Origin of the sequence: Desulfovibrio sp. JC010, from assembly GCF_010470675.1 — a bacterium.
Classification (GTDB): Bacteria; Desulfobacterota; Desulfovibrionia; order Desulfovibrionales; family Desulfovibrionaceae; genus Maridesulfovibrio.
In genome coordinates this window covers 115,344-173,014 of sequence record NZ_VOIQ01000002.1, presented here as the reverse complement: position 1 = coordinate 173,014, position 57,671 = coordinate 115,344, and the positions used below count along the sequence as shown (strand labels likewise).

General features: G+C 49.1%; 52 protein-coding genes and 1 tRNA gene (1 of these 53 only partly in view). 30 read left to right on the top strand and 23 right to left on the bottom strand.

What is annotated here, in order from left to right:
• From FMR86_RS03030 to FMR86_RS03020, 3 genes are all read right to left on the bottom strand, one after another.
• Positions 1-635, bottom strand: the start of a protein-coding gene (locus FMR86_RS03030) for an ATP-binding protein (protein WP_163349602.1). It extends 2,191 nt beyond the left edge of the window; only the first 635 of its 2,826 coding nucleotides appear in the window; it begins with the start codon at positions 633-635; its stop codon lies beyond the left edge, outside the window.
• A 61-nt stretch (positions 636-696) separates the two neighbouring features.
• Positions 697-1,071: a response regulator gene (locus FMR86_RS03025; RefSeq protein ID WP_163349601.1), complete on the bottom strand. Its 375-nt coding sequence runs from the start codon at positions 1,069-1,071 to the stop codon at positions 697-699.
• Positions 1,072-1,593 (bottom strand): chemotaxis protein CheX, encoded by a 522-nt coding sequence (locus FMR86_RS03020; protein WP_163349600.1) that lies wholly within the window; start codon positions 1,591-1,593, stop codon positions 1,072-1,074.
• Between the two features lie 587 nt (positions 1,594-2,180).
• Between FMR86_RS03020 and FMR86_RS03015 the strand changes: the two genes are divergently transcribed.
• Genes FMR86_RS03015 through FMR86_RS03005 form a run of 3 tightly spaced genes read left to right on the top strand, consistent with a single transcriptional unit; the run spans position 2,181 to position 4,394 of the window.
• Positions 2,181-3,101, top strand: coding sequence for a HAMP domain-containing sensor histidine kinase (locus tag FMR86_RS03015; protein ID WP_163349599.1), 921 nt, complete (start codon positions 2,181-2,183; stop codon positions 3,099-3,101).
• Between the two features lie 12 nt (positions 3,102-3,113).
• On the top strand, positions 3,114-4,013 hold the full coding sequence (locus tag FMR86_RS03010) for a GGDEF domain-containing protein (protein WP_163349598.1): 900 nt from the start codon (positions 3,114-3,116) through the stop codon (positions 4,011-4,013).
• Between the two features lie 9 nt (positions 4,014-4,022).
• Positions 4,023-4,394: a hypothetical protein gene (locus FMR86_RS03005; protein WP_163349597.1), complete on the top strand. Its 372-nt coding sequence runs from the start codon at positions 4,023-4,025 to the stop codon at positions 4,392-4,394.
• A 93-nt stretch (positions 4,395-4,487) separates the two neighbouring features.
• Here FMR86_RS03005 and FMR86_RS03000 read toward each other — a convergent pair whose 3' ends face one another.
• The gene (locus FMR86_RS03000; protein WP_163349596.1) at positions 4,488-5,201 is read right to left on the bottom strand and encodes a GntR family transcriptional regulator; all 714 of its coding nucleotides are present in this window, start codon (positions 5,199-5,201) and stop codon (positions 4,488-4,490) included.
• A gap of 312 nt (positions 5,202-5,513) precedes the next feature.
• Between FMR86_RS03000 and FMR86_RS02995 the strand changes: the two genes are divergently transcribed.
• The 5 genes from FMR86_RS02995 (at position 5,514) to FMR86_RS02975 (ending at position 10,937) form a co-directional block, all read left to right on the top strand.
• On the top strand, positions 5,514-6,524 hold the full coding sequence (locus FMR86_RS02995; protein ID WP_163349595.1) for an amino acid ABC transporter substrate-binding protein: 1,011 nt from the start codon (positions 5,514-5,516) through the stop codon (positions 6,522-6,524).
• 220 nt (positions 6,525-6,744) lie between these two features.
• On the top strand, positions 6,745-8,124 hold the full coding sequence (locus FMR86_RS02990) for an amino acid ABC transporter permease (RefSeq protein ID WP_163349594.1): 1,380 nt from the start codon (positions 6,745-6,747) through the stop codon (positions 8,122-8,124).
• A gap of 1 nt (position 8,125) precedes the next feature.
• Positions 8,126-9,214 (top strand): amino acid ABC transporter permease, encoded by a 1,089-nt coding sequence (locus tag FMR86_RS02985; RefSeq protein ID WP_163349593.1) that lies wholly within the window; start codon positions 8,126-8,128, stop codon positions 9,212-9,214.
• 11 nt (positions 9,215-9,225) lie between these two features.
• Positions 9,226-10,005 carry an amino acid ABC transporter ATP-binding protein gene (locus tag FMR86_RS02980; protein ID WP_163349592.1) on the top strand — a complete coding sequence of 260 codons (780 nt, stop codon included), beginning with the start codon at positions 9,226-9,228 and terminating at the stop codon, positions 10,003-10,005.
• Positions 10,006-10,106: 101 nt separating this feature from the next.
• On the top strand, positions 10,107-10,937 hold the full coding sequence (locus tag FMR86_RS02975; protein WP_163349591.1) for a glycerophosphodiester phosphodiesterase family protein: 831 nt from the start codon (positions 10,107-10,109) through the stop codon (positions 10,935-10,937).
• A gap of 57 nt (positions 10,938-10,994) precedes the next feature.
• Here the strand turns inward: FMR86_RS02975 and FMR86_RS02970 are convergent, their stop codons facing one another.
• Complete coding sequence (locus FMR86_RS02970) at positions 10,995-11,888, bottom strand: class I SAM-dependent methyltransferase (protein ID WP_163349590.1); 894 nt, start codon at positions 11,886-11,888, stop codon at positions 10,995-10,997.
• Between the two features lie 35 nt (positions 11,889-11,923).
• On the opposite strand from FMR86_RS02970, the gene FMR86_RS02965 reads away from it, so the two are divergent.
• Positions 11,924-13,255, top strand: a complete 1,332-nt coding sequence (locus tag FMR86_RS02965; protein WP_163349589.1) for an RHS repeat-associated core domain-containing protein — start codon at positions 11,924-11,926, stop codon at positions 13,253-13,255.
• Between the two features lie 373 nt (positions 13,256-13,628).
• On the opposite strand, the gene FMR86_RS02960 is transcribed toward FMR86_RS02965, so the two are convergent.
• Positions 13,629-14,915: a dicarboxylate/amino acid:cation symporter gene (locus FMR86_RS02960; protein WP_163349588.1), complete on the bottom strand. Its 1,287-nt coding sequence runs from the start codon at positions 14,913-14,915 to the stop codon at positions 13,629-13,631.
• Between the two features lie 679 nt (positions 14,916-15,594).
• Here FMR86_RS02960 and FMR86_RS02955 point away from each other — a divergent pair.
• From FMR86_RS02955 to FMR86_RS02945, 3 genes are read left to right on the top strand one after another with little or no spacing between them, the layout of a single operon-like run.
• Complete coding sequence (locus tag FMR86_RS02955) at positions 15,595-16,320, top strand: hypothetical protein (RefSeq protein WP_163349587.1); 726 nt, start codon at positions 15,595-15,597, stop codon at positions 16,318-16,320.
• 42 nt (positions 16,321-16,362) lie between these two features.
• Positions 16,363-17,571 (top strand): RHS repeat domain-containing protein, encoded by a 1,209-nt coding sequence (locus tag FMR86_RS02950; RefSeq protein ID WP_163349586.1) that lies wholly within the window; start codon positions 16,363-16,365, stop codon positions 17,569-17,571.
• Positions 17,561-18,184 carry a hypothetical protein gene (locus tag FMR86_RS02945; RefSeq protein ID WP_163349585.1) on the top strand — a complete coding sequence of 208 codons (624 nt, stop codon included), beginning with the start codon at positions 17,561-17,563 and terminating at the stop codon, positions 18,182-18,184. Before FMR86_RS02950 ends, FMR86_RS02945 begins: the two co-directional genes overlap by 11 nt.
• A 219-nt stretch (positions 18,185-18,403) precedes the next feature.
• Here FMR86_RS02945 and FMR86_RS02940 read toward each other — a convergent pair.
• Positions 18,404-18,478: transfer RNA gene (locus FMR86_RS02940), tRNA-Val, on the bottom strand.
• A 250-nt stretch (positions 18,479-18,728) separates the two neighbouring features.
• Here FMR86_RS02940 and FMR86_RS20735 point away from each other — a divergent pair.
• Positions 18,729-19,133 (top strand): MerR family transcriptional regulator, encoded by a 405-nt coding sequence (locus FMR86_RS20735; RefSeq protein WP_163349584.1) that lies wholly within the window; start codon positions 18,729-18,731, stop codon positions 19,131-19,133.
• 74 nt (positions 19,134-19,207) lie between these two features.
• Here the strand turns inward: FMR86_RS20735 and FMR86_RS02930 are convergent, their stop codons facing one another.
• Complete coding sequence (locus FMR86_RS02930; RefSeq protein WP_163349583.1) at positions 19,208-19,999, bottom strand: hypothetical protein; 792 nt, start codon at positions 19,997-19,999, stop codon at positions 19,208-19,210.
• 178 nt (positions 20,000-20,177) lie between these two features.
• Between FMR86_RS02930 and FMR86_RS02925 the strand changes: the two genes are divergently transcribed.
• Entirely contained in the window at positions 20,178-22,352 is a 2,175-nt protein-coding gene (locus tag FMR86_RS02925; protein WP_163349582.1) for an AsmA family protein, read from the top strand.
• A gap of 154 nt (positions 22,353-22,506) precedes the next feature.
• Positions 22,507-22,776: a helix-turn-helix domain-containing protein gene (locus FMR86_RS02920; RefSeq protein WP_163349581.1), complete on the top strand. Its 270-nt coding sequence runs from the start codon at positions 22,507-22,509 to the stop codon at positions 22,774-22,776.
• 167 nt (positions 22,777-22,943) lie between these two features.
• On the opposite strand, the gene tdh is transcribed toward FMR86_RS02920, so the two are convergent.
• Positions 22,944-23,972: an L-threonine 3-dehydrogenase gene (tdh, locus tag FMR86_RS02915; RefSeq protein ID WP_163349775.1), complete on the bottom strand. Its 1,029-nt coding sequence runs from the start codon at positions 23,970-23,972 to the stop codon at positions 22,944-22,946.
• Positions 23,973-23,999: 27 nt separating this feature from the next.
• On the bottom strand, positions 24,000-25,190 hold the full coding sequence (locus tag FMR86_RS02910) for a glycine C-acetyltransferase (protein WP_163349580.1): 1,191 nt from the start codon (positions 25,188-25,190) through the stop codon (positions 24,000-24,002).
• A 231-nt stretch (positions 25,191-25,421) separates the two neighbouring features.
• Here FMR86_RS02910 and FMR86_RS02905 point away from each other — a divergent pair, with 231 nt between their 5' ends.
• Positions 25,422-25,883: an Lrp/AsnC family transcriptional regulator gene (locus FMR86_RS02905; RefSeq protein ID WP_163349579.1), complete on the top strand. Its 462-nt coding sequence runs from the start codon at positions 25,422-25,424 to the stop codon at positions 25,881-25,883.
• Between the two features lie 17 nt (positions 25,884-25,900).
• Here the strand turns inward: FMR86_RS02905 and FMR86_RS02900 are convergent, their stop codons facing one another.
• Positions 25,901-27,007: a hypothetical protein gene (locus FMR86_RS02900; protein ID WP_163349578.1), complete on the bottom strand. Its 1,107-nt coding sequence runs from the start codon at positions 27,005-27,007 to the stop codon at positions 25,901-25,903.
• A gap of 272 nt (positions 27,008-27,279) precedes the next feature.
• On the opposite strand from FMR86_RS02900, the gene FMR86_RS02895 reads away from it, so the two are divergent.
• From FMR86_RS02895 to FMR86_RS02885, 3 genes are all read left to right on the top strand, one after another.
• On the top strand, positions 27,280-29,448 hold the full coding sequence (locus FMR86_RS02895; protein ID WP_239057125.1) for an ATP-binding protein: 2,169 nt from the start codon (positions 27,280-27,282) through the stop codon (positions 29,446-29,448).
• Positions 29,449-29,657: 209 nt separating this feature from the next.
• On the top strand, positions 29,658-31,742 hold the full coding sequence (locus FMR86_RS02890; RefSeq protein WP_163349576.1) for a methyl-accepting chemotaxis protein: 2,085 nt from the start codon (positions 29,658-29,660) through the stop codon (positions 31,740-31,742).
• A 420-nt stretch (positions 31,743-32,162) separates the two neighbouring features.
• A complete protein-coding gene (locus FMR86_RS02885; protein ID WP_163349575.1) occupies positions 32,163-32,792 on the top strand; it encodes a GntR family transcriptional regulator in 630 nt (209 codons plus the stop codon).
• A 22-nt stretch (positions 32,793-32,814) separates the two neighbouring features.
• Here the strand turns inward: FMR86_RS02885 and FMR86_RS02880 are convergent, their stop codons facing one another.
• Positions 32,815-33,474 carry a BON domain-containing protein gene (locus FMR86_RS02880; protein ID WP_239057124.1) on the bottom strand — a complete coding sequence of 220 codons (660 nt, stop codon included), beginning with the start codon at positions 33,472-33,474 and terminating at the stop codon, positions 32,815-32,817.
• A gap of 73 nt (positions 33,475-33,547) precedes the next feature.
• Complete coding sequence (locus tag FMR86_RS02875) at positions 33,548-35,029, bottom strand: glycosyltransferase (protein WP_163349574.1); 1,482 nt, start codon at positions 35,027-35,029, stop codon at positions 33,548-33,550.
• 110 nt (positions 35,030-35,139) lie between these two features.
• On the opposite strand from FMR86_RS02875, the gene FMR86_RS02870 reads away from it, so the two are divergent.
• The 6 genes from FMR86_RS02870 (at position 35,140) to FMR86_RS02845 (ending at position 40,436) form a co-directional block, all read left to right on the top strand.
• Entirely contained in the window at positions 35,140-35,739 is a 600-nt protein-coding gene (locus FMR86_RS02870; protein ID WP_163349573.1) for an RlmE family RNA methyltransferase, read from the top strand.
• A 287-nt stretch (positions 35,740-36,026) separates the two neighbouring features.
• Positions 36,027-36,773 carry a YebC/PmpR family DNA-binding transcriptional regulator gene (locus tag FMR86_RS02865; RefSeq protein WP_163349572.1) on the top strand — a complete coding sequence of 249 codons (747 nt, stop codon included), beginning with the start codon at positions 36,027-36,029 and terminating at the stop codon, positions 36,771-36,773.
• Positions 36,774-37,280: a crossover junction endodeoxyribonuclease RuvC gene (gene ruvC / locus FMR86_RS02860; RefSeq protein WP_163349571.1), complete on the top strand. Its 507-nt coding sequence runs from the start codon at positions 36,774-36,776 to the stop codon at positions 37,278-37,280.
• Entirely contained in the window at positions 37,277-37,888 is a 612-nt protein-coding gene (gene ruvA, locus FMR86_RS02855; RefSeq protein WP_163349570.1) for a Holliday junction branch migration protein RuvA, read from the top strand. Before ruvC ends, ruvA begins: the two co-directional genes overlap by 4 nt.
• A gap of 24 nt (positions 37,889-37,912) precedes the next feature.
• A complete protein-coding gene (ruvB, locus tag FMR86_RS02850) occupies positions 37,913-38,911 on the top strand; it encodes a Holliday junction branch migration DNA helicase RuvB (protein ID WP_163349569.1) in 999 nt (332 codons plus the stop codon).
• A gap of 73 nt (positions 38,912-38,984) precedes the next feature.
• Entirely contained in the window at positions 38,985-40,436 is a 1,452-nt protein-coding gene (locus FMR86_RS02845) for a sensor domain-containing diguanylate cyclase (RefSeq protein WP_163349568.1), read from the top strand.
• Positions 40,437-40,515: 79 nt separating this feature from the next.
• On the opposite strand, the gene FMR86_RS02840 is transcribed toward FMR86_RS02845, so the two are convergent.
• From FMR86_RS02840 to fdhD, 7 genes are all read right to left on the bottom strand, one after another.
• Complete coding sequence (locus tag FMR86_RS02840; RefSeq protein WP_163349567.1) at positions 40,516-40,935, bottom strand: protein-export chaperone SecB; 420 nt, start codon at positions 40,933-40,935, stop codon at positions 40,516-40,518.
• A gap of 10 nt (positions 40,936-40,945) precedes the next feature.
• Positions 40,946-41,203, bottom strand: coding sequence for a hypothetical protein (locus tag FMR86_RS02835; protein WP_163349566.1), 258 nt, complete (start codon positions 41,201-41,203; stop codon positions 40,946-40,948).
• On the bottom strand, positions 41,200-41,736 hold the full coding sequence (locus FMR86_RS02830) for a hypothetical protein (RefSeq protein WP_163349565.1): 537 nt from the start codon (positions 41,734-41,736) through the stop codon (positions 41,200-41,202). Before FMR86_RS02830 ends, FMR86_RS02835 begins: the two co-directional genes overlap by 4 nt.
• A 164-nt stretch (positions 41,737-41,900) precedes the next feature.
• Entirely contained in the window at positions 41,901-42,830 is a 930-nt protein-coding gene (locus tag FMR86_RS02825) for an IS1595 family transposase (RefSeq protein WP_239057123.1), read from the bottom strand.
• Positions 42,797-43,792, bottom strand: a complete 996-nt coding sequence (gene moaA / locus FMR86_RS02820; protein WP_163349564.1) for a GTP 3',8-cyclase MoaA — start codon at positions 43,790-43,792, stop codon at positions 42,797-42,799. The genes FMR86_RS02825 and moaA overlap by 34 nt, the downstream gene beginning before the upstream one ends.
• A 1-nt stretch (position 43,793) precedes the next feature.
• On the bottom strand, positions 43,794-44,735 hold the full coding sequence (locus FMR86_RS02815; RefSeq protein WP_163349563.1) for a formate dehydrogenase accessory protein FdhE: 942 nt from the start codon (positions 44,733-44,735) through the stop codon (positions 43,794-43,796).
• Between the two features lie 202 nt (positions 44,736-44,937).
• Positions 44,938-45,726, bottom strand: coding sequence for a formate dehydrogenase accessory sulfurtransferase FdhD (gene fdhD, locus FMR86_RS02810; RefSeq protein WP_203544761.1), 789 nt, complete (start codon positions 45,724-45,726; stop codon positions 44,938-44,940).
• A gap of 252 nt (positions 45,727-45,978) precedes the next feature.
• Here fdhD and FMR86_RS02805 point away from each other — a divergent pair, with 252 nt between their 5' ends.
• From FMR86_RS02805 to FMR86_RS02795, 3 genes are all read left to right on the top strand, one after another.
• Positions 45,979-46,803 (top strand): substrate-binding domain-containing protein, encoded by an 825-nt coding sequence (locus FMR86_RS02805; protein ID WP_163349562.1) that lies wholly within the window; start codon positions 45,979-45,981, stop codon positions 46,801-46,803.
• Between the two features lie 156 nt (positions 46,804-46,959).
• Positions 46,960-47,655: an ABC transporter permease gene (locus FMR86_RS02800; protein WP_163349561.1), complete on the top strand. Its 696-nt coding sequence runs from the start codon at positions 46,960-46,962 to the stop codon at positions 47,653-47,655.
• Entirely contained in the window at positions 47,655-48,302 is a 648-nt protein-coding gene (locus FMR86_RS02795) for an ATP-binding cassette domain-containing protein (protein WP_163349560.1), read from the top strand. The genes FMR86_RS02800 and FMR86_RS02795 overlap by 1 nt, the downstream gene beginning before the upstream one ends.
• On the opposite strand, the gene FMR86_RS02790 is transcribed toward FMR86_RS02795, so the two are convergent.
• Complete coding sequence (locus FMR86_RS02790; RefSeq protein WP_163349559.1) at positions 48,272-49,873, bottom strand: DUF4301 family protein; 1,602 nt, start codon at positions 49,871-49,873, stop codon at positions 48,272-48,274. The two genes, FMR86_RS02795 and FMR86_RS02790, sit on opposite strands and share 31 nt — an antisense overlap.
• 220 nt (positions 49,874-50,093) lie before the next feature.
• Here FMR86_RS02790 and FMR86_RS02785 point away from each other — a divergent pair, with 220 nt between their 5' ends.
• Positions 50,094-52,559, top strand: coding sequence for a glycogen/starch/alpha-glucan phosphorylase (locus tag FMR86_RS02785; RefSeq protein WP_163349558.1), 2,466 nt, complete (start codon positions 50,094-50,096; stop codon positions 52,557-52,559).
• A gap of 51 nt (positions 52,560-52,610) precedes the next feature.
• Here the strand turns inward: FMR86_RS02785 and FMR86_RS02780 are convergent, their stop codons facing one another.
• Positions 52,611-52,961, bottom strand: coding sequence for a hypothetical protein (locus FMR86_RS02780; protein WP_163349557.1), 351 nt, complete (start codon positions 52,959-52,961; stop codon positions 52,611-52,613).
• Between the two features lie 72 nt (positions 52,962-53,033).
• Complete coding sequence (locus tag FMR86_RS02775) at positions 53,034-55,811, bottom strand: hybrid sensor histidine kinase/response regulator (RefSeq protein WP_163349556.1); 2,778 nt, start codon at positions 55,809-55,811, stop codon at positions 53,034-53,036.
• Positions 55,812-56,011: 200 nt separating this feature from the next.
• Here FMR86_RS02775 and FMR86_RS02770 point away from each other — a divergent pair, with 200 nt between their 5' ends.
• Positions 56,012-57,661 (top strand): NAD+ synthase, encoded by a 1,650-nt coding sequence (locus FMR86_RS02770; RefSeq protein WP_163349555.1) that lies wholly within the window; start codon positions 56,012-56,014, stop codon positions 57,659-57,661.
• Positions 57,662-57,671 lie beyond the last annotated feature (10 nt).

The window sequence follows — 57,671 nt, the reverse complement described above, 5'->3', positions numbered from 1 at the left end:
ATGGAGCGCATTTCAAGGGTGCTTTTTCCCGGCATGGAGTCGGCAAGTATTTTTTTGTTTTTATTTATCTGCACCCGGACTCCCTGTACCCCGGCAATACTTTTAAGGAAGTCGCTTTTAATTGTGATTCCCACCACTACCGCACCCATGGTTGTGCCGTCATAGTAGTGAATGGGGGCAACGGAAAATAGCAGGGTTTGACCGTCGTACTTTGTAAGTCCTGAAAACTCCTTGCCGGCCAGCCCCTTATGTATTTCGGCATTTGTTTCCGGTGTGTCGCCGAATCTGAATTCGTCATGGCCCCGGGCATTGATCATTCCGTGCGGGTCAATAAAAGCAATGTAATCAACATCGGAACCCAGAAACATGCGCCCCTGCTGGTAGAGCATTTCCACATCTGTGGTTTGCAGTCCGAGCAGAATATCGTCACTTTCCGCGATAACCCGGGCTGTTTCCGCTGTCAGCTGCCGTCCTGCGTCCAGGCGGGTGATAATTTTCTGTTCACTTGCGTGGAGATCTTTATCAATCCCGGCTTTGAGCTGGGTAAGCAACTGACCGATTTCGCTCAGTGAGATCAGAACGGACACCACAAGGGGTAACAATGCCAGAAGTAGGATTTGATATCGGAATTTCATTAACTACCCAATGATCGGGGTTGCGGTGAATTTAAGGGCAGGGATACCGGACAAACGCAGCCTAATCTTCGGCTGCGAATATTTTTTCAAGATGGGCCTGAATTTTATCAGCATAAAAGGGCTTAAGGATGTATCCTTTGGCCCCGGCATCAATGGCGTCCATAACCATCTGTTCCTGACCGTGGGAGGTGACCATGATGATGGTGGCATTTTCATCCTGTTCCAGTATTTTCTGTGTGGCTTCAATGCCGTTCATGTCCGGCATGGTGATATCCATGGTCACAAGGTCCGGATTCAGTTCGGCGTACTGCTCAATAGCCTGTACTCCGGTTTTTGCCGACCCCACAACATTATGTCCCAGCTCTTTGAATATTTTGCTGAGTTTCATGATGACAATTCCGGAATCGTCTACAACTAGGACGTTTAAAGCTTCCATTTAATCTACCTTTAAGTCGAGGTTTGTGGTGAAAAATTTCATGGGACCGATGTACATGACGGACATGGTGCCAAGCTCGGTTATGAAGTCGGTCATAAAAAAATAGGCGTCTTTATGCCGGGTAATGTTTCTTGCGCCGGGCAGGACAACGGGCGGGGTGAGGGATATTGCAACACTGTCTTCCGGGATCTCCGCCATGGCATTGCCGATTACGGTATTGATTACATCTCCGGCAGTCTCTTCTATGTACATGTCCTCTTCATCGGGATCGATTTCAATATCGGCAGTGTATGTGTTGAATATCTGCTTCATTACTTTCATCTCGAAACTGAAGGCGATATAAACATTGAAACTGCCGCCCAGACTGACAAGTGCTGTCATGTCTTTCAGGGTCAGGCTTTTTACCTGCTGCGGCGCATGTTCCACAGTTTTTACCGGAAGTTCCATTTCATCTTGGAGATAGTTTCTGCATCTGTGTTCAACAGCTGTTATCAGGCTTTTGATGGTTTCCTTTTCCGACATTTTGTCTCCTGTCCAATGTTACCTGTTATAGAAGGAGGTTTCAGTTAAATAAAAAACAGGGAAGAGTTTTTCAGCGGGACCCTGATGGGGAGATTTGATTTTGTGATATAGCAGTTCGTTTGTCGTGTGTAAATATTATTAAGTTATTCCTCAGAGCAGTTAACAGAATCGTAATGTAAGAAAAGAACATTTATTTAGAATATATAGGGATGGTTGTATGCAGGAAAGATCTTCACAGTACTCGGCGGAACACAATTGCATTTGCAGGTTAAATGCCATATGTTTTATTACAGGCGTCTTGTGTTTATGTTGTCAGTTTTGTTAGTTGTGTTATAGAGGCGGGACTTATGGATTCTCAGTGTTTAGTAATGGAACAAATGTTGCTCCAGACATATTTTGATATAATTCCGTTTCATATATATGTTGTGGATGTATCCAGCTTTGAAGTTCTGTTTGTAAACAAGAAAATGCGTCAGCAGTTCTCTGACATAGATCTAAGTAAGCCTTGCTACGAAATTTTTTATAATGAAGATAAGCCGTGTCTTCATTGTAAAATAAAACAATTGACTGATCATGAAGGTCATCCTGTGGATCATTTGTTTGCCTATGAGTACTATAATGAGGCTCATGAGCAATGGTTTCAGATGCATGAAAAGTCATTGGCATGGCCGGACGGACGTATTGTTAAATATACAATTGCAGTGGATATAAGCTCGCAGAAATCTACCCAGAATCAGCTTGCAGAAGCTCATGCGGAATTGGCCCTGAAGAATAAGGATTTGCGTCGCCGGAATGAATTGCTGAAGGAAAACGTGCGATTGCGTGAAGATATGGAGCGCATGCTTCATCATGATCTTAAAGGACCGCTTAATCCCATACTTTCTCTGCCGGAATTGTATGTTAACGACGATTCAATTTCCGAAGACGTGCGCAGTTCTTTTGGTCTGATCTCTCTTGCCGGGAACGAGATTCTGGGTATGGTCAATAATTCTCAGGATATGATCCAGCTTGAGCGCGGTACTTACAAATTAAAGAGTGAAGAGTTTGATCTGCTGGATCTCCTGTTCAGGGTTTCCGGATCCCTTGAATCTTTCTCAAAGTATAAGAATCTTGAGTTTAAATATTATTTAGACGGTCAGGAAGTTGATGATTCTACTGAATTTCTCCTTAACGGGGAAATCCTTCTCTGTCGTTCCATGTTTTCGAATTTGATAAAGAATGCCATTGAAGCATCTCCGGATAGAGGATTGGTAAAGCTGGATCTGAGTGTTGATGGCGGTGATGCCTATCTCTCAATAACCAATGAGGGTGGGGTTCCCAAAGAGATACGCAGCCGTTTCTTTGAAAAATATTCCACATACAGCAAGCAGGGCGGGACCGGACTGGGGACATATTCCGCCAGCCTGATTGCGCGGGCCCATGGCGGGAAGATTGATCTGGATTCTTCTGTTGAGGATCGCACAACGGTTGTTGTTTCGCTTTCGTGTAAAGGTAAAGGTCAATATTGACGGAGTTGTTTGATGCTTGAAAATACTTTGTTTGAAACTCATTTCAACATAATTCCATTTCCCATTTATGTTATTGATATAAATAGTTACGAGATAGTTTTTTGTAACAGCAGTTTTAAAGCCGTCTTCGGGGATCGCACTGATAATACCTGCTACGAAGCTCTTTACGGTCATGAAGCTCCGTGCATCGACTGTCGCATTCCGCAATTGGTGGATGATAAAAGGGGGCCTAACGGACTGAGCCTGACTGTTGAAAAGTTCAATGAACGTAATGACCGCTGGTATCAGCTGCAGGAAAAAGCTCTTAGCTGGCCGGATGGGCGCACAGTAAAACACACTATCGCCGTTGATATCACCGAGCTGAAGGAAGTGCAGAACAAACTGGTGGAGGCCCATGCCAGTCTGGCCTTGAAGACCAGGCAGCTGGAGCATCTGGCCGCCCATGACAATTTGACCGGGGTTCTGAACAGATTGAGTCTTGAAAAAGCCCTTCATGCTGAAATTGACCGCACAGAACGTTATGGCCGTGAATTTTCTTTTGTAATTCTGGATATTGACCGATTCAAAAGCATTAATGATACTTTCGGGCATCAGGTCGGGGATGAAGTGCTCGTTGAATTCTGTCGTCTTCTTGTAGAAAATCTGCGTCAGAGTGATCTTCTAGGCCGCTGGGGCGGGGAGGAATTTGTCATTATCTGTCCTGAAACGGATCTTGACGCAGTATTGAAAATGGCCGAGAAACTGCGCAGCAGGGTTGCTGACCATGCTTTTGACGGGGCCGGGCGCGTGACCGCAAGCTTCGGTGTGACCCAGTTTATTGCAGGCGACAGCCAGAGAAGTCTGATGAAGAGGGCTGACGATGCCCTTTACCTGGCCAAAAAGAAAGGCCGGAATATGGTACTGGAAGGGTGAGGAGAACCAATGGACCAGACGGAAATATTAAGATCTGAATTAGATAAAAAGCTCGAAGAGTGCGAAAAAAACGATGACTCCAAGGGGAAAGCAGAAGCTCTTTATGAGCTGGCAAAGCTCGAAGTTTCAGCCGGGAATCAGGAGCAGGCTTTGCTGATGCTCATGGAAGCATATTCACGGTTCCAGAAGCTGGGCGAGTCCAAGGGGCATTGTTTTGCCGGGGAATTGCTTGGGCAGCTTCTCTATGTTTCGGGCAATCAGCAGGACGGGCTGGCTGTTGTGCGTGAGGCCCTGCGGGGATTTACCGGGCTGGGCATGGTCGAAGAGGCGGAGAAGACCGGACAATTGCTGGCGGCCATGGAAGAACACGCTGCCGGATAAGCTTGCGGCACTGCTTTCAGGAATTTTTCTATTAAATAAAAACGCCCGCAGTTTCGGAATGAAATTGCGGGCGTTCTTGCGTCTGCTTAAAATCTAGACCTGATCCACGCGCAGCTCAATGGCATCAAAACGCCAGTACTCATGCTCCACCGTAAGTACGGTTTCTCTGCCGTCGGTTTTGATGCGCCGAACGTAAATGCCCGGTGAACCGTGGGTGATACCAAGCTGGGAGGTTACATCGCGCGGCAACAGCTGCGGCCTGATCAGCAGGTTGCGCTGTTTCAGCTGTAAACCGTAATCCTGTTCCACCACCTGCGTCATAGCCCGTTCGGCAGTTTTGGGTACTATTCCTTCCAGCTTATCAGCATTCAGGTAATTCAGGGTTCGGGCTACTTTCTGTCCGTCGATGAAAAATGTGTTTTCCATGGAATAAACTTCCGCACCTGCTGCGAATCCTTCACTTGTATATGTTTCCATATCCTCATCAATGGTGATGATACCGTTGTCTTCAGTTGTCCACTTCGCTTTGCGGCCCTGTGATGCCGCAAGTTGGGCGAAGTTCACGTGGTTTGCCGGATTGTAGACCATGCGGATGGGGTTCACATACCAGCCTTTTCTTTCCAGTCTGAAAATTTTTCCGTCTCTTTGCAGCTTGAGCAGGGCGTGGCGGATTGTGTTTCTGTTCAGGGATAGTTCGGTGCAGAGGGTGCGTTCAGAGGGAAGTTTGTCGCCGGGTTTAAGTTCGCCCGAAGCAAGGCGTTTCAGGATCTGCTCCTGCACGATCTGGTAGTATCTGGTTTTTTCCATGGGGTGTTTGTTGGGTTGGGGTTAAAAGGTTTGATTATGTGTTTCTGGCACATAATTTATACAGAGTCATCACGGATTTGTAACTTTTTTTCTGAAAACTGGGTTAAACCAGTTGAGCTGTGCTTGGCAACAGTGTAGAAGGTATCGGCACAGTGAATGATTAGGGATGGCTGGCTCCGGTTGCGGAAACGGGGATTTTCGTGGCAGGAGTTCAGGAATATCTATGCAGCGCATAACTGTATTGTATGTTATACGGACTGGAATTCCCTCACCGGATTGCGTTGTGTAAGTTTTGAGGGTGGAGGTAGTGTAATGGCTCTTTTTCGTACTTCTTTCATTTGTCTGCTGATTGTGGGCATGGCGTCGATAGCTCAGGCCGGAACTCTGGAAAACGTTAAAAAAGACGGATTCCTTAAAGCTGGAACCCACATTGAAAACCCCGGTTTTTCCGCGTTGGACAGCAACGGTAAGCGGGTAGGTTTTGATGTTGATTTCATCCGCGCGGTTGCCGCTGCTGTTGATGTTCCTGAAATCAAATACACCCCGCTCACTTCCAAAGAGCGTCTGCCTGCTTTGCAGTCAGGTGAAATTGATCTGCTTTCCCGTACCACCACTCACACCATGAGCCGTGACGTAAAGCTCGGTCTCGATTTTACCGTGACCACCCTTTATGACGGTCAGGGCATGATGGTCCGCAAAGAGCTCGGTATCACCGATGCCAAGGAACTTGACGGTGCCACAGTCTGCCTGCAGACCGGGTCCACCACCGAACTGAACATTTCCGACTTTTTCCGCAAAAACAACATCAGCTTTACCCCGGTTGTTTTCGACAAGCAGCCTGATGTGCGTAAAGCCTACGATACCGGACGTTGTGACGTACACACCACCGATATTTCAGGTCTCGCCGCCCAGCGTTCCCTGATGAAAAATCCTGCGGATCACGTCATTCTTTCCGAAGTTATTTCCAAGGAGCCCCTCGGTCCGGTTGTGCGCCACGGCGACAACCAGTGGTCCGACATTGTCCGCTGGACCATCTGGCTGACCATGGCTGCTGAAGAAAAGGGCATCACTCAGGCTAACGTTGAAGAAATGTACGCCAAGAGCAAGGACCCTGAAGTGCAGCGCATGCTCGGTAAAACCGGTTCCCTGTGGACTGACCTCGGTCTCGACAAAGGTGCCCCTGTACGCATCATCAAGACCGTCGGTAACTACGGTGAAATCTTTGACCGCAACCTCGGTCCCAAGACTCCCCTGCGCATGGAGCGCGGGCTGAACAAGCAGTGGACCGAAGGCGGACTGATTTACGCGCCTCCTTTCCGTTAAGACATGTTTTAATTCTCCGCGTCGGATGCACTATTCATCCGGCGCGGTTTTTTATGTGAAAAATTGTTATGTAGGCCTCCGGCGGCCTCGCGGGGCGTGGGATTTGATGCGCTACCGCGCTTTTTGATGAACTGATTTCGCCTCCGGCGGGCAAAGGGGATAATCCCCTTTGCAATCCCTAGTTGTGGCGTGTTTTAAATTTATATGGGTTTTGTCAATTATGTCTGAACGTTTGGCACCGCAAAACAAGGTTCCTTTCTGGCGCAGCCCGCAGGGTAGGGCCTGGATGTTCCAGCTTTGTATGCTCGGTGGGTTTCTCTGGCTGGCGGTTTCCATGTATCGCAATACGCTGGTCAACCTGAAAACCCGCGGCATCAGTTCCGGTTTCGGTTTTCTGGGTAATGAAGCGGGGTTCCGCATCGGTGAGGTGACCGGGATTCCCCTGCCGCAGGGCGGGTTGCTCTGGTTTCTGCTCAGTCTTGTGGCCGGGCTTGCAATTTCTCAGCTGATTTCGCGTCATTTGAAGAGCAAGTCGGAGCGGCCCATGAGCAGCAAGTGGCTTTCAGTCTGTCTGCTGCTTTGCATCGGTCTGCCCATGCTGACCCTGTACATCTTCCGGGACAGTGTTGAGATCGTCCACTACACGGAATCATCCAGCTATTTCATGGCCCTGTTAACCGGCTTGGGCAACACCCTGAAGGTCACGGTCATCGGCTGTGTGGCCTCGACCATTCTCGGTCTGCTGGTGGCGCTCGGACGTCTTTCTCCCAACTGGCTGCTTTCCAATATCTGCCGCTGGTATGTGGAGCTTAACCGCAACCTGCCCGTGCTGCTGCAACTCTTTTTCTGGTATTTCATTGTCCTGCAGCAGTTGCCCAATGTACGCAAGTCCATTGACCTCGGCGGTTGGCTGATTCTTAACAAGCGCGGGCTTTACCTGCCGTCACTGGTTCCGCAGCAGGGCGCGTGGCTGTTCTGTGCTGCGGTTGTGGTCGGGTTTGCGGCTGTCTGGATTATCCACAGGCGGGCACGGCGCATTCTTGATGAGACAGGTATTCCCGTAAAAATTTTATTTCCTTCCCTTGCGGTGCTCATCGGTCTGCCTGCGCTGGCGTGGCTGGTGGGCGGACAGCCTTTCACTCTTGATTTTCCCGTACTCAAGGGCTTCAATTTCAAGGGCGGTACCGGGTTGACCCCGGAATTCACCGCGCTGGTGGTCGGGCTGACTGTTTACGTATCGGCATTCAACGCCGAGATTATCCGTTCCGGCATTGAGGCCGTTTCCAAGGGACAGCGCGAGGCGGCCCGTGCTCTGGCAATGAATGAGCGTCAGGTTATGCGTATCGTTATCCTGCCGCAGGCCATGCGCATTATTGTCCCGCCCATGACCAGTGAATATCTGGCTATTGCCAAAAACAGTTCGCTGGCCGTGGCCATCGGCTATCCTGAGTTTGTAAGTGTCGGGGGGACCATCCTCAACCAGTCCGGTCAGGCGGTGGAGATTGTTGGTGTCTGGATGGGTGTTTACCTGTGCATTTCCCTGCTCATTTCCTTTGGGATGAATATTTACAACAGCAAAGTCGCGCTGGTGGAGAGGTAATATGTTTCAAGATATTCCAGACAGACAGCCTCCGGCAACCGAGGTCGGCGTCATCGGCTGGGTATGCAAGAACCTGCTCTGCCCGTGGTATAACGCCGTATTGACCATAGTTTCCTGCTGGACCATCTGGTCGGCGGTAGCTCCATTCTGGGAGTGGGCGGTGACCAACGCTTCAATCTCCCTTGATCCTGAAATTGCCAAGCAGCATAGCGGAGCGGCATGGGGATTCATCCGCGACATGTGGCCTGTATTCATGACCGGGGTTTACCCTGCTGAAGAACGCTGGCGTCCGTTAATTGCCCTGTGCATTGTGGTGCTGCTGGTCAGTTTGAGTGTTGTCGGCTCATTCAGGCGCAGCCGTTGGCTTAAGGTTCTCTGGTTTGTATCGCCCGTGGTTGTATTCGCGCTGGTTTACGGCGGCGGAATCACCGGGCTGCCCGTGGTGGGAACCCACTACTGGGGCGGCCTGATGCTGACCATTATGCTTTCCATTGTCGCCATGCTGGCGGCATTTCCCATCAGTGTGCTGCTCGCTTTGGGCCGCACTTCGGATATGCCCATCGCCAAGCCTTTTTGCGTGGCCTACATTGAACTTATCCGCGGTGTCCCGCTGATTACCATCCTGTTCATGGCCTCGGTGGTCCTGCCTCTTTTCCTGCCTTCGGGCATGGAATTGGATAAAGTTTTGCGTGCCTTGGTGGGTATCACCATGTTTTTTTCCGCCTACCTTGCGGAGAACATCCGTGGCGGTCTGCAGGGCATCAGTAAAGGGCAGTACGAGGCGGCTGACGCGCTGGGTATGAGCTATTGGAAAAAGACCATTGTGGTTATCCTGCCGCAGGCTCTGCGCATTGTAATTCCGCCCATGGTCAACAATTTTATCGGGATTCTTAAAGATACTTCTCTCGTGGGCATCGTCGGTCTGGTGGATCTTTTGCAGATCGCATTCGCTACCACATCCAACCCCAAATGGTTCGGCAGGCTGGAGGAAGCCTACGTATTCATTGCCTTCTGGTACTGGATTCTCTGCTACGCCCTTTCCAGCTACAGCCAATATCTTGAACGCAAGATGCCTTCCGCAAGTAAATAGAGGAAAAAAGAATGACTTCTACGCATACAAATACCGCTACCCATCTGGGCGACAGCCCGGTTGTGATCGATATACAGGGTTTGAACAAATGGTACGGGCAGTTTCACGTACTTAAGGACATCAACCTCCAGATCCGCCAGCAGGAGAAGGTGGTCATCTGCGGGCCGTCCGGATCTGGTAAATCGACCCTGATCAGGACCATTAACAGGCTGGAGGAACATCAGGAAGGTGTTATCAACGTTGACGGTGCTCCGCTGACCAATGATGTCAAGCAGATTGAACGCGTGCGCCGCGAGGTGGGCATGGTTTTCCAGCAGTTCAACCTGTTTCCGCACATGTCCATCCTTGATAACGTCATTTCCGGTCCCATCCACGTACGTAGTATGCCGCGCAAGCAGGCTGTGGACCTTGCCCATTCCTATCTTGAGCGGGTCGGCATTGCCGAGCAGGCCAACAAGTTTCCCGGTCAGCTTTCCGGCGGGCAGCAGCAGCGCGTAGCCATTGCCCGCGCCCTTGCCATGCAGCCCAAGATCATGCTTTTTGACGAGCCCACTTCAGCCCTCGACCCGGAGATGATCAAGGAAGTCCTTGATGTAATGCGCGAACTGGCCGAGCAGGGCATGACCATGATCTGCGTGACCCACGAGATGGGGTTTGCCCGCGAAGTGGCCGATACCATGGTTTTCATGGATAAGGGCCAGATCGTGGAATACGCCCCGGTGAAGGAATTTTTCACCGCACCCAAGGAAGAACGCAGCCGTGCCTTTCTTGAGCAGATTTTGAATCATTAGGAATGCCTCCGGCGGCCCTTCGGGGACCAAAGAACCCTTTGGAAAAAGGGTTCTCTGGACTCTCCCAAACCTTTTATTAGGCTTCGCCCTAAATTTAAATAATGTCATTAAAATTAATAAATAGTAGTCCCTTAATCTGGGCGCATCGCGGGGGGCGTTCCCTCGGACCTGAGAATACTCTTGCGGCTGTGCGTAAAGGCAAAGAGGCCGGGGCGGACGGCTGGGAACTGGATGTGCAGATGACCAAAGACGGAGAGATTATTCTTCTTCATGATTTGAATCTGCTGCGTTCCACCAATGCGGGGGTGCATCCGCTTTTTGTGGGTAATCCACCTCTTTTGCCGTGGAGATTTACTCTTGCCGAGCTGAAAACACTCAGTGCGGATATCTTCCCGCGCCGGTTTTGTCCGCCCAAATATAAGGAACAGCCGTGGCGGGAATTGCCGGAAAGCCTGCCGGATGATCTGCGTATCCCCACACTGGCTGAGGCCCTGAGTCTGAGCCGTGAGCTTGATATGTTCGTCAATGTTGAGATCAAGGATCTCAGTAAAGCGGTGCCTGATTCCCTTGCCGGGGATATTGTGGAGAGGGTGCTCGGGGTTATCCGGGCGCAGAAGATGGATGATCAGGTTGTGGTTTCATCATTCAACCACGACTACGTGCGCAGGAGCAAAGAAATTGCTCCGCATATTCTCACCGGGGCTTTGACCGAGCACAATTTTAGCGGTGATCCCGTTGAGGCTGTCCGCAAAGTCAATGCCGATGCATGGCATCCGGGCTATCGTTGTCTGACTGATGAAGGGATTGTCAAAGCCGTGCGTGAAGCCGGGTTGGCAGTAAATCCGTACACAGTTAATGAAGTGGAAGATATGCAGCGACTGACCGATTGGGGCGTGACCGGGCTGGTTACTGATTATCCCCAGAATGCATAGAAATTAACCGGGCAGGCGCAAGGAAGCCAGGGGGCTCCCGGTGACGTTGCGATAGATTTATTTGATGGCAATACAAACGGCGTACTGGTTAAGTCCCGCTTGACTGGCAAGTGAATCAATATGAAGGGCTGTAGTAAGAAACTGGGAATGTTCATCTATATTGGAGAGGATGTCATTTAGCCCGGAGTGGTATATTACTCCGCCGGTGAATATAATTGTAGGATTTTTGAGCCTTTTCTTTAATGAAGGGATGATGGATTCGGAGTCAGCCGCTTCGGAAGGGTCTGTTGCAATCATTACTTTTTTGCTTGGCCGGGCTACATGTCTGCTTACTTTTCGGCCATCAGCCAGATGGAAATACTCATCTGAAAAACTGTTTCTGAAAGTATTGATAAGCTCAAGCTCTTCATCGGACCATTGAAATCTCGATTTGCCGATAAAGTCATTCATAAAAAAAACGCCGCCGGGTTCAAGCAGATTGTATGTCTCGCAAATGGCTTTATCACAGTCGAACATATGGTGAAGGGAATTGTCCCAGTGTATGAAGTCATAAAGCGGTGAATCCTCAGCCCGGAACTCCTGATTATATATATTCACTCTATCGCCGAAACCGTTTTGTCTAAAACTGTCGGCGGCTATACTGGTTCGTTCTTTGCTGAGGTCATATAAATCAAAAGATTCAACAATTCCCTGTTTCATCAGGTTCAGTTCTTTAGTTCCCGCTCCGCATCCGATGGACAGGCCCTTCCGGAATTTTTTATTACCCGTCATTTTGTTCAATAAAACAATTGCCCCCTGATTGAAACCGGGGAGCTCTTTTCCGCATATAATTTTATTCACGTGACGGATGATTCTTTCTGATTCCCACCATCTGAGGCGCGAAACGGGTTGATTAGAGGGCATTCTGTCCCAATATGCAGCAATTGTTTGATTGGTTTTTTGATCGGTCATTTTTTTATGTATAGCGGCAAAATGTAGTTGTTTGTATGTCTCAATTGAAAGATATATCTGCCGATTTTTCAGTATCAACTATGTCCAGATATGGGATGACCGTCAATCCTCATTTAAGCAATCGAAAAAAGAAGGCGGACCTGAGTCCTCTGATTCAGGTCGGTACCATTTATATAGTTGCTAATGGTGAAGGAAATGAGGTAAAGCGAATTATCCGAGATTCGTTCGGAAATGTAATTGTCGATACCAATAAGCAGATGGACATCCCGCTCGGATTCGCAGCCGGGCTGCATGACAAGGACACCGGATTGGTTCATTTCGGATATCGCGAATACGACCCAACCATCGGCAGGTTCATCCAGCCCGATCCGCTGGGGCTTGCTGGCGGGGACGTGGATGTATACGGGTATTGTGCTGATGATCCGGTTAATTTTATTGATCGGGTCGGGTTGTTTGACGTTTCGGGATCAGGACATGCGGGAGAACACGGTAAGTCGGATACTTTAGGTGGAGGTTCTGGAGGAGCTCTCGATGGTCTTCTTGGACAAGGCAAAGGAGTTCTTTCAGGCATGCTGGGCGGAGAAGGCTCCGGTGCTGGCGGGGCCAGTAATGGTGCGAGAAATGGTGGGCAAAATGCGCGGAATAATGCGAATTATGAGCAAGGGAGCAAGCAGGCTACAACGGACCTGAACCAATCTGGAGCGCGGAAAGGTCAGGCAGTGGCGGACGCAACTGCAGAATTGGCGGATAAGCAGGCTAAGTATGGTGCAAAAGAGCAGGCTAAGAGGGATCGTGCGGCTGCGGCGGATAAGAGGAATAGTCAGCGGCGTGCGGCTATAGAAGCAACTAATGGTTGGTCCAGTCCATTTACTGATACTGTTGATCCTAATGGGCAAGCTAAGCCGAATACAACTCAAGATGATCCGGCTAAAACTAGCGCACAACATGCTCGGGAAATGGAGAAAACCTATAAAGAGGTGGCTAAAAAGCAACGTGCTGATGAAAAGGCGAGGAAGGATAATATAGCTCGTGCTGGTTCAGAACTTCGGGAAGCTCGGCTACGTGGGGATGTTCGTGCCAATAAAGGTAAGAAGAATAAAAATGGTTTAAGTCTTATGGAACTCGGCACTTCCGGTTTGAAAGGAGCAGCAAAAGGAGCACCGATCGGAGCAACTTGGGGGTCAACATTTGGTCCGGCAGGAACATTGGCTGGTTTTTGGACTGGAGCTATTGTAGGTGCTCCTGTCAACATGCTCTATGACGTAGGGGGGATCGCTATCTCTGACATTTTTGGTCCAGACAAAGATTCTCAAGGGCGGTTACGTGATGCAATGGAAAAATCTAATACTAAAAGTAAAAGAAGGTAGAGTCGGTGGTGATGTATTTATGGTACTTTCTTATTGGTATTGCGCTCCTTGTGGGGCTAATGTTTATCATGCCAAGGTTTACAAAGAGTATTTGTTGCCATAGTTGTGGACAAGAATATGGGGTGTTGCCTCTTAAGGACCTAACAAGAGTTACAGTGGTTATCTTTGTATTAATGCTGTTGGGGGATATCTTCGTGCTTGGTGAAGGGATATCTTTTATATGCTACCTTACTGGAATAACCGTTGTTTATTACCTTCTAAAAAAAGAAGGATATAAATGCCCTAACTGCAAAACAATAAATCAACTCCCATAAATTAACTTAAAAGCCCCCGGACTCCGGTCCGGGGGCTAATTTTATAGCTAAATAGAATCTTACTGCTGTGTCGCCTCGCGGGTTTCCCAGCATTCCTGATTGATTTCATTTTCGCTGTTGGCTACTGCGCAGGTTACGGCGAGGTCTCCGGTAACGTTGGTGCAGGTGCGGCCCATGTCGAGCAGGGCATCGATACCGAAGATCATGGCATAGGCCAGCGCGGTGGGGGATCCGGCTGTGATTTCCAGACCCACGGAGTTGAGCACGATCATGAGCATGATTGCGCCTGCGCCGGGGATGCCTGCGGTGCCGAGGGAGGCCAGTACAGTGGTCCCGATGACGGTGATCTGCTGGCTGGCGGTGAGGGGTTCACCGATGGCGTAGCCGATGAACAGGGCACAGACACCCTGATAGATTGCGGTGCCGTCCATGTTGATGGTTGCGCCCAGCGGCAGTGAGAAGGAGTAGATGCTCTTGTCCACGCCCAGTTCTTTGTCAGCAACTTCCATGCTGATGGGCAGTACGCCGCTGCTGGAGCGGGTAACGAATGCGGCAATGGATGCGGTCTTGACCTTTTTGAAGAAGGTCATGGGGTTTACCCTGAAGAGCAGTAGACCGCCGCCGTATACGAGGAAGATGTGGCAGGCGAATGCAAGGTAGGTGGCGATAACAACCACACCCAGCGGTCCGGCAGCCTTGGAACCCTGAGCACCGAAAACAACGGCGATGAGCGCGAAGACCCCGATGGGTACATACTGCAGCACCCAGTTGATGATCAGGTACATTACTTCAGCAAGACCTTCGAAGAGATAGAACAGGGAGTCCCCGGCATTCTTGATGCGTCCGTCTTCACTGTGGCGCAGGATGGAGATGGCAATCCCGGTGATGATGCAGAAGAAGATAGTGGAAAGCACATCCCCGGTGGTGATTGCCGCAAAGGGGTTCTTGGGAATGATGTTGATCAGGATATCGAGAAAGGATGTTGCCTTTGGGGCTGCTACTTTGAGGGTGGCACCTTCTGCTGCCAGTTGAAGACCGTTGCCGGGCTGGAGGATGTTTCCGAAAAAGAGGCCGATGGCAACCGCGAACCCGGTGGTGATCATGTAAAAGGCCATGCATTTTGCGCCGACCTTGCCGAGCTGACTGGGTTTAACGCTGCCTGCACCCACAATAATGGTGGAGACGATTACAGGCATTACGATCATTTTCAGGGAGCGGACCAATATATCTCCCAGCGGTGAGAATATTTTGGCCTCTGGTCCCATAATAATACCGGCAATTGCGCCCAGTACAAGACCGATAATGATTCGAATCAACAGGTTGCTTTTAAAGTACCAAGAAAACATCTTCCCTCCTGATGTTGGTTAAGAATGTGCTCAAAAAGAATTTTCAGATAAACAAAATTTCGTTTATCGAAAAAATATGTGGGATTTTAAGAGAAATCCGGAAAAGTGTAGGGTGTGATAGCAGCTCTTGGTAATCTTCGCAAGTTTGCGGCCAACACGCCGTTTGTCCGATGATGCCGAAAACGGACTATGTAATCGAATGTAATATATTTTTATCCTTCCGGATGGCAAAATCTGGTGGGGAACCGCAATGGTTCCCCGACTGGTTACCCAAACGAAAAAAGGACTCACGATTTTCATCGTAAGTCCTTGAATTCTCTGGTATGAACGAGCAGTTTTGAACTGCTGACCCCTTGCATGTCAAGCACAGATTAATGGTCTTAGTGCTTTGTATTGATTCATCTTTTTTCTAGAGGGTCAACATAAACCAGTGATGTTATGGGAGTGTTATACCCTTTGGTTGACCATCGGTTGACCGTCCCGGTTGACCCAGTTTTTTGATGATTCTGAGGCTCGTGGGGGGGAGACGATTTTAAATAGTTCATTTTTTTCAAGGCGGACCTGAGTTACCTGACTCAGGTCCGTTTTGCCGTTTAATTTTTGAGGTCAAAAGGGAGAGGTGCTTTGGATCATAAGGATTCAGGGTACCCCCCAACAACCTTAAAAACTGGAGGAAAGAATGAACTCTTTCAGCAATTATCGGATGGAGCTTAGACCCCGTAGTGAACTTACAACCGGGCTGGTCTTGTACGGTGAAACTGAACCAGCGGAAATGCAGATTGAAAAACTCTGGAAAATCGTTGATCGCAGAACTGGTGAGGAGCTGGTTGAGCCGAAGCGCGATCTTTCGGAATTTGAAACTGGCGATATCCTTTATCCTACCATGCGTAAGCCGGACATTCAGGCTCGGTGGGATCAAAATCAGCGTGAGTATGAATCTGCAAAGGAGCAGTCTTTCCGTATCAAGCGGCTGTGCCATGCGCGGTTTATTCGGGAGAATCGCAATTTACCGTTGGCACAGGATTTGGCAAAGACTGAATACGGCAGAGATGTTCTTGCCGAAATGGATGCTGTTCGAGCTGATTTTGTTGAGCATTGTGATCAAATACAGAAAAGCCAACAAGTTCAGCATCCTTATGCGCAAACTGGAACCGGAGAGAGTATCCATGATGAACTTGCCGAGGAAGGTATTGAAGTCGATCCTGATGAAAAGGTTCGCACCGTCGCTTTTAACGTTCCCGGAGCTGATAATCCCTTCACCATTCTGGCTACTGCTCGTGATGAAAAGTGGCGCATAGTTGAGAGGTTGCTTGCGTTTGAGCCGAATGATCTTCACCTCCAATATGGATACGATGCAGACGGGAGGCTGAATAAGGTTTGGGAGGGTGATCGCCTTGTTGAGTAGTACCAGTACGGAGAGCGGGGCGAGCGATTAGTTTCTGAAACATTGCATTCTGAGCGCATCCACTACGAGTATGATGATAAGCTTCGTCTGCTGCAGGCTGGTGATACCACATACACATACAACGCTTATGGAAGTCTGGCTGAGAAGAAGGTTAAGAATAGGATTACGAAATACGAATACCTGTCCAACGGGCAGTTGCATAAGGTTGTACTGCCTGATGGCCGGATTATCGAATACGTTTGTGATAAACGTGGTGTGCGCATTGCTAAGAAAATTAACGGTGAGGTCGTCGAAAAATATAAGTGGAAAGATTTCAAGACCCTTGAGTCAATCACTGACGGAACGGGTAAGAATAAAATTACTTTTACCCGTGATGAAGAGTCCGGTCAGATAGTTATGACATCCGAAGGTAAGATGTTTTATCTGGCAGTTGATCAGGTCGGATCAGTTTTTATGGTTGCTGATGATCAGGGAAATGAGCTAAAGCGAATTATCTATGATTCGTTTGGAAATATATTAGTTGATACAAACGAGCGGTTTTATCTGCCGCTAGGTTTTGCATCCGGGCTTACTGATAAAGATACCGGGTTGGTTCATTTCAGTTTCCGCGAGTATGATCCTGAGATTGGACGTTTTACTGCCCAAGACCCGCTTGGGTATGGCGGTGGTGATGTGGATGTTTACGGGTATTGTCTGGATGACCCGATTAATTTTCATGATCCTTTGGGGTTGGAAGCTGGTGGGATTTGGGGGACCATGCCCCACAGGCATAATGTGAAGATGTGGTATATCTGGAAGGCTCGCGAAGGAGCTTGTAAAGATTGTTTAGCAAAAAATAATAATGTTTTTGAAACACCAACTATGGAGAGGCCACATCCCAATTGTAGGTGTGAGCAAGTTGAGTGTCAAACTTGGGACGAGTTCACCAAATGGGAAGAAACAAAAAGATTGGGCAATGGACCAGCGACAATGTCACAACCTGTTTTTCCTCCTGGAGCAACTACCGTTGGCGTGACGTGGAGAAGAAAAATTCGTGTTGAAGAGAGTAGGACAGTAAAACATTTCAGAATGATGGAAGGAAACATTGAACTTTTGTATTCAAATTTTGAAACAAGGACTATCACCAAGACGGAAGTAAGGGGTGGTACTGCGCATAGGGCAAATTCAAATTATGGGGTTGAAAATGGAGATTCGTGGTGGGCTACAAATCCGTGGACAGGACAGACGATAGGTGGGGGATATGATTCGTGAATTTTTACTTGTGGTTTTTGTTTTTATGTTCGCGTGCTGTGAATTGCATGCGGAGAATCTCAGTGCGGATGTTTTTCTTGGCCCTAGTCTTGGCGAAACTATAGTTATACGGCATTCGAACGGAGGCGGGATTACCAAGAAAACGTGTACCTTTATTTCCGATTCTGGAACTTACTATATTGAAGAAAGGACAAGACTTCCCAAGAAGGATACTGCGCCTAAAGGTTTTCCTCCTGAGATAGCGAAAATGATTATGGGTGAGGCTGACATAGTTAATAACTATAAGTTGCAGGCAAAAGATGGTAAACTCGTCCTTGAGAGTATTTCTTTCAAAGGTGAAGAAAATATTCTCGTCGATTTTGTCGACAGAAGGTGGGCGCAGTTTTCGAGATCTCCAGAGGGCAAGGTGAAAACAGACTACGCTATTGTCAAGGAAGGGGAGGAGGTTATACTTGGGAAGTTACGGAAAGTTGTTCGCGTCAAATATTCACATGACTTTGATGGTCTTCACTATGCACAATCGTATGTGTTAGCATCTGGACTAGGTATCATTCGCAGAAGAAATTTGTCGCCCGGACCGAATAAGATTATATCTATATTGGTTGAAGAATAAATTCAAAGCCAGTCTCCTCGGAGGCTGGCTTTTTTTGAGCACAATTTTTACTTAAAATATGTGGGATACCGCTTGTCAGCAAGGCAAGATGCCAAACAAATAACTACAGATCACTGTAAAACCACACAAGTTCATACAATATCTCTGAAAAATGTTGACCCTTATGTTGACCCAACGAAAAAAGGACTCACGATTTGCATCGTAAGTCCTTGAATTCTCTGGTAGGAACGAGCAGCTTTGAACTGCTGACCCCTTGCATGTCAAGCAAGTGCTCTACCCCTGAGCTACGCTCCTACTTTTTTGTGCCGACTCGTTGTCGACGAAGAGTGTTACTACGTGAGAGGGACTTTGCTGTCAAGCAGTTTTTTCAGGTTTTTGCATGATACTCTTTCTTTTTCATAATAATCAGTTGGTTGGATTGAAAACGGGGTGTTGCGTAAGGGGGGATTTAATACGCTGATCCGGGATAATTTTACTGTTATCGGGAAGATATTTGCCTGTTTAGGCTTTTCTAAGGGATTGCTCTCTGATACTAAGGTTTTCTATGAGTGGGCAGAGCGAAGAAAAAATTTATAAGATCGGGCAGGCGGCCAAGCTTGTGGGCCTGAAATCGTACGTGTTGCGGTTTTGGGAGGGCGAGTTTGAGCAGCTGGAGCCGATCCGTACCCCGTCCGGGCAGCGGTTGTATAATGAAGAGCACATTACGCTGATCAGCCGGATCAAGACTCTTTTGCATGATGAGGGATTGACCATTGAGGGTGCCCGCAAACGTCTTGATTCCCCGGAAGATGAATTTGCTGAGGCTCCGCAGGAAACCGCTGCTCCGGCATCCGAGGCTCTGTCGCAGTTGCCGCTGTTCAGTCATGACAGGTCAGATTCCGGTCCGGACCGGACTCTTTTAAAGGAAATCCATAAAGATCTGCTGGAGATTAAGGATTTACTGGGCTGATAATATTTTTCGGTAAAAGAAAAGGGGAAGGATCGTTGATAGCGATTCTTCCCCTTTTTTGCTTTGGAGATTTTTTATTTTTGCATGGGAAATTTCCGGGTGTCCCGTGAATGGAGATAGAGGCAGAACGGGACGAATGCGCCGATGAAGCCGGGCAGCATGGGTTCCCATGGTATTTTGTGGAAAACAGGAATAACCATGGAGGCCCCGTAGAGAGTGGCAAAGCAGGATATGAATGAGAGGTAGAATGAGCGTGACAGTGCCCCGGCAGCGGCAATGGCGATCCCGGTCCAGAATATTTTCTCCGGCACAATGTGCGGGTTCATGGTGTAGACCTTCCATGAAATAAGCATGGTTCCGCCTGCGATAAGGGCTTCAAGGATCGGTGAATATTTATTCTGATCCAGCAGATGCATGATTGAACGCGGCAGCAGGAAGCAGGAATATACGCACAGGCCCAGAGAAAGGGGAAAGATGTAAAATAAAGCCTCGGTCATGTAAGCCGGGTCCGGGTCCGGGTTTAGCATATTCGGCAGAAAACCCTGATAGTGGGCGTAAAACAAAAATGCTCCGATGAGCACGGCAATGCTCGGCCAGAGTATGGCTTTGGGGACCTTCCTGTGTGGCTTGAGGTCGAATTTTTTGGCGATAATGAGCGGTATTATTGCCCCGAAAACTGCCATATGTCCAAAGCAGAAATAGAGCAGGGGCGTGTCGCGCATTCTGCGGGCAAACCTGTGCCCGATCATTTGAGGCCAGCTGGAATCTATGAGGCTGTCCAGCAGGCCCGGAAGCTTGACCATTGTAATCAGGTATAATGCGTAGGCGATAAGACTCGCCAGAAGGAGATGCCACTTGTTTTTCATGGAGATTGTTTGCCTGATTCTAAGGCTCTTGGCAAATGCTTATTGAGTAAAGTGTTTTTTCAATTTAATGATTTGATTTTTCCTGCTGAGAAGATATATTTAAGATATGTATTTAGCAATAAATGAGCTGTTTTTTATAAACGCTATACATAGCCGACTCTAAACGGAGAGTTTGAGAATGAGTAAAGCTGTAAAATTGATAGTTGCATCTGTGGCCGGGCTGGTCCTGATTGTGGGCGTGGCAATGGTTCTGGCCGTGATTCTGATTAACCCCAACGATTACAAAGGCGAAATAGCGGATGCTGTGCGCGATAAAACCGGGCGTGAGCTGGGTTTTGAAGGCGATTTGGAGCTTTCGGTCTTTCCCTGGATAGGGGTCCGGACCGGGGGAATATCCCTTTCCAATGCTCCGGGATTTTCCGAGAAAGATATGTTCAGCCTGAAATCGGCAGAGGTCAGCCTCAGATTGCTGCCTTTGATTACCGGCAAGGTTGAACTCGGCAATGTGGATGTTGCCGGATTGCAGCTGTTTTTAATGCGCAATAAAAAAGGCGTCACCAACTGGGATGATCTGGCTGGCGATAAGCAAAAGAATGAGCAGAAAGAAGATAAAGCTTCATCATCCGGCAAATCGCAACTGAATCTTTCCGTGGGCGGGGTAAATATTCAGGATGCCCGTGTGGTCTGGGATGACCGGCAGGAGAATGTGCGTCAGGCCGTGGATGACTGCGATATAATGGTTGACGGTTTTGCACCGGGCAGTCCTTTTGATTTCAAGGTGCATGTTGCACTTTCTTCCACCAAGCCTGAAATCAAGGCGGATATCAATACGTCCGGTAAGGCTTCGCTTTCCGCTGATTTCAAGCAGATCGGCGTTAAAGGTTTAAGTGTTGTTGTGGATGCCACGGGTAAAGCTGTTCCCGGCGGTAAAGGACAGGTCAAGCTTTCCGGTGACGCAGCTGTAGATATGATTAAGGGTGCAGCTGATGTTGCCGGGCTGGTGCTGGAAGCCTACGGCATGAAGGCGGAAGGCTCTCTTGCAGCAGGCGGCTTGAATTCCAAGTCCATGAATTTTTCCGGGGACCTGAATGTTCCCGGATTCAATTTAAAGGAAACTCTGGATAATATGGGTATGGGACTCAAAACAGCGGACAGCAAAGCACTTACTTCCGTTGGGTTGAACTTCAATTACGCCGGTAGTTTCAAGTCTGTTGAAGTGAAGGATCTACAGGTTAATCTGGACGAAACAACCATCAAGGGGCTGTTCTCCTTTGCCAATCCGGACCGCCCGAACATTGTGGCCCAACTGGGCATTGATAAGATTAATGTGGATAATTACCTGCCTCCTGCAGGTGAGGAAAAGGCCGAACCGAAAAAAGAAAAGGGAGCTGAAGCTAAGGCGGAAAAAAGCAAGGAAGGGCTGCTTCCGGTTGAACTGCTGCGCAAGCTGACCCTTAAGGCGGACCTGAATATCAAGCAGCTTATCGCCAAGAAAGCCAGCATCACTGATGTAGTGGGCCGTGCCCGGGCCAAAGATGGGGTGCTGACCGTAAAGCCCGCTTCCTTTAATGTTGCAAAGGGTGCCTTCACTTCTTCTGCTGTGGTTGATGTGCGCGGCAAGACTCCGGTCATGTCCGTGACAGCCGGACTTACCGGGCTGGACGGTGCGAATCTTTCGCAGCAGATGACCGGGGAAGACAAGTTCTCCGGAATGATGAGTTTTAATACCGGGCTGAAAACCCGTGGTAACGACATGAAGACCGTATACGCAAACCTGAACGGCAAGCTTGGCTTCAAGGTGCTGAACGGTTATGTGTCCGGTTTTGACCTGCTCTATCTTGCGGGTGATGCATTCTCCATCCTGACCGGAGGGGCGTTCGGCAAGCGGGATAATAAGCGTACTGAATTCGGAGAGGTTTCCGCCACTGCTAACATCAAGAACGGCATTGCCGATAACCGCGACCTGCTGCTTAAATCCCCGTTGCTGCGGGCCGCCGGAGCAGGACAGCTGAACCTGAATACCATGAAGATTGATTATGCTCTGGATACCAAAGTGGTCGGAACTCTTGAAGGGCAGGGCGGCAAAGGTATGAAGGATCTTGTGGGGCTGACCGTGCCCATGACCATTAAAGGTGATGTCGCTGACCCATCAGTCATGGTTGATCTGCCCCGTTTCGCAGCTATTCTGGCTAAGTCCGGTTTCAAGGTTGCGGGCAGTGTGATCGAGGGTGTGGGTGATGTACTGGAAGGCATCGGCAATACTTTCAGCGGCAAGAAAAAAGTTGGTTCCGGCGAGGAATCCAAGAAGAATCCTGTTCAGGAACTTGGCGGAGCGATTAAAAAGTTGTTTTAATTAAATTGCAATAACAAATAGTTAGATAATTAGGACGGACTGTCTTCTGCGGAAGGCAGTCCGTTTTTATTTTTGCTGACAGAGTCTGGCAGAGAGTGTCCTGTGTAGAGTATAGTCTATATCTAATTAAGTATAACTATATGGAGTTAGATGGATGAGGGAGAATGCACTCTATGATGTTCTGGTTCGCGAAATGAACCATGTGAAATCCGGGATGAAATGTCCTGAAAAGGCTGCTTTGAGTGTGGTGAGTGAATTTGCCCATGAAAGCATTTATGTTTCAAACAGGTTCCTGAAGCATGCCGGGTTGGCTGCAAAGGTGGTTCAACTCAAGGATTATGGCGTGGAAACCTGTGATATTGCCGAGCGGCTGGGAATCAGCAAACGGCATGTGCGCAGGCTGTACGCCTCGCTTAAGAACTGATAACGATTACCGGTGAGGGAAACCAAAATGGCAGACGATTCATTTGGAATCGTCTGCCATTAATTATTAGCTGACATAAACTAATAGGGATTCCAAAGGGGCTTAGTCCCTTTGGCCGCCGGAGGCGAAATCGTCTATCGAAACGCGGAGCGTATCAAAGTTTGCCTTTACTTGGTCCAGTCGAGGATGACCTTACCGGACTGGCCGCTGCGCATCACGTCAAAACCTTTCTGGAAATCGTCGATTTTGAAGTGGTGGGTAATAGCGGGGGTCACGTCAAGGCTGGACTGAAGCATGGAGGCCATCTTGTACCATGTTTCAAACATTTCACGGCCGTAGATGCCTTTGAGTTTCAGACCCTTGAAGACAACCTGGTTCCAGTCAATGGCGGTGTTGTCGGGCAGGATCCCCAGCAGGGCGATGTTGCCGCCGTGGTTCATTTTATCCAGCATTTCGCCGAATGCAGCGGGAGAGCCGGACATTTCAAGACCGACATCAAAACCTTCGGTCATGCCCAGTTCGTTCATGACATCTTCCAGCTTTTCCTTGCTGACGTTCACGGTGCGGGTCGCGCCCATTTTAGCGGCCAGATCAAGGCGGTAGTCGTTGATATCGGTGATGACAATGTGTCTTGCGCCTGCGTGGCGGGCAACGGCAACAGCCATCATGCCGATGGGGCCTGCTCCTGTGATGAGTACGTCTTCGCCTACGAGATCAAAGGAAAGGGCGGTGTGGACCGCGTTTCCAAGGGGATCGAAGATGGAGGCCATGTCGTCGCTGATTGAGTCATCGACTTTGAAAACGTTCACAGCAGGGACACAGACGTATTCCGCAAAGCAGCCGGGGCGGTTGACACCGACACCGATGGTGTTGCGGCAGAGGTGGCGTTTACCGGCGCGGCAGTTGCGGCAGTGTCCGCAGGTAACGTGTCCTTCAGCGGAAACACGGTCACCAAGGGCCAGCCCCTGAACTTCGCCGCCCATTTTTTCAATGGTGCCGACAAATTCGTGACCCACAACCATGGGTACGGGAATGGTCTGCTGAGACCAGCTGTCCCAGTTGTAAATGTGGACATCCGTTCCGCATATGGCGGTTTTCTTTACTTTGATCAGGACATCATTATGGCCGCATTGCGGTACCGGAACCTCTTCCATCCAAATGCCTTCTTCGGCTTTGCTCTTTACGAGGGCTTTCATGGTGCTCATCTTTACTTAGCCTTATAATTATTTGATAATTTCAAGTTCGCGGCCGACTTTAATGAATGCGTCCACGGCTCTGTTGACCTGTTCCGGGGTATGCGCAGCGGACATCTGGGTCCTGATGCGGGCCTGTCCGCGCGGAACGACCGGGAAGCTGAATCCGATTACGTAGATGCCTTCCTTGAGCAGTCCTGCGGCCATTTTCTGAGCCAGCACAGCATCACCGAGCATTACCGGGATGATGGGGTGGTTGCCGGGAACGAGATCGAATCCCGCTTCTTCCATGCGGGTGCGGAAGATGCGGCTGTTTTCGTTGAGGCGTTCACGCAATTCCGGCTTTTCAGCAATCATGTCCAGAACCGCGATGGAAGTGGAGGCGATGACCGGGGCAAGGGTGTTGGAAAAAAGGTAAGGGCGTGATCTCTGGCGCAGCCATTCGATAATTTCCTTACGGCCGGAAGTGTAGCCGCCGGAAGCACCGCCGAGGGCCTTGCCGAGGGTTCCGGTGATGATGTCCACGCGGTCCAGCACTCCGCAGTATTCCGGGGTGCCGCGTCCGTTCTCGCCGATGAAGCCTACGGCGTGGGAATCATCAACCATGACCAGCGCGCCGTATTTGTCGGCCAGGTCACAGACGGATTTGAGGTCGGCAATGATGCCGTCCATGGAAAATACGCCGTCGGTGACGATCAGTTTGTAACGGCAGCCTTCGGCAGCTTTGAGCTGCTCCTCAAGGTCGGCCATGTCGTTGTTCTTGTAACGGAAACGCTGGGCTTTGCAGAGGCGCACACCGTCGATGATGGAAGCGTGGTTAAGAGCATCGCTGATAACCGCGTCTTCATTGGTCAGGATTGTTTCGAAAAGGCCGCCGTTGGCGTCGAAGCAGGAACTGTAAAGAATGGTGTCTTCGGTCTTGAGAAATTCGCTGATTTTATCTTCCAGTGCTTTGTGCACATCCTGTGTTCCGCAGATAAAGCGGACGGAAGAAAGACCGAATCCGTACTTATCGAGGGCTTTTTTGCCTGTATCAATAAGCTCGGGGTTGTTTGCCAGTCCCAGATAGTTGTTGGCGCAGAAATTGAGTACTTCCTGACCGCCCTTTACCGAAATAAGGGCCTGTTGCTGGGATGTTATGATTCTTTCATCTTTGTAAAGGCCGTTTACTTTCAACTCTTCGGTTTGGGCTGAAAGTGCTTGAAGTAAATTATTTTTCATATACGTTTCTCCCGTCCGTAAATAGTGTTGCTACGCGTTATTTAAAAATCAACATACATAATTGTGTCAAGCAAAATTTTAATAATAAATTTTATGCAAAAGTTAAAAAACGCCACAAAATTTTAAAAATAGCTCTTATGAATCAGATATTGACGGATTTGTTATTTTTCTCCTATGTATGTTTCGTTAAATGATAAAAAGTGAATTTATTTTAAGTAAAGGAGATTTCAAGTGAAAGAGCGTCCTCTGGTACTTGATGATGTAGATCGTAAAATTATTGAAGAATTACAGCGTAATGGCCGTGAGTCCTACAAAAATATCGCCCGCAAGCTTGGAGTATCTGATGGTACTGTGCGTCTGCGCACAGAGCGGATGATCAAAAATGACTACTTAAGAATTACTGCTTCTGTTAATCCCCTCTATTTTGAGAACAGCCTTATCGCCATGATCGGCATCAACCTTGAAGAAAGGGCGAATCCGGAAATAATGGAAAAGATTTCCAAAGTTCCCGGAGTTCAGTCTGTAATGAACGTTTCCGGGCGGTTCGACCTGCTGCTGGAAGTTTTTGTTGCCTCCAGAAATGCTTTCCGCCAGTTCCTTGTGGATGATCTCTCCAATATCGGCGGTATCAAGTCTACTGAATCATTCATGTTTCTCGAAGCCGTAAACAAATGGGCTGAACATAAGGAGTAGCATCCTGCTGCTCCTTATTATGGTTTGAGAAATCTGATATTGCCGTTTTTGTAAGGATTGATCTTCAGTTGCCCGTCCGGGCATATTCCACGAAATGCAGGATCATTGCAGTCCACCCTTTTTGACGGGCGGTAACGCCGCTGGTGCAGAAGCTGGATCTTTTGCCTGCGTTTGCGGCGGAACATCTCGTCCACATCCTGAATGTGTTTGCTCCAGCGTTTGTAGGCCCTGTAGGTTACGCTGAGTTTTTCGTAATCAACGGTTTCGTCTTTGCGTCTGATTCCCAGCAGGTTGAGCATTCTGCGGGCAAAGGTTTCTTTGGGTTTGATTTTAATCTTTACCGGCGGATTTATATGTTTTTCGCCGTGTTCATCAGTTTCCTCTCCCCGTTTCCTTTTTTCTTTCACCTTGATGGCGGTAATGGTCTGTTGCAGGTCTTTAATTCTGCGGGACCTCAGTTCTTCAACTGTTTTACCGTTTAGTCCCAGTTGTTGGTAGTCAAGTGAAAGAAAGACATCCCGTCCTGTCCGGAGCACCACCAGATCATAAATTGATGCCATATCAACTTCCGCATACGGCTGGTGGTAGAAAAGTTCTTCCTCAACTTCTTTGATGTCACGCCGGGTATAGTCGATGCTTCCGTTGCGATAGGCCGCAAGGACTGCTTCCAGTGCCGGAGAAGGGCGAACTTCCTCTGCCTTGACAGGCTTTCCGCCGGCCTTGATGATGGCAAGGTCTTCGGCTTTAATGGAATAGTCTGTTTCTGACGGTTTTTTATTCGAATATTCCGGCAGGGTTCCGTTTTTGACCTGTTTGATTATCTTTTTGAGTTCTTCAGAAGGCTCAATTTCGTCGGCTGTGCGTGGTCTGACCTCTTCGCTGCGCGGGATCGGGGCCAGTTTCGGAAGGATGATGTTGGCGTCAGTGGTTTCGCTGTTCTCGAAGTTTTTAAGTTCTAGGTTTATGCGCCCTGATTCATCTTGTAGGGCAGATTTTATGGGGGGCGGGGTAGACAGTGCAGCCCCGGCGGTGTTTACCCACAACAGGATGTGCAGCAAGATGGATATTGCCGTAATTCCTGCTCCGATAGTCGTTGGTCCGGGTGTGTGCCGCCGGGGTGACATATGCAATCCTTGATTGAGGTTGCCGAGGAACCTGTCTCTTTGCTCTTTTATTACAAAAGAATCTTTTATCCTTAAGCATTTTATGTCAATATACGCTAAAGTGGTCATGCTTAAAACTGTTTTTGTCTTATCCCAACGACCTTACTCCGGCGGAGAATATGGCGAAGTTTTTTAAAATACGAAAAGGGCAAGTCCTGCCATACAAGCTTCTTGTGTATATTTTAATCTGCAGCTCCTTTTTTACTATTCTCGGGACAAGTCTGCAGCTGTATATGGAATACCGCAGTGATGTCAGCGAGATCCAGAAAGGGTTCGGGCAGATTGAGCACAGTTACGTGAATACTATTGCAGCCAGCCTGTGGGATATCAATATTGATCACGTTAAGATCCAGCTTGAGGGTGCATTGAAACTGCCGGGGATGAGGTATCTTGAGGTGGTGGAAATGTCTTTCGGTTCTGTTGATCCGGTGGCATTTATAGGTGATGTTCCTGAAGGTACCAATACCATTGAGAAAAATTTTCCGCTAATTCATGTCATAGACGGTAAAAGTGTAGAGGTGGGGCAGCTGCGCGCTGTTGCCGACCTTGATAATGTTTTCAAACGGTTGCGGATGCGCGTTTTTGTGGTCCTGCTTACGCAGGGAGTTAAGACTTTTCTGGTGGCCCTGTTTATCCTCATGATTATCCATTATATGGTCACCCGCCATCTGCAGACCATGGCCGAGTACGCGCAGGAAATGGATATCAGCACCCTTGGCCGTGAACTGGTCCTGAACCGGCGTAAACAGCATGCCAAACCCGATGAAATTGACCGTGTGGCCGAGGCATTCAATGAAATGCGGCTCAACCTGATCAGGGATATTGCCGAGCGCAAAAAAGCCGAGGAGGCCCTGCGCCAGTCCAATATGATTGTGGAAAAAAGTCCCATGGTTCTTTTCAAGTGGAAACATGAAGATAACTGGCCGGTAGAGCTTGTCTCCCAGAATGTGAGTCAGCTCGGATTCAATGCCGATGATTTCATGTCCGGAAAAATCAGGTACGGCGAGGTCATCCATCCTGCGGATATTGCCAAGGTCGAGCAGGAGGTTCAGGGTTTTGTTGAATCCGGGGTGGATCATTTTAATCATGAGTACCGGATAATCGACCCCACAGGCCGAGTGTACTGGATTGCGGACAGCACCGTGATTGTCAGGGATACAGAAGGCGAAGTCAGTTCTTACATGGGCATCACTTTTGATTTTACCGAGAAAAAAGCAGCTGAGAATGAATTGGCCCGGCTGCGTAACCTGCTTAAGAATACCATTGATTCCATGCCCACCATTCTGGTCGGTGTTGATGCCGGTCTGCGTATCAACCAGTGGAACAGATCAGCAGAAGAGGATACCGGGTATACTTATGAGCAGGTTCGGGGGATGCAGCTGCTTGAAGTCTTTCCCCAGTTGAAGAGCGAACTGGATTTGATCAAGGATTCGGTTGAAAATCTGGAAGTCCGGGAAAAGAATAAAGTTCCTTTTAATTCGGACGGACATATACAATACAAGAATATCAAGGTTTATCCCCTGCTGGAAAGTGATGAAGGGCGCGATGCCGTTGTTCTTATCGACGACGTGACCATGAAGTCCCGCCTTGAAGATATGATGATCCAGACCGAGAAAATGATGTCCGTAGGCGGCCTGGCTGCGGGCATGGCGCATGAGATCAACAACCCGCTTGGTGCGGTGCTCTCCGGTGTTCAGGGAACTGAAAGGAGATTCTCACCTTCATTGAAAAAGAATGCCGAAGTTGCTGCTGAGCTGGGGCTGGATTTGAACAAGGTCCATCAATATATGGATCAGCGGGGGATTCTGGGCTATCTGCGTGGCATCAGCGATGCCGGACGCAGGGCTGCTTCCATCGTTCGCAACATGCTTGAGTTCAGCCGCAAGAGCGAATCATCGCGTACTCAGGTTCCGGTCAAGGGGATTCTTGAAAAAGCTCTCAGCCTTGCGGAGAATGACTATGACCTTAAGAAGAAGTACGATTTCAAGGTTATTGAAATCCGCAGGGATTATGAGCAGAGTCTGCCCGCTGTAGGTATTACCGAGACCGAGATAGAACAGGTTTTTTTGAATCTTTTCAAAAATGCCGCACAAGCCATGTCCGAAAAAGAGTATGGAGATGACAGGCCGACCCTGACCCTGCGGACCCGCAAGGACGGGGAATTTGTACGCGTTGAAGTAGAAGATAACGGCCCGGGAATGGATGAAGATGTCCGTAAGAGGGTTTTTGAACCGTTCTACACCACCAAGCGCGTCGGTCTGGGTACCGGGCTTGGGTTATCGGTTTCTTATTTTATCATTACCCGTAACCATGAAGGTGAATTTCTTGTTGAGTCTGAAGAAGGTAAGGGCTCAAAATTTATCATCAGGTTGCCTATTGAAAGCCGGATCAAAGGCGTATGAGCTGATGATTTTTAACTTTTTAAAATAAGCCCCGTTTCTTTCTGGATACGGGGTTTATTTTGTGAAAATTGCTTTTTGGTAAATTATACTTCATATATTTACGCAAATCGACTATGAGGGAGGCGTTCGAAGGAATGGTGTTATATGTAATGTGTGGTGCTTACATTTATTTCAGGTAGAAACTTATCAGGGAGGTTTCTGTGGTGAAGATGAACATTAAGAATAAGCTTATTCTGCTTATTCTGACTGCTGTGCTGCTATGTGCAGGTGGCATGGCATCGATTGCTTTTGTTAAAATGACAGATATGGCCGAGACTGCATTTTCAGAGTCGTCACTCAGCGAATTGCAGCAGGTGGATAATTTTATATCCGAGTTTATGCATGAGGCAGAACTTAATGCTAATTTTTTGGCTGGTGAACCTGCGGTTGTTGAGTCGTTGGGGAATAACCTTAATCTTGTTCAGGATAAATCGCTCGATGCTGTGAAAAGAGAGTGGATGAATGATCAGGGGAAGGCAGCCTTTGACCTTATGGAGAGGATGGTCAAAAGCCATAAAGCTTATGACTTTGCTTTTTATGGGATGGAAGACGGCGGGTTCAATATGTATCCGGAGGACGGTATGCCTTCCGGGTATGATCCGCGGGCAAGGCCGTGGTATACTGAAGCTCTTGCTGCTGCTAACGATACTTCCGTAAGTAAGGCTTATAAGTCCACAACCGGAGTGGCTGTAAGTTCCATTACCGCTAAAATCAGGTCCAATGGCCGGGTTGTCGGTGTGGTCGGTTTTGATATCAACCTTTCCACTCTCACCGATGTTGTTTCGGCAATTAAAATAGGTAAGACCGGCTATATTATTTTAATGGAAGGGGATAACACTATTCTCTCCGATCCGGTCAACAAGGATTACGCTTTTAAACAGGCTGATAAGCTTGATGATCAGGGCATGAAAGATCTGGCCGCAATGAATAATGATTTTGCGCTGGTAAATCTTGGCGGTGAAGATAAATTTGTTAGGGTGTACACTTCCCCGGATCTTGGTTGGAAGCTGGCCTTGCTGATTGATAAATCCGAAATTATGGAAGATGCCTACAGCACTGTGAAAGATACCCTGCTTATGGGGCTTGGAATTGCTGTAGTGCTTTGTCTGTTCGGCTGGCTTGTGGCCCGTTCCATCGCAAATCCTATTCAGATGCTGGTGGGTGCTGCTCAGTCCGTATCCAAAGGTGATTTCGACGCTATTCCTGATGAATCCCGTTTTTCCGGTGAACTGCTTACCCTGCAACAGGCATTGAAAGACATGGTTGTTGAGCTCGGTAAGCTCTTGAAGTCCACCGAAGAGAAGAGTCAGGAGGCCGAGGAACAGACCAGGCTTGCCAAGGATGCTCTGGCCGAGGCCGAAGAGGCCAGAAGTGCCGCAGAAAATGCCAAGCGTGAAGGCATGCTGCAGGCCGCCAACCATCTGGAGCAGATTGTTGATCAGGTTACCAGTGCGTCGCAGGAGCTTTCCGCACAGATTGAACAGTCCCGGGCCGGGGCTGAAGTCCAGAGGGAGCGTTCCGCAGAGGCTGCGACAGCCATGGAAGAGATGAATGCTTCCGTATTTGAAGTCGCCCAGAATGCATCGCAGGCTGCTGAAAGTGCTGACGACGCCCGCAAGCAGGCTGAGGACGGTGGTGGAATTGTCAGCAACGTGATTTCCAGTATCGGCGAGGTTGATCAGGCAACCGGACAGATGGCCGACGGTCTTCATACTCTCGGTCAGCGGGCTGAGGGTATCGGGCAGGTCATGAACGTGATTACCGATATTGCGGATCAGACCAACCTGCTGGCACTTAACGCTGCCATTGAGGCTGCCCGCGCAGGTGAGGCCGGACGCGGTTTTGCCGTAGTTGCCGATGAAGTGCGTAAGCTGGCAGAGAAGACTATGGATGCCACCAAAGAGGTGGGCGATGCCGTGTCCGCAATTCAGTCCGGTACCCGCAACAGTATCAGCGATATGGAAAAAGCTTCAGGGATTGTTGAAAAGAGCACCTCTTATGCTTCAGAGGCCGGTGAATCTCTGTCATCCATTGTGAATATCGTAGAGTCCACAGCGGATCAGGTTAGGGCTATTGCAACTGCTTCCGAAGAGCAGTCTGCCGCATCTGAAGAGATCAACCGCAATACTGATGAGATCAACCGTATTGCAGGGGAGACTTCTCAGGCTATGGATCAGTCTTCACAGGCAGTGCATGAGTTGTCGCGTCTCTCTGAAGAGCTTCAGAATATTATTGATGATCTGAAAAAAGCATAGTCTCGTTCAGATATAACAGTTTAAAGGCCGTTCTTCTCAGGAAGAGCGGCCTTTTTGTGTTAAACAGACTTGAGACTTTTGGGTTACTTATGTGGTGTGACAAGTGTGCAACAGCTGTCAGTGTTTAAAGTTATACGTGTTTTTTCAGAATTAGCTAAAGTGCTTAAAACTGTTGTACTTAATGATATGTTTTATAAAATTAAGTATTGCTTTTGTGTTTATGAAAATGTGCAATTGCATAGCTGCTGATTAATATCTAATATATGCTTGTTTAATATTGTTAATGAATAATATATTGTTGTAGTGCGTGCTTTGTTTCTTGCTATCGGGTAAAAAAGTGGTTAGGTTTCGTTCTCAAAGTGTTAATGCATTTTTGAGGGGAAGTGCATAAGTCCGGCTTTAATCCGAGGGGGAATTTCTATGGTTGCCAGTGTTGGGCTGAAAAGACGTGTTTTGCGAGATGACGTTGTAGAGCATCTCGTAGGCAGCATTTTGAATGGGTTTCTGAAACCCGGAGAAAAGATCGTTGAAACAAGAATTTCGCGCGAGTTGCAGGTCAGTCAGGGCGCGGTCCGGGAGGCGATCCGGGACTTGACCGCCCGCGGTTTTGTTGAAACCGAACCCTACAAAGGCTCACGGGTTAAGATTCTGTCTTCCGGTGAACTTTATGAATATTTTGCAGTCAGGAGTGAGCTGGAACCTTTGGCTCTGGGCTGGGGGTTTGAGCTGGACAGGATTGATGTGGAAAGTCTGGCTGATAACGTTGAAAAGATGTTCTCAGGGGTTGAGCAGAAGGATATGGCTGCCGTAGGGCAGGCTGATCTGGATTTTCACCGGACCATAATGGAGTGTTCCGGCAATGGATCTCTTGTCCGTTCCTGGGAAGCTCTGGCCAACGACTACTGGATGTTCTCTCTGGTCAAGGATCATTTTGAAAAAGGAATGGACCTTGGCACACATGCTCAGGAGCATCAGGATATAGTGGCTGCCATTAACGCCGGGGATCTTGAATTGATGAAAGAGAGGCTTAAGAACCACTTTTCTCTTTAAACTCAATTTTCCGATCCACGGTTCAGCGCATGGCGGCGGCTATTTTTTTATGCTGCCGAAGATATTTGTTCTGCCGGGTGGAGCGGATGAAAGATTTCACTCCCTTCACCCCGCTTGTGTTCGCAGCAATCTGTTTGGCGGTAATTGCTTCATTTACGCTTGCCACCCTGCCCATGAGCACAACGTTGCACTGCACTGATTTTACGGCAATGTTGGCTCCCCATACGGAATTATCATTTAAAAGGGCACTTTTTACTGACGTCTGTATCAGGTAGTCGTCTGTCTTGCCGCATGCGCTTTCATCTTCCGCAAAGAGGTAGGTTGTCAGGGAGTTTACTTTTTTGTTGCTTTTGACGATTTTACGGATGCGCTGGAAATCTTCCTTTTCATCATATTCACCGACCACATAAACATGCCCGTTGTAGGCGTATGTGCTCAGATCCATTATGTTCAGTCCCTTTTCGTTGAGAATGTCGGACTGAATGCTGGTTTCGAGCATTTCGTCTTCTACGATGGTCTGGAATCCGCGTTCATCAGTGCTGATGGAGTAGGCGGTGTATACAGAACTGATTGAAGACGGGATCATCATCGGTCCTGGCAGCGGCGGTAAAAGTACCGAAGCGGAGCATCCGCTCATGCAGGTCAAAGCTGTAAGGGCAAGGCAAATAAGTAGTTTCCGCATCTCGTCATCATCCTTGATTAGAGTTTCTGAGATCAGGAAAAGCAAAAGCTGTGCCGTTTTGTTTTAAACGTATTTAATTAAGAAAATTTAACAGTTTATGGACTCTGTTTTTGTATGTGTGCTCAGACATTATAAGCTCCTGCCAATTTTTTGAAAGTTCTTTTTTCAGCTGCGGATTGTCTTTTATAAACTCGATTTTTGCCGGTAATTCGGCAGGAACGTTAAAAGTGCAATGTTTTAGAAGCTCTTCAGGAAAAATGGACATTCCCGGAGTATAATCACTGAGCAGGAATCCTCCGGTGGCCCAGACATCAAAATTGCGCTGGGTCAGGCCGCAGGGCAGCAGCGGGCTGGTCATATTCAGGCTGATTCCAGCCCCGGAGTAAATCCCCGGAAGTTCGGTAAAATAATCCACCGGGGGGCGCAGGTCAGCGTCGGGCAGGTATTGTTTCCAGCCCTCATCACCGAAAACGGTCAGTTCCTTTCCGGCACTCCGCAGGGCGAGTATCCGCCAGAGCAAACCCGATTGCTCGGTTCTGAATCCGGTGGAACGAACGTCTTTTCCGGGCCAGAATCGGGCGATATTGTCCCGCTTTGCCCACCATTCAAAATTCGGTTTGCTGTCGTTTTCGATTGCCTGCAGGACTGCTTTTTCATCTTCTATATTAAATGTACAGCCGGAGAAAAAATTATCTTTCTTCGGAAAACTGGAGCGGCCTACAAAAACCGTCCGCTCATCAAGCTGCGGACAGGGCTTGATATTCCCGTTGAAAATCGCCGGGTCAGCGGCAAGGGGCAGGTGGCCTACTTTTTTTGCTCCATGATCTTCAAGGGCTTGAATGAACCAGTGGTCGGTTACAAGGGTCGGAACTTCCTGCCAGTAATTTGATTTGATGCCCGAAATGACGTGGAAGGGGTTATCCACCATCCAGACTGCAGCTTTCACCCCGGCTTCGCGGAGCATGAAAAATGTTTCGCCTGCGTTATCCAGTCCGCTGAAGTTTATGCTCAGGAGTATTTCCGGCAGTTCGCCATCCAGCAGGTAGAGCAGGTTTTTGCGCATTGCATCCGGTTCGATAACCCTGTATGTGAAGCCCTCGGCATCGAAGGCGCGGCAGAGTTCCGGCACCAACAGTGAGTCCTCGTTGCCGGGAATCCAGATGGTTCTGCTGCGTTCTTTGCGCATTATTCCGGCCCGCGCCACGGTCAGCTTTGAGAGCAGCGGTTCCCAGAAAGAGGGAAACAAGCGTTTGCCGGGAGTGTACAGGATCACTCTGAATTCTGATAAATCCAATGCTGCGTCCGGGGTGATTTGCGTAAATCCGGTCGGGATTGTATACCCTTCGGGCAGTTGCGCGGCCAGTCCCGGGCATTCCATGTAATATAAATTTTCCGCCTGCGGGAACAGCTGTGTCGCCAATGCCGGATCGGGGCCGAGGCCGAGGAACAGAATATCTCCTGCGCCGCCGAGGTCCTGAAAATATCTCTCGCCTTCGGGAAGAGATTGCGGCTGGCCGGATTCGTTTTTTATACGGATTCTTTCGGGACGCTTCATTGCTTACGATACTTGGCTTGCAGGCCGTAATAAGTTAATTTCCAGACACCTTATAACGCAGTCGGTAGCAAAAGTCTTTTGCGGATCACTGCGAAACATAAATTCAGATTATGAAACAATATCGCGATCATTATTTTAAAAGGGCCAAAAAGGAAAATTATCCCGCCCGTTCCGTATACAAGCTTCAGGAACTGGACAAGCGGTTCAAGGTTTTCGCAAAAGGCCAGAATGTTATGGATCTCGGAGCCGCTCCCGGTTCATGGACCCTTTTTGCCGCCAAGAAGGTCGGGGACAACGGACGCGTGCTGGCAGTGGACATTCAGTCCACTGATACGGTTTTCCCTGAGAACGCAACATTTTTGCAGGCCGACGTATTTGAGGATTCCCCGGAACTGCTGGCTGCCATGGATAAGCAGCTGCCCTATGACCTGATTATCAGCGACATGGCTCCCAAGACAACCGGGGTGAAGTTTGCCGATCAGGCCAATTCTCTTGAGCTTTGCGAACGCGCACGGGATATCGTGCCCAGCAGGCTCAAAAAAGGCGGGCATTTTATCGTTAAAATTTTCGACGGGCCTGACGTGAAAGATTATATCGACTCCCTGCGGAAGATGTTTTCCAAGGTAAAACGGTTTAAGCCGAAGAGTTGCCGCGAAGAAAGCAAAGAGTTCTTCATAGTAGGACTTGGCTTTCGCGGCGGAGAAGAGTAAGAAGGTTGATTCATTATTTGCCTCCGGCGGCCCTGCCGGGGGCCTTAAACCCTTTTCCAAAAGGGTTTAAGAATCCCAAAACGTTTTAGTAGGCTTATTCTTTAGCTTGTTAGGACGGTCTTTGGATAAATAGTTGGCGAAGCCTTAATAAAAGGTTTTGAAGAGTCCAGAGAAACTTTTGCAAAAGTTTCTTTGGCCCCCGGAGGGCCGCCGGAGGCATCATTATATAAATACTGTCCCAGCAAAAAAAATATAAGCCGGGACTTTGATATTCTCAGGAGGAAAAAATGGCCGGACATAGTAAATGGGCTAACATCCAGCACAGAAAAGGTAGACAGGACGCCAAGCGCGGTAAGATTTTCACCAAAATGGCAAAGGACATCATCCTTGCAGCCAAGGGCGGAGGCGATCCGGCAATGAACCCCTCCCTGCGTCTTGCCATTTCCAAGGCGAAGGGCGTGAACATGCCCAACGACAAGATCGATACCGCCATCAAAAAAGGTACCGGCGAACTGGCCGGTGGCGATATTTCCGAAGTCATGTACGAAGGTTACGGCCCCGGCGGTGTAGCTGTGCTCATCGAAGCAGCCACCGACAACAAGAACCGTACTGTTGCCGAAGTGCGTCACGCCCTTGGTAAAGGCGGCGGCTCCATGGGTGAAGCAGGCTGCGTTGCATGGATGTTTGATAAAAAAGGCGTCATGGTTTTTGATGCTGAAAAGTACACCGAAGACCAACTGCTGGAAATCGGCCTTGAAGGCGGTGCAGAGGACGTAATCGCTGAAGACGATTCCCTCGAAGTACACTGCATGCCCGAAGATTTTACTGAAGTTCAGAAGGCTTTTGAGGCAGCCGAGTGCGAAGCCAAAAGCTCCGATCTCGCTTACGTGCCCAAGAACCTTGTTGAAGTTGACGTACCCACTGCCAAGAAGCTCATGAACCTCATGGAAAAGCTGGAAGACAACGACGACGTACAGAATGTACACGTCAACGCTGACTTCCCCGATGAGCTCATGGCTGAAATGGAAGACTAGATGGGTGAATCCGGTATTGTAATCATCGGCATTGACCCCGGAACCCGCGTTACCGGATACGGAATAGTGCGTGAGCTTTCCGGTCAGGTAACTTTAGTGGATGCCGGGACAATCCGCACCAATACCAAAAAGCCCATGTGCTCGCGGCTGGGGGAGATTTATTCCCGCATCGCAGAGCTTATAAAAGACCATTCACCGGACGAGGCGGCAATCGAAAATGCGTTTGTCGCCTCCAATCCGGCTTCGGCCCTCAAGCTGGGGCAGGCCCGTGGTGCGGCCATGGCTGCCTGTGCTGTCTCCGGCCTTGTTGTTTCGGGGTACGAACCCACCAAGGTCAAGAGTAACCTTGTGGGCAGCGGACGGGCCGATAAGTCTCAGGTCGCTTTCATGGTGGAGCGTATCCTCGGTGTGAAGAACACCAAGTGGGCCAACGATACCACCGATGCGCTGGGCATTGCGATCTGCCATCTCAATGAACGAAGATTCGCAAAGGTAGCCGGAAGATGATCGCCTATATCCACGGTAAGCTGCTTGAGGCCACAGACAAATCCTGCATCATCCTCACTCCCGGTGGAGTGGGCTATGAACTTTTCCTGACCCTCACCGCAATCTCCACCCTGCCGGAATCCGGTTCGGATGTGACCTTTTATGTTCACTCCGTGATTCGTGAGGACGCTTTCGATCTTTACGGTTTCCCCTGTTTTGATGACCGCGAAGTTTTCCGCACCCTTATTTCCGTGGACCGTCTCGGTCCCAAAAAGGCCTTGGCCATCCTTTCCCAGTTCGGCCCCAAGGACTTGCAGGATTTAGTCTTCCGCGAGGATGTGAAGACCCTGTCCATCGTTCCCGGTATCGGACCCAAGTCCGCACGACAGATTCTCTGGTCCCTGAAGGACAAGATGGAAAATCTCAAATCCGCCACCGTGCGCAGCGGTGCCTGCCCGGTTGAAGGTGACCGCAGTGAATTCCTCGACGCCCTTTCCGGTCTGCGCAACCTCGGTTACGGGGATGAGGAAGTGCGCGAAATCCTCAAGGAAATCTTCGAAGAGGAACCTGATCTTGACGCCGGTGGAGCTATCCGCGTAGCTTTGAAAAAGATTTCCCAGAACAAATAATTTTTCAGCAGGAAGCACCGGAATATGATGGAAAACAACGGTTCAGACGATCACATCAGACCGCAACGCTTGGCCGATTTTATCGGTCAGGACGATCTACGCGATAACCTAGATGTCTTCATTCAAGCTGCGCGCGGGCGCGGCAATGCCATGGACCACGCCCTTTTCTACGGCAACCCCGGTCTGGGTAAAACAACCCTCGCCCGGATCATCGCATCCGAGCTGGGAGTCAATCTCATTTCCACATCCGGTCCTGTTCTGGAGCGCAGCGGAGACCTCGCCGCCATCCTGACCAACCTTTCGCGCAACGACATACTTTTCATCGATGAAATCCACCGTGTGCCCGCCAACGTAGAGGAAGTGCTCTACCCGGCCATGGAGGATTTCAACCTCGACCTGATCATCGGGCAGGGACCTGCCGCCCGCACCGTAAAGATTGACCTTGAGCCGTTCACTCTGGTGGGTGCCACAACCCGCCTCGGACTGCTCACCTCACCGCTTCGTGACCGTTTCGGCTGCATTTTTCGCTTGGAATTCTATTCCCCGGAAGAGTTGGCCCGCATCGTCACCCGCGCCGCCAGAATCTTTGACCTCAAGGTCACCGACGAAGGCGCGCTCATCATCGGCAAGCGTTCCAGAGGCACACCGCGTATCGCCAACCGTCTCCTGCGCAGGGTGCGTGATTTCGCCACCGTGCATGGTGACGGGGTAGTAACAGGCGAACTGGCTGACATGGCCCTGAACAAGCTGGATGTCGATCCGTTGGGTCTCGATTACATGGACCGTAAAATCCTGACCATCTTGATCGACCAGTTCGGTGGCGGTCCCGTGGGTGTAAAGACCATCGCCGTGGCCTGTTCCGAGGAAGTACGGACCATTGAGGATATTTACGAGCCTTACCTGATCCAGTGCGGTTTTCTGAAGCGAACCCCTAGAGGGCGCGTTGCTACTGCCCGGGCTTATCAGCATTTGCAGAAGGTTGCGTCCAGTCGTGATGCCGGGGGGCAGGGGAGTTTGTTTTAGGGTATCTAGGGTAAATTTATAGTTTGAATTGCAAAGCCTGTTCGGGGCTTTGCTTTTTTTTCGCGGAGAGTAAATGTCCATAAGGTTAAAATTAATAATGGCGGTGGCCGCTATTCTGGTTGGCGCATTCGTTCTTATCAGTTTGTTCAACTACAATGTTTCACGCAAAAATATTCATGATGAGATCGTCTATTCCGCCTTGCCACTGACTCGCGATAACATATATTCGGAAATTCAGTCCGGGATCATGCGTCCTGTTTTTGTTTCATCACTCATGGCGAACGATACCTTTCTTCAGGATTGGACAGCTTATGGAGAGAAAAATCCGGATGCTGTTCAGCGTTATTTGAATGAAATCAAAGAAGAGTACGGTTTTTTCAGTGCTTTTTTTGTCTCAGCCAGTACCAGGAAATATTATCATCCCGGTGGGGTTCTGAAGAAGGTTTCCGAACAGGACAGGCACGATGTCTGGTTTTATGATTTTATTGAGTCCGGTGAAAAATATGATCTGGATGTTGATACCAACGAGGTAGCGGATAATATTCTGACCGTTTTTATTAATCACAGAGTTGAAGGCAAAGACGGCAAGTTTCTAGGAGTTGCCGGTGTTGGCCTTAATATGGATAAGGTTTCAAAGCTTTTGGATAGTTTTTCAAAGAAGTACTCCAAAGAGATTTTTCTGGTTGATTTAGACGGTGTGATCCAGATGCACAGTAATGTGCATTTGATCGAAAAGGCAAATATTAAAGATTTGCCGGGTATTGAAACAGTTGCCCATAAGCTGTTGGCCTCCAATAGCGAACCGGCGATATTTGAGTTTTCTGTAGATGGAGACAAGAAATATTTGACCACTCGCTATATTCCTGAATTCGAATGGATTCTTGTCGTTCAGCAGAGTGAAAACGCAGCTCTTGGAACTGCCCGCGATAACCTGTCCCGAACTCTGCTTGTTGGTGGGGGCGCGACCCTGCTGATTCTTTTCTTGAGCATTCTGACTATTAACCATTTTCAAATACGTCTGGAAAAGCAGGCCGGAACAGATGCCCTGACCGGAGTTGCCAACCGCCGTTTGTTTGAACAGCGGTTTGATGCTGCAATGGCTAATTTTCGTAGGAAAGGAAATCCATTTTCGCTTATTCTGCTTGATATTGATGATTTTAAGAACATCAATGATCTCTGTGGACATCTTAAAGGCGATACCATCATTAAAGATACTTCACGTGCCATCAGTTCAGCTATCCGCAATGATGACTTTTGCGCCCGTTGGGGCGGAGATGAGTTCATCATTTTGGTGGACGGGAAAATGTCCATAGCCATGAACGTGGCAGAACGCATTCGCTCTTCTGTTTACAACAGCTACAAATGCAATAACGTTTCTCCCGCAGCTGACGAAATTAAGATCACAGTCAGTTGCGGTGTGTCCGAGTTTCAGGATGGAGATACCCTTGATTCGTTTGCACTGCGTGCTGATAAAGCTATGTATGAATCAAAAGTGCAGGGTAAGGATCGGGTTGCTGGGGGGTAGGGGAGTTTGTTTTAGGGTAAGGTTGGGTTTGATATTCAAATAGAAAAGGCTGGTTTTCGTGTAGAAAACCAGCCTTTAATTATTTTGAAGACGGTATCTGTAGTAGCGGCAATAGAACAGGAGTAAACCCTAGTCTTGCCGACAAAGCGAAGGCGTGCTCTCTCAAATAAGGGTATAGTAGCAATGGAGCATTATGCCGTGCCCAATGGTCTATATGTTCAATATCAAATTGTTCTGTGTCTACTTCAAAATGACCTATTAATTCAACTTTTAACGCAAAAGGAGGATTTTCTTGATTGCATTTCTCTGTACCGATCTCAATGTTCACACCTACTGAAATTGATCTTTCTTCTTTATCAAATTCAGAGTGACCAAATTCAAAAGAAAATGAATCCCCATCAGCCTGAACATTAGGCTCAGGAAAAGCGAAAGCTTCAGCTTCAAGTTTTTTGACACCAACTGAAACAAGCTGAATAGGGTGAACCTTCATGTCTGACATATTATAATCCTTATGCGGCCTTAGCGTACTCAGCGCAGTCAAAACAACTATGCTTAAAGTCAAATGCTTCAAAGACAATATCATCAAATGCGCTGGATGAACTTGAATTTCTAGTTTGTCCCTTGTATCTGTTTAAAAGGGATACATGAATATTGCTATAGAATTCATAATCTGTTTCGATTAAATTCTTTTCGAACACTTCGTTGGTCATTCCATCGAAGTGTTCGTCAATTAATCCCTTAAGGTATTCAAACGTAAGATTTGTCATGAAATACCTCCTTTAGCTTCTTGCAATTCTAAAATATTTTTTTGCTCTCTGACGCAAATATAAATTTCATTCTTACGGGGAATGACTCCATTTTTAACTAGAGGATTATGATACCCTTTACGAAATCCTTTCGGAATGGAGCACCTTACCGTTTCTATTTGCGTGCATATTTTTTCTACCATATAATTTATCACAAAGGCATCGGTCATGTCGCGTCCTTTGCCCATATATTCAAGTTGGCTTTTTAAGTGGGTAAAAGCCATTTCGTGTTCTGCGTTATGAAGATCAAAACACGAGCCAAGTTGAATTTTAGCTTGAATAACGGTGATATCTATGCCGTGTTTATTTTCAGCCCAATCAATAGCGGATTTTTTTGACGCTTCGTAAAAATAAACACCCTTACCCAAAAAAGATTTATCATCACTTTCAACGAAGGTTTGAGTCCTTAAAATTTCCTCTGCGGCTTTAGCTGAAGTGCCGTGAAAAGCGTCAGGGATAATTTTATCGGTGAATTCGAAATTTAAAATACTCATTGCCTCGCAATTTTGAACAGTCTTAATGAAAATTGTCCAAAAAATAGTGGGTAAGCTTTCCGCTAATTGGTTCGTCTGCAAAAGTAAATAAAAATGTTGATTAGGGATAACCTAAACAACATTTTCTTTTTTGATATATATCTTGTGAATAAAAAGTCAAATCCCTAATCCACATCAGGCACAATCTTACAAATATACCCGGTCAATAAATCAAACAAATCCTTTGAACGATTGTTAAACCGAAATTCTAACTCTTTCAGATATAAGGGAAAGCGGTGCGGGGATATACCCTTGTAACGCTTGAAACGCTGACGTGCGAATTGCCAGAATTCACCGCCGGAAATTTCTATGTGCGGGGTGATGTCCGGGTATTTGCGGATGTAATCGAGCGGCAGGGAATCGTCTCCGCAGAGGATCAGGGAATCGTATTTCTGGTAGCGGTCGGTGTGGATGATGGACCCGTGGCGGACCAGCTTGAGGTGGAAGTTGTGGTTGAAGTGGAATACCGATTCCGCAGTGATGTTCTGCATTAAATCGATGAACACCCAGCCGTTTTTTTCCATTATTCCGAATACGGGAATGGTCCCGGTTACTTTCTTGGAAGGTACCCCGGTCAGTTTTTTGTTCTTGAGATGGGTGTGCAGCCCGGTTTCCGGACTGAGCAACTGCTGGGCATCGATTGCCTGTGCTAAGATTGCGAACCTGAGCGCGGTGATGGCCTTGTAGGTGGCGTTGTAGGAAAGTTCCAGATCAAGAGAGATGGCGTGGGCGGTGTGGTCTTCGGCGAACATCTGGATCAGGCGCACCCATTCGCGGGAGGAAAGGCCGCCGTTGTTGATCCAGCGACCGCTGAAATCCTGAAAGGTGTACTTGCAGGAAGAGCAGCGGTAACGCTCGCCGTTTAAGTTGTAGAGCTTGTGCTCCCGGCAGCGGGGGCAGAAGGCTTTGCGGTCACCGAGGGCTTTGTGCAGCAGGAAATTTCTGGCTTCCTCTTCGGAGGAGCTCAGACGCGCCAGCAGTTCATCCCTACTTTCAGAAACAGCATTCATGACTGATCCTTCTATCCGCCTATGGCCGACATCTGTGTTTCGCATACACCTTCACATCCTGATGATCTTTGTTCTAGGAGATGGTACCCCAGCGGTTTGTCCATGGTGGCCTCCGCTATGACCATGCGTACGGCATCGTCATCCATGTCCGGGTTCCTTAAAATTTCACGCAGTCCGTAGGTCTTGTCGGAAAAAAGACAGGTCCGCAGCTGGCCGTCGGAAGTGATGCGCAGCCTGTTGCAGGTGGCGCAGAAATGTGAACTGACCGGGGAAATTAATCCCAGCCTTCCCTTGCCGCCTTCGATGGAGTACATGCGCGCGGGGCCGTGGTTTTCCGGCCTGACCTTTATTTTTTCCAGTGCGGCGTGCTGGCGACCCTGTTCGAGGATATCGTCAGCAGACCAGAATCTGCTGTCGGATTTGGTGTCATCGCCCATGGGCATGAACTCGATGAAACGCATGTCGATGGGATTCTCTTTGGCAAAATCGATGAATGAACCTAGTTCTTTATCATTGATGCCTTTCATGGCCACGGCATTGACCTTGATCTTGATCCCGGCGGAAAGGCAGGCTTCGATGGTTGCCAGTACATCATTTAAATGATCACGTCCGGTCACTTCCTTGAAAGTCTCACGGTCAAGGGTATCCAGCGATATGTTCAGCCTGTTGACCCCGATTTTTTTAAGCTCCGGCACCAGCGGTTCAATGAGTGTTCCGTTGGTGGTGATGCGCAGGTCCAGTTCCGGATGGTTTTTCATGACCGCGGCGATGAAATCCATGAATCCCCGGCGGGCAAAGGGTTCGCCTCCGGTGAGCCGCAGTTTGGTGATGTTCATGGTCGCGGCAATATCCACCAGCCGCAGCATTTCCTCGTAGCGCAGGATGTTCGGGTGGGGGATGAACTGGAAATCCTTGGTCACGCAATACATGCAGCGCAGGTTGCAGCGGTCGGTAACGCTCAGCCGCAGATAGCTGACGGTCCGGCCTATCTTGTCGGTGAGTACCATTTTAGAATCCCCAGACGGACAGGGTGCCCCGGGTGTAGCCTTCTTCTGCTGCTACAAAATCCAGCGGCAATGATTCAAGATCATTAAGGGCCGGAATGGAAACTTTAGCCACTTCACGAAAATCCGTGGTTTTCATGTAGGTCTTGCAGGATTCGCAGACATCAACCCGGTAGCCCGGTGCTTCTTCCACAGTGAAAAATTTGAGGTTTTCCGCGTTGGTGTTGTCGCAGTAGGCACAGGCCATGCGGCGGACCCGGTACTCGGTATGGCAGAAGGAACAGCTGGCGTAGCGGAAGCCCTGCTTGTGGTGCAGGGTGTGCATGAAGGCTACGGAGCCGCAGATGGGACAGTGTCCGTGCTGGTGCGGCGCGGGCTGCTCCAATTCGAAATCAAGTTCACCGTTGTCCGGTCTCTGAGAGGTGTCGGCTTCAAGTTCGGGCAGTTTTTCGGCCAATGCTGCGGCAACTGTCTTAATGGAGGGGGTCAGCGCGGACTGGACGAGAAAACTGAGAGCGCGTGGAGCCTCAGGCATTTTTTCCGCCCAGCCGAGGAAAAATTCATCATCGGTTTCAAGATAGGCTTTGATGGCCTGCTTCAGGTCCAACTCACCGGATTCGATTGCGGCGTTGATTGTTCCGGCTGCATCAGCAAGGGGTCCTTCTTCTTTACTGACCAGCGTGGAAATTTTGCTGATCAGCTCCTTGCACTGTTCAAAATCGTAAGTGAAATTCTCGCGGGCAAGCAGGGGGCGTCCCTGCAGATTCTGGTCTGCGGGGGTAAGTTCGCTGGGGATTTCCGGGGCGGAGTGCTGCTGCGCTTCCAACTGGATTGCTGCTACATTGGAGATCAGATTTACAAGCTCTTCGGGGAGGAAGGGCTTTTCCCGCAGCTCGGATACCTTGGCATCCAGCTGTTCTTTGGCACTGCTGTAATCAAAATTCATTATAAAAAACACTCCTTAAGGGAATCCGGTTGTAGGATTGACCGGATTGGTTTCATTCCTGTTAAAAAAAACATATGCCTTATCGGCACAGGCTGCATAGGAGTGTTAATTAATCACGATTTGGCACAAAGTCTAATCGATTATTTTAATAAGATATTATGGTTGATTTGGCAGAATAAAAATTGAAGGCTTTTATACCGGGCTACAAACCTTTGATCCGGCCCTGATCACTATAGACCCAGAAACTGTCTTTACTGATGTTGCCGATGAGGGTGATGCCGATTTTTCGGGCCAGTTCCACGGAAAAGCTGGTTGCCACGGCAGTGGAGGCCAGTACGGGAACGCCGATGCGCACCGCCTTGAGCAGGATTTCCGAAGCCACCCGCCCGGTGGAAACGATCATTTTGCCGTCTGTGGGTACATCTTCAAGGAAGCACTGGCCTACGATCATGTCGATGGCGTTGTGGCGGCCGATATCTTCACGGAAGTAAAGCATCTCTTCAGGCGTGCACAGGGAGGAATTGTGGCAGCCGCGTGTTTTTGTGTACAGGGTGGAGCGGGAATGCAGCTCATTGGCGTGTTTCAGAATCTGCTTCGGGGTGACAGTGAGTCCGGACTTAATGGTCCGTTTGGAAATGGTGGAGACATTGCGCCCGAAATTGGTGCCCTTGCCGCAGCCGGAAGTGATGGAATATTCCAGCACCCGTCCTTTCCAAGGGTCGTGACTTGTGGTCACATCGGCAATGATGCGGTCCTCGTGTTCGGTCATTTTCAGATCAATGATCTGGTCGCGGGAGGAAATGTAGGCATCGGATTTAAGAAAGCCCACGGCAAGATAATCCGGGTAGCGGGCCGTAGTCAGCAGGGTGACTACTTCGCGTCCGTTCAGATTGATGGTCAGGGGGATTTCAAGGATGCTTCTGATTTCCTTATCCTTGAATTCACCATTCGAATATTCTTGAATTTTATAGCTGAAACTTTCGTTCATCATGCTCCGCCTGATATATTTAAGACAGCATAGGCGCAACGCAGTTTGCGGGCAAGCCCTTCCTTTTTTACGCCTGTTTCAGCACATTTATGGTGCAAAAGCAGGTTAAGAACAAGAGTATAATTGTGCTTGTATTGACATAGAGCTATGTTTCTGATCTACATTTAAGCTGGTCCCGGCTGTATTGGCGTGGCCGTAATCTGCGGATGAACTGATTTTTATAAATTTTAAAACAGAGTTCTTTTTGGAGGAAACATGAAGAAATTTAAAGTATTGCTGCTCGCTCTTGCTCTCGTCTCCCTGCTCGTTGCTCCGGGACTGGTCAAGGCTGAAACCCTGATGATGGCCACCACCACAAGTACAGACAACACCGGTCTGCTGGATGATCTGGCTCCCATGTTCAAAAAGGACACCGGCATTGAACTGAAGTGGACCGCAGTTGGCACCGGTAAAGCTCTCAAAATGGGTCAGAACTGCGACGTGGATGTTCTTATGGTACACGCTCCCGCTGCTGAGAAAAAATATGTTGATATGGGCGCACTTAAAGACCGCCGCGAAGTTATGTACAACGATTTCGTAATCATCGGCCCTGCTTCCGATCCCGCTGGTGTTAAAGGTCTCCCCGTTGTGCAGGCCATGAAAGGTATCGCCGATGCCAAGGCTCCTTTTGTCAGCCGTGGTGACAACTCCGGTACCAACAAAAAAGAAATTTCCCTCTGGAAAGTCGCCGGCATGGCTGTTCCCGATAAAGCAAAATGGTACATCCAGACCGGTCAGGGCATGATCAAAAGTATCACCGTTGCTGAAGAACGTGACGGCTACATCATGACCGACCGCGGTACCTACATCAAGTACACCGCCAACAAGAACGGCAACCCCGAACTGAAAGTTCTGGTGGAAGGCGACAAGACTCTCTTCAACCAGTACAGCGTGCTGGCCGTTGATCCCAAGAACTGCAAAAATGCCAAGTACGAACTGGCTACCAAGTTCTCCGAGTGGATGGCTTCCCCCAAAACCCAGAAAGCTATCGGCAACTTCAAGCTGCTCGGTAAAAAGCTCTTCATCCCCAACGCTAAATAATTAACGCCTTCGGCGACCAGAGAGGGAAAACTTTTCCAAAAGTTTTCCCTCTCTGGACTCTCCCTTTCAAAACGTTTTAATAAGCTTCGCTCTTGTGGTCGGAAAGGCCGTTTGTTATTATTAGTGTTAGAGTAAAAGGGGAGGCTTCATTAATTTATGGATTTTATTTTAAACGGTTTCTGGCAGGCGTTCGTGCTGCTCTTTTCCGCTGACCCGGAAACCTATTCCGCCATTTATACCACGGTCTGCGTGACCACCATTTCCATCAGTGCCACCCTGATTCTCGGTGCGCCGCTGGGGTTTCTGCTCGGCTATCACGAATTTCCCGGCAAAAGGGCAATCCGCCTTATTGCCGATACCCTGCTTTCTTTTCCCACTGTTGTTATCGGGCTGCTGGTTTACGCCATGCTTTCCCGCCGCGGCCCCATGGGCGAAATGGAGCTTCTGTTCAGCATACCCGGAATAGCCGTGGGCCAGACACTGCTCGGCCTGCCCATTGTCATCGCCATGATGGCCACAGCGGTGGAGAATCTCGACCTACGCCTCAAGCAGACCCTGCTGACCCTCGGTGCCTCACACAGCCAGATTTTGCGCACCACCCTCTGGGAGGCCCGTTACAGCCTTATCCTAGCGGCAGCAGCGGCCTACGGGCGTATTGTCTCCGAGATCGGTATTTCCATGATGGTGGGCGGCAATATCAAATGGCACACCCGGACCATCACCACTGCCATTGCCCTTGAAACAGGCAAGGGAGAATTTGCCATGGGTATCGCGCTTGGGCTGGTGCTGATGATGATTGCTTTTGCGGTCAATTATTGCATGTCCGGTGTCCGTAAAAGGGCAGGGCAGTAATGAAGGAATTATACAGACTTAAGCAGGTCCGGCAGCGTTACAACGGACGTCTGGTGCTTACGGTGGATGAATTCTCCGTTAATGAAGGTGACATTGTCGGGCTGGCCGGACATAACGGCAGCGGTAAGAGTACCCTCATGCGCATGCTCGCTTTTCTGGAAAGTCCTGATTCGGGCTCTCTTTTTTATGACGGCAGGGAGATAGAGGAACCGGAACATTCATTGCGCCGCGAAGTGACCATGCTTACTCAGGAGCCGTACCTGCTTAAGCGTTCCGTTGCCGCAAACGTTGCATACGGACTTGAATTGCGCGGGGAAAAGAATGTTCACGACAAGGTTTGCCATTCCCTTTCAAAGGTAGGTCTGGCACCTGATAAATTCATGCACCGTCATTGGTTTGAGCTTTCCGGCGGGGAGGCCCAACGGGTGGCTCTGGCCGCGCGGCTGGTTCTGAACCCAAGGGTGCTGCTCCTTGACGAGCCCACAGCCAGCCTTGATTTTGAATCCACGCAACTTATCCATGACGCCGCTGTTTCCGCCCGTGATGAGCAGGGAACTACGCTTGTCATCGTCAGCCATGACCATCCCTGGCTGGAGGAAGTTGCTGATACTATTTTTTATCTTTCAGCCGGGCGCATGGCCGGTTGATGCACCGTTTTAAGCAGGTCATTTACTGTTTTTACCGGGGAGAATGTGCTGAGCGGCACTTCAACGAAAATAGTGGTCCAGTCAGCCATGGACCCGTTCCAGAGTCCGGGCAGCTCCATTGCCTTGAGTTCCTTTCCGTCCTTTGATTTCACGGATATGAATCCGGAATCCTTGTCTATTCTTTCCAGCAGATTGAAAGGTTTGCCTTCATGGTCACGCAGCCCGCAGATGATATCCACCGGGTTGAAATGTGTTGCCTTACTCATACATTCAGCCTGATCCGGATTATCAAGATCGACCTGGCTTTTTTCTACAATCTGCCTTGATGGTTCTCCGTCCGATCCAAGCACCCAGAAAGGTCCTCCGCCGGGTTCTCCGGTGTTTTCCACCATGCCGCATACTCTGATCGGGCGGTCCAGTTTAGCAAGCAGCCATGTAGCTTTTTGCTCATGTTCCATGGAATTGTAGGAGTCCGGAAGTTCCATGTTCAGACGTCCGGCCATAAAGTTCTCTACTGAATTCAGCCCGGTGGGCTGTTCCTGCTTCAGGCTGCGGATGTGGCCGAATATTTCATTCTGCAATTCCACCAGCAGTCCGCCGAGAATTTGTTTGTACTCGATGGTGTCTCCTTTTAAATGGTCCGGGGCCACATTGTCGATGTTCTTCAGAAATACAATGTCTCCTTCCAGTTCGTTCAGGTTGACCAGCAATGCCCCGTGTCCTGCCGGTCTGAAAAGCAGTCTGTCGTCGCTGGTGCGGAATCCTTCTCCGCTCAGATCAACGGCAATGGTGTTGGTCTGCTTGCGTTGTTCGGAATATGAAATCCGGAAATCCATTTGCGGATACCGTTTGAGTGTCTCAGATACGTGCTTTTCAATTCTTTCCCGGTGGTCCGGCGAGACCGTGAAGTGGACCCGGACGATGTTTTCCCTGTCTCTGGCATATTCAATTGCTTCGGCAATATGTTCTGCAAACGGGGTCCGAGAATGGTCTTCATAGCTGTGGAAGGGGATCAGTCCTTTGGGCAGTGCTCCGTAACTCAAGCCTTGCGGGCTGAGCACATGGTGCAGGATGGTTCTGAAATCGTTGCTTCTGCGGGCTGTCTCCAGATCAATTCCGTGGTCAGCCATAATCTTCTGCAGCTCGGCATAAAAGGCGAATTTATCCAGTGAATCAATGAAAGTGCGGCAAAAGACGACGTTTTCAGTGCTTCCTTTGAGGTCTGAAATTTCATCTTCAGAAGAATTGTAGACCGCCAGCAGGGATTTGAACATGCGGGTCGCGGCCCCTGATGCCGGGACGAATTTGGTTATCCGTCCTTCCTGCACAGCCTGTTTGTACGATTCGAGCAGTCCAGGACGTTCTTCGTCAGCAATGATGGTTATGCCGTCACCGGGAGTGCATGGTTTAAGCAGCGGAGTGCTTGGGAATCCGTCCCGGAATCTTTGAATCTGTTCGATTATCTGTTCTTCAGCAACACCGCTGTCCATAATCTGCTGGATAACTTTTTCAGCTTCTTTGAGTAAGACTTCCAAATTTCCAGTGCTGTTTCGGGTGGTTGATGATTTCATGCGGCTTACCTCTGCTCTGTGGTCGGATATTAAATTTGTTGGTTTATATGGAAATGTATTTTTGCTGGTTTGCTTATAACATTTTGTTGATAGCTGCGCCATAACCGGGAGTACAAAATACTCCTCTATTTCGGATTGCAGATGTTTCAAGTGGATTTAGCCCCTGCAAGATGTTATCTTGGGTCTAATCCCCGAAGCAGCCTAAGTCGCAGGAGGAGCCATGAAAAACACCGTCTTTAAAATCAAGAAGAAAAACGACCGTGAGAGTTTGCTCTCGGATATCAAGGATCATGTTGTTTATTCGCTGAGCAAGGAAGTGAAAGATGCCAGTGAATGGGACGCAGGCAAAGCACTAGCTCTTGCATTGCGTGACAGGCTGGTGGAGCGGATGATTGAAACCCGCGACCGTTACCGCAAGGTGAAGGCCAAGCGCATGTATTACTTCTCCATAGAATACCTGCTGGGACGTTGTCTGGGTAATTCCCTGTGCAATATGGAGCTTCTGGATGTCTGCGAGGATATTTTCAAAGACCTCGGATTTGATCTGGATGAAGTCCGGGCCAGTGAGCGCGATCCGGCCCTCGGTAACGGTGGGCTGGGCAGGCTGGCGGCATGTTTTCTTGATTCTCTGGCAACCCTCGATCTGCCCGGTTGCGGATATGGAATTCACTATGAGTACGGTTTGTTCCGCCAGTCCATTCACAACGGGTATCAGAAGGAGCTGGCCGATTACTGGATGAAAACCGGTATGCCGCTGCAGATTGCCCGTCCCGACCAGTCAGTGATTGTGCCGCTTTACGGCAGGGTTGAGAGTGCGGTTTCCCCCAGCGGTGAATACCTGCCCATGTGGGTGGACTGGGATGACATTATAGGTGTCCCCTACGACGTTCCGGTGGTCGGCTATGGCGGCAACACTGTTAATTATCTGCGTCTGTTTGCCGCCCGTGCTTCTGAAAATTTCGACATGGATATTTTCAACCACGGCGACTATATCCGGGCCGTGCAGCGCAAGGTTGAGTCGGAGATGGTTTCCAAGGTGCTCTATCCCACGGAATCGGTCTCTTTCGGAAAGGAACTCCGGCTGGTGCAGGAATATTTTCTCGTGGCCTGCGGTCTGCGTGATATTACCCGCAGATTCATGGCTCAGAACAAGAATTTTGAAGAATTTGCCGATTACGTAGCCATCCAGCTTAATGACACCCATCCGGCCCTGACCGTGGTGGAGCTGATGCGCTATCTTGTGGATGAACGGCGCATCGAGTGGGAAAAAGCATGGGAAATAACCCGTGCCACCTGTGCCTATACCAACCATACCCTGCTGCCCGAGGCTTTGGAACTTTGGTCTGTTTCTCTGATTGAAAAGGTCCTGCCGCGTCATTTGCAGATCATTTATGAAATCAACAGCCGTTTCCTGAAAAAGGTGAAATCCAGATATCCCGAGAATACTGACAAGCTGCGTCGCATGTCTTTAATCTGTGAGGATGGAAGTAAAAACGTGCGTATGGCAAATCTTGCGGTTATCGGTTCCCATTCGGTGAACGGGGTTTCCGAGCTTCATTCGGAGCTGGTCAAGACCCGGCTGTTTCCTGATTTCCATGAATTGGAACCGGAGAAATTCAACAACAAGACCAACGGGGTCACCCCGCGCCGCTGGCTGCTCAAGGCCAACCCCGCGCTTTCAGGTCTGCTGACCGACTTTCTGGGCAAGGGCTGGATAACAGACCTTGGAGAACTGCGTCGGCTGGAGGGGCTGGTCAACGACAAGGGTTTCCGGGCCCGTTTCATGAAAGCCAAGCGGGCCAATAAAGTCCGGCTGGGTAATTTCATTAAAAAAACGCTGGATATCGATGTTTCCCCGGATTCCATTTTTGATATTCAGTCCAAACGTATCCATGAATACAAACGCCAGCTGCTGAATGTGCTGCATATCATGCATCTTTATCTGGAGCTGGTGGATAATGAGGTGGAGCCCTCCTGTGCGCGGACCTTTATCTTTGCGGGCAAGGCTGCCCCGGGTTATTGGGAAGCCAAGCAGATTATCAAGCTGATCCATTCAGTGGCGGACGTGGTCAACAACGATCCCAGAACTGAAGGACTGATCAAGGTGGCCTTTGTGCCCGATTACCGGGTTTCCCTTGCCGAGAAGATCATCCCGGCCTGTGATGTGAGTGAGCAGATTTCCACTGCCGGAACCGAGGCTTCAGGCACCGGAAATATGAAATTCGCCATGAACGGGGCATTGACCATAGGCACATACGACGGTGCCAACATAGAAATGCTGCAAGAGATCGGTGCGGACAATTTTTATTTGTTCGGCCTTAAGCAGGAAGAGGTCGATAAAAAGCTGCGCAACTCCAGCTACCACCCGCGGGAAATCTACAACCGGAGTCCGGAAATCAGGCAGGTTCTCACCGCCCTGCAAAAGAACAGGTTTTCACCCAATGAACCGGATTTATTCCGCTGGGTCGTGGATAAGCTGCTTTCCGATAACGAGCAGTATATGCATCTGGCTGATTTTAAATCGTACATTGCCGCCCAGAAGCGGATCGATAAGGATTACGCGGACAGAGAGCTATGGGCCGGAAAGGCGATACTGAATACCGCGCGCATGGGTAAATTCTCAACAGACAGGACCATGCGTGAATATGCGGAAGATATATGGAATATAAAATCTGTGAAGGGCTGATTTTATTAAGGTAAAACCGCAGGGATTGTCTAAACGATCCCTGCGGTTTTTTTATTTGGTAGGCTTAACTTTTTTCAAGCGTACGGCTGTTCCGTAGCAGGAGTAAAATTTGTCGCCTTCAGGGTGGAAGGAGACTGATTCCCGGTAGCCGACGATGGCATCGGCGTTGGCGTCGATGGCCTGTGCGATGAGACCGTAGAATGCGTTGTCGAAATTGTAGCTTCTGCAGACAATGAGACCGAATGTTCCCAGAACTTCCCGGTTGGGGACTTCTTCAGTGGTCACAATTTTTACCTTGCCGCCTAGATACATGGTGCGGGCCATATCAAGACGCTGGTCTTTTTTGGCGTCCTCAATGGTCCTGCTTGGTTTGCGGTTGGGGCTTCCGAACATTAATGCCATATTTGAAATCCTTTTTTACAGTCAGAATTGATTGATGATTTCTGCCTCAAATATGATTTAATTTCAACTGAATCAATCGTAATCCTTTTCCAGCATTGAAATTTCCTTAAAGAGCAGTTCCAGTTTCTTAGAGGTATTTTCAAGGGCTTCCTGTGCATCTTTCAAGAGATCCGATTTGCATGCTTTCTCCAGATCCAGTGTTGCCATGGCCAGTTCCTGTGCGGAAATGTTCGCTGCTGAGCCTTTCAGGGTGTGCGCTTTGTCCCCGGCTTCCTTAAGCTGGTTATTGCGGAGCAGGGTCTGCATTTCCTCGCTGAAATTCGAATTGTATTCTTTGAAGTTGCGCAAAATACTGACCAGAATTCCCATGTCTCCGCCGATGCGTTCCAGCACTTCCTCCATGTTTATTTCCCGGCATTCCATGGATTCTGGAGCTTCCTGTGCTGAAATCGAAGTCGAGGCAGGGGGGACGGGAGCTTTTTCTTTTATTGTTTGGTTTTCAGGCAGGTGGCTGCGGATAGTGGCGATCATCAGCTCTTTATCAATGGGTTTGGGTATGTAATCATCCATACCTGATTCAAGGCAGCGTTCCTTGTCGCCGCGCATGGCGTGGGCGGTCATGGCTATTATGGGCAGTTCGGTAAGGCCGAGTTCATTGCGGATTATGTCTGTTGCCTCATAACCGTCCATTTCCGGCATCTGAATATCCATGAGGACTATGTCGTAGCTCGCTTCCTGTACCATTTTTACGGCTTCCTTGCCGTTGGATGCGGCATCGATTTCTATGCCGGTGGGCAGCAGGATCTGCTCGGCCACCTGCTGGTTGATGGGATTGTCTTCCACCAGCAGCAGATTGTAGTTCCGGAATTCGTTTTCAACCGGTTTGGATGGTTCGTATGAATATTCTTTGGGCACTTCGTACCCAAGAGTTTCCAGAATGGAATTGAAAAGAGTGTTCTGTTTCAGGGGCTTGCTTATCATCCTGTTGATTTGCGCGTTCTGGGCTCTTTCAAGGGCGGTATTCATCTCCGTTGCGGTGATCATCAGGATGGGCAGTTCATCTTTGTTGTACTTTTTGCGCAGCTGCGAACTTGCCTCGTCACCATTCATGCCGGGCAGTTTAAGGTCGATGATAAGCAGTTTGAAGGGGGCGGATTTTTCCTCTTCAATGAGTTGCAAAGCTTTTTCCGCATCCGGCACACTGGTCGGCTGAAAACCGAATTGTTTGAGATAGCGCACCAGCACACTGCGCACAGCGAAGTTGTCATCCGCAACCAGCACAGGAGCATTCTGAAGTTCCGGGGGCAGCTTGAATTCTGCAGGGGACGGTTCTGCGGCAATATCGGAAGTTATAGTGAAGAAAAAGGTACTTCCTTCCTCCGATTTACTGCGGAACCAGATATTTCCGCCCATGAGGTCTACAATGCGTTTCGAGATGGAAAGGCCCAGTCCCGTGCCGCCGTATTTGCGGGTGGTGGAGCCGTCTGCCTGCTTGAAGGCTTCAAAAAGATGTGGCTGTACCTCTTCGGGGATACCTATTCCGCTGTCTTTGACGGCGAAAACAATTTCAGCCTTGTGGGCACTTATTTTATCAGCGGAAACAGTGATTACGATTTCGCCCTGACTGGTGAATTTAAAGGCGTTGGCGGTGATATTGATCAGAACCTGCCGCAGTCGCAGGGGGTCACCGATGATTCTTTGCGGCACTCCGGGCCTGATGTCGATTACCAGTTCGGTCTGCGAAGCCACCATCTGTTCCACAAAAAGGTCGCTGATGTCATGGATGAGCTGGTGCAGGTTGAAGTTGACTTCCTCCAGACTGAGTTTGCCGGCTTCGATTTTTGAGAAATCAAGAATGTCGTTGATCAGCCGCAGCAGTACTTTCCCGGAACTGATGATAATTTTAAGAAATTCCCGTTGTTTGGCGGAAAGACGGGTTTCCATGGTCAGGTCGGCCATGCCGATGATGGCGTTCATGGGGGTGCGGATTTCATGACTCACATTGGCCATGAACTCACTTTTTGATTTTGATGCTGCCTCGGCATCGTCTTTAGCGACTTCCAGTTCCCGGTTGATTATCTTCAGTTCGCGATAGCTGTTTTCAAGGTTTTTGTTACTCTGATGAATTTTTTCCTGCAGCTGACCACTGTACTGTTTGAGTTTCAGGTCCTGTTCTTCAATCTGTTGCAGCATGTTGTTGAAGTTTTCAACAAGGCTTTTCATCTCCCCTTTACATTCTATCTGCACCCGGGAGCTGTAGTTTTTATCCAGTGAAATCTGGCGCGCGGTCTGGCTGAGTTTTGCAATGGGCGAGATCAGAATCCGGCGCATGGTCACGAAAAGGGCCAGATTGATAAGAACTACCAGCATCATAGTCCGCAGCAGCGAATTGAGCAGCGACTGATACAATTCATCATCTATAAATTTGGGGGAAAGGAATATTTCCACGGCCCCGATGGGCTGGTTCATGATGGATATTTCAGCCTTGCGCTTAACGAATTTACCGATGGGCCAACTCTTGAAACTAACTATGTGCCATTCTTCATTACGTATTTTTCCGGCAAAAACGTTGTTGCCATTATCTTCAGTTACCAGAATGGCCTTGATGCGTTTATCATTCATCTCAGAAAGCAGGATACGGTTGATGGCCGCCTGATCAACATTCCAGAGCGGGGTAATCAGGGATTCGGAAAGCCTCTCAACCAGTCCGTCCGCCTTCTGGTTAAGCTCTTTAAGCATATTGTTGCGCATGGAGCTGTAGTCGTAAGCTCCTGAAACAACAAATGAAATTAGCGAGATTACTACGATGAGTATCCCGATTCTGGTTTGAACTTTATCTATTTTTAACAATTTCAATCCGTTGGCTGACTGGTTGTGCTAAGTTTTTTGATCCTGCTCATAGATATAGACAACTGTTTAGCATTCCAGCATATTCAGTGCAAGGTAAACAGGTTAAACTGGTGGAAATTATTTGAATGCGACCGATGGACAAGCAGCGGTTCAAACGTTAGGTAGTCTGCATTCCAAAGATTAAGGACGGATATGAATCAATGAAAATAGCCCTGTTGCAGCTCAACCTGACAGTTGGCGACCTTGAAGGAAATGTTGAACTCATTCTGGGCGGAGTGCAGAAGGCCGCAGAGCGCGGTGCAAGAATCTGTATTACCTCCGAGCTGGCCCTGACCGGTTATCCGCCGCGGGACCTGTTGCTCAATGCGGATTTTGTCTCCCGCTGCCGCGAAGCAGTTTCTAAAATTTCCCGGCGTATGCCTGAAGGTGTGGCTCTGCTGGCCGGCGGAGTTGATCTCAATCATGAAGGAATCGGTAATCCCCTGCGCAACGCAGCATGGCTGATCGAACACGGGGCCGTGCCCAAGGTTTTTTATAAATGGCTGTTGCCCACCTATGATGTTTTTGACGAGCAGCGGTATTTTGAGCCTGCGGAAAATATAAATTTCTTTGAGTTCGACGGCATCAAGGTCGGGGTGACCATCTGTGAAGATGTCTGGAATGACCGCGAGAACCGTAACGGACGTCGCTACGGCAGCAATCCCATTCCGCAGATCATGGAAATGAATCCGGATGTGCTGGTCAACCTTTCCGCTTCCCCGTTCAGTATCGGCAAGCAGCGGGTTCGCGAAAAACTGCTTGGCGATATTGCGGCCAAGTACCGGGTTCCGGTATTTTATGCCAACCAGATCGGCGGAAACGATGATCTGGTCTTCGACGGCCGCAGCTGTGCTTTCTCCGCTGACGGAGTTCTTGCCGCGCGCGGGCATGGGTTCAAGGAAGATGTGGTCATTGTTGAATCGGACGGTTCGCACGGGCGCATTGAGGAAGATGATTTTTGCGAGGAACCCGAAGCATGGCAGGCCATGGTGCTCGGTCTGCGCGACTATCTGGGCAAGACCGGGTTCAGCAAGGTTGTGCTGGGGCTTTCCGGGGGCATTGATTCGGCCCTGACCGCAGCTGTCGCAGCCGAGGCCCTCGGGCCGGAGAATGTGACCGGGGTGCTGATGCCGTCTCCCTACTCCAGCAAAGGCAGCGTGGATGACTCCCTTGATCTGGTCAAAAATATAGGTATCAACTGCACCACCATTCCTATCGAAAAGCTTATGGGCCAGTTCGAGGAAGCCCTTGCCCCGACTTTTGCCGGGCTGCCCGCCAACGTGACAGAGGAGAATATCCAGTCCCGTATCCGCGGCAACCTTGTTATGGCTATTTCAAACAAGATGGGCGCGTTGCTGGTTACCACCGGCAACAAAAGTGAACTTGCTGTGGGCTACTGCACTATTTACGGGGATATGGCCGGTGGATTGGCCGTTATTTCCGATCTTTACAAGACCCTTGTTTTCCGGGTCTGCCGCTGGCTCAATGAGCAGGGACGCGGTGAGGTTATTCCGGTGCCGATCATTGAAAAACCGCCGTCCGCGGAACTTCGTCCGGACCAGAAGGATGAGGATTCCCTGCCGCCTTACGATGTGCTGGACCGGATTATTGAACTCCGTGTTGAAGGGCACCGGGCGGAGAGTGAGATTATTGCCGAGACCGGATTCGATCCTGAAACCGTGCAGCATGTGCTGCGCTTGATCAGGATTTCTGAATTTAAACGCAAGCAGGCCGCACCGGGGCTGAAGATTACTTCAAGGGCCTTCGGTACCGGATGGCGCATGCCTATCGCCTGCAGGTTTACGGGATAGTCTAAGTTAT

Coding starts and splice junctions, on each gene's coding strand:
- FMR86_RS02965 (WP_163349589.1), top strand. CDS start 11,924: ATGTCTCAATTGAAAGATATATCTGCCGATTTTTCAGTATCAACTATG.
- FMR86_RS02985 (WP_163349593.1), top strand. CDS start 8,126: ATGTTTCAAGATATTCCAGACAGACAGCCTCCGGCAACCGAGGTCGGC.
- FMR86_RS02830 (WP_163349565.1), bottom strand. CDS start 41,736: ATGAGTATTTTAAATTTCGAATTCACCGATAAAATTATCCCTGACGCT.
- FMR86_RS02825 (WP_239057123.1), bottom strand. CDS start 42,830: ATGCGAAACACAGATGTCGGCCATAGGCGGATAGAAGGATCAGTCATG.
- FMR86_RS03010 (WP_163349598.1), top strand. CDS start 3,114: ATGCTTGAAAATACTTTGTTTGAAACTCATTTCAACATAATTCCATTT.
- FMR86_RS02900 (WP_163349578.1), bottom strand. CDS start 27,007: ATGTCACCCCGGCGGCACACACCCGGACCAACGACTATCGGAGCAGGA.
- FMR86_RS02955 (WP_163349587.1), top strand. CDS start 15,595: ATGAACTCTTTCAGCAATTATCGGATGGAGCTTAGACCCCGTAGTGAA.
- FMR86_RS02875 (WP_163349574.1), bottom strand. CDS start 35,029: ATGAAGCGTCCCGAAAGAATCCGTATAAAAAACGAATCCGGCCAGCCG.
- FMR86_RS02815 (WP_163349563.1), bottom strand. CDS start 44,735: ATGAATTTTGATTACAGCAGTGCCAAAGAACAGCTGGATGCCAAGGTA.
- FMR86_RS20735 (WP_163349584.1), top strand. CDS start 18,729: ATGAGTGGGCAGAGCGAAGAAAAAATTTATAAGATCGGGCAGGCGGCC.
- FMR86_RS02995 (WP_163349595.1), top strand. CDS start 5,514: ATGGCTCTTTTTCGTACTTCTTTCATTTGTCTGCTGATTGTGGGCATG.
- FMR86_RS02865 (WP_163349572.1), top strand. CDS start 36,027: ATGGCCGGACATAGTAAATGGGCTAACATCCAGCACAGAAAAGGTAGA.
- FMR86_RS03025 (WP_163349601.1), bottom strand. CDS start 1,071: ATGGAAGCTTTAAACGTCCTAGTTGTAGACGATTCCGGAATTGTCATC.
- FMR86_RS02790 (WP_163349559.1), bottom strand. CDS start 49,873: ATGAAATCATCAACCACCCGAAACAGCACTGGAAATTTGGAAGTCTTA.
- ruvC (WP_163349571.1), top strand. CDS start 36,774: ATGGGTGAATCCGGTATTGTAATCATCGGCATTGACCCCGGAACCCGC.
- FMR86_RS02885 (WP_163349575.1), top strand. CDS start 32,163: ATGGTTGCCAGTGTTGGGCTGAAAAGACGTGTTTTGCGAGATGACGTT.
- FMR86_RS02800 (WP_163349561.1), top strand. CDS start 46,960: ATGGATTTTATTTTAAACGGTTTCTGGCAGGCGTTCGTGCTGCTCTTT.
- FMR86_RS02840 (WP_163349567.1), bottom strand. CDS start 40,935: ATGTCAGACATGAAGGTTCACCCTATTCAGCTTGTTTCAGTTGGTGTC.
- FMR86_RS02925 (WP_163349582.1), top strand. CDS start 20,178: ATGAGTAAAGCTGTAAAATTGATAGTTGCATCTGTGGCCGGGCTGGTC.
- tdh (WP_163349775.1), bottom strand. CDS start 23,972: ATGAAAGCCCTCGTAAAGAGCAAAGCCGAAGAAGGCATTTGGATGGAA.
- FMR86_RS02970 (WP_163349590.1), bottom strand. CDS start 11,888: ATGACCGATCAAAAAACCAATCAAACAATTGCTGCATATTGGGACAGA.
- FMR86_RS03005 (WP_163349597.1), top strand. CDS start 4,023: ATGGACCAGACGGAAATATTAAGATCTGAATTAGATAAAAAGCTCGAA.
- ruvB (WP_163349569.1), top strand. CDS start 37,913: ATGATGGAAAACAACGGTTCAGACGATCACATCAGACCGCAACGCTTG.
- FMR86_RS02945 (WP_163349585.1), top strand. CDS start 17,561: ATGATTCGTGAATTTTTACTTGTGGTTTTTGTTTTTATGTTCGCGTGC.
- ruvA (WP_163349570.1), top strand. CDS start 37,277: ATGATCGCCTATATCCACGGTAAGCTGCTTGAGGCCACAGACAAATCC.
- FMR86_RS02880 (WP_239057124.1), bottom strand. CDS start 33,474: ATGCGGAAACTACTTATTTGCCTTGCCCTTACAGCTTTGACCTGCATG.
- FMR86_RS02990 (WP_163349594.1), top strand. CDS start 6,745: ATGTCTGAACGTTTGGCACCGCAAAACAAGGTTCCTTTCTGGCGCAGC.
- FMR86_RS02910 (WP_163349580.1), bottom strand. CDS start 25,190: ATGAAAAATAATTTACTTCAAGCACTTTCAGCCCAAACCGAAGAGTTG.
- FMR86_RS03020 (WP_163349600.1), bottom strand. CDS start 1,593: ATGTCGGAAAAGGAAACCATCAAAAGCCTGATAACAGCTGTTGAACAC.
- FMR86_RS02785 (WP_163349558.1), top strand. CDS start 50,094: ATGAAAAACACCGTCTTTAAAATCAAGAAGAAAAACGACCGTGAGAGT.
- FMR86_RS02980 (WP_163349592.1), top strand. CDS start 9,226: ATGACTTCTACGCATACAAATACCGCTACCCATCTGGGCGACAGCCCG.
- FMR86_RS02805 (WP_163349562.1), top strand. CDS start 45,979: ATGAAGAAATTTAAAGTATTGCTGCTCGCTCTTGCTCTCGTCTCCCTG.
- FMR86_RS02835 (WP_163349566.1), bottom strand. CDS start 41,203: ATGACAAATCTTACGTTTGAATACCTTAAGGGATTAATTGACGAACAC.
- FMR86_RS02975 (WP_163349591.1), top strand. CDS start 10,107: ATGTCATTAAAATTAATAAATAGTAGTCCCTTAATCTGGGCGCATCGC.
- FMR86_RS02780 (WP_163349557.1), bottom strand. CDS start 52,961: ATGGCATTAATGTTCGGAAGCCCCAACCGCAAACCAAGCAGGACCATT.
- FMR86_RS02960 (WP_163349588.1), bottom strand. CDS start 14,915: ATGTTTTCTTGGTACTTTAAAAGCAACCTGTTGATTCGAATCATTATC.
- FMR86_RS02795 (WP_163349560.1), top strand. CDS start 47,655: ATGAAGGAATTATACAGACTTAAGCAGGTCCGGCAGCGTTACAACGGA.
- fdhD (WP_203544761.1), bottom strand. CDS start 45,726: ATGATGAACGAAAGTTTCAGCTATAAAATTCAAGAATATTCGAATGGT.
- FMR86_RS02920 (WP_163349581.1), top strand. CDS start 22,507: ATGAGGGAGAATGCACTCTATGATGTTCTGGTTCGCGAAATGAACCAT.
- FMR86_RS03000 (WP_163349596.1), bottom strand. CDS start 5,201: ATGGAAAAAACCAGATACTACCAGATCGTGCAGGAGCAGATCCTGAAA.
- FMR86_RS02870 (WP_163349573.1), top strand. CDS start 35,140: ATGAAACAATATCGCGATCATTATTTTAAAAGGGCCAAAAAGGAAAAT.
- FMR86_RS02895 (WP_239057125.1), top strand. CDS start 27,280: ATGGAATACCGCAGTGATGTCAGCGAGATCCAGAAAGGGTTCGGGCAG.
- FMR86_RS02930 (WP_163349583.1), bottom strand. CDS start 19,999: ATGAAAAACAAGTGGCATCTCCTTCTGGCGAGTCTTATCGCCTACGCA.
- moaA (WP_163349564.1), bottom strand. CDS start 43,792: ATGGTACTCACCGACAAGATAGGCCGGACCGTCAGCTATCTGCGGCTG.
- FMR86_RS02845 (WP_163349568.1), top strand. CDS start 38,985: ATGTCCATAAGGTTAAAATTAATAATGGCGGTGGCCGCTATTCTGGTT.
- FMR86_RS02890 (WP_163349576.1), top strand. CDS start 29,658: ATGAACATTAAGAATAAGCTTATTCTGCTTATTCTGACTGCTGTGCTG.
- FMR86_RS02770 (WP_163349555.1), top strand. CDS start 56,012: ATGAAAATAGCCCTGTTGCAGCTCAACCTGACAGTTGGCGACCTTGAA.